Annotated in this window: 53 protein-coding genes, 3 tRNA genes and 1 pseudogene (1 of these 57 only partly in view); 13 read left to right on the top strand and 44 right to left on the bottom strand. The window is 69.5% G+C overall.

Annotated elements, in window-relative coordinates:
* From Leucomu_RS00275 to Leucomu_RS00255, 6 genes are all read right to left on the bottom strand, one after another.
* Nucleotides 1–320: the 5' end (the start) of an ABC transporter ATP-binding protein gene (locus tag Leucomu_RS00275; protein ID WP_128385968.1), read on the bottom strand. It extends 1,243 nt beyond the left edge of the window; only the first 320 of its 1,563 coding nucleotides appear in the window; it begins with the start codon at nt 318–320; its stop codon lies off the left edge, out of view.
* A 58-nt stretch (nt 321–378) separates the two neighbouring features.
* Nucleotides 379–1,146, bottom strand: a complete 768-nt coding sequence (locus tag Leucomu_RS00270; RefSeq protein ID WP_228407137.1) for an energy-coupling factor transporter transmembrane component T — start codon at nt 1,144–1,146, stop codon at nt 379–381.
* Nucleotides 1,139–1,759, bottom strand: a complete 621-nt coding sequence (locus Leucomu_RS00265; protein WP_017884151.1) for an MptD family putative ECF transporter S component — start codon at nt 1,757–1,759, stop codon at nt 1,139–1,141. The genes Leucomu_RS00270 and Leucomu_RS00265 overlap by 8 nt, the downstream gene beginning before the upstream one ends.
* A gap of 126 nt (nt 1,760–1,885) precedes the next feature.
* Nucleotides 1,886–2,878 carry an ABC transporter ATP-binding protein gene (locus Leucomu_RS15295; protein ID WP_228407135.1) on the bottom strand — a complete coding sequence of 331 codons (993 nt, stop codon included), beginning with the start codon at nt 2,876–2,878 and terminating at the stop codon, nt 1,886–1,888.
* Nucleotides 2,879–2,941: 63 nt separating this feature from the next.
* Nucleotides 2,942–3,619, bottom strand: coding sequence for an ABC transporter transmembrane domain-containing protein (locus Leucomu_RS15290; protein ID WP_228407133.1), 678 nt, complete (start codon nt 3,617–3,619; stop codon nt 2,942–2,944).
* Nucleotides 3,616–5,418: an ABC transporter ATP-binding protein gene (locus Leucomu_RS00255; RefSeq protein WP_128385967.1), complete on the bottom strand. Its 1,803-nt coding sequence runs from the start codon at nt 5,416–5,418 to the stop codon at nt 3,616–3,618. The genes Leucomu_RS15290 and Leucomu_RS00255 overlap by 4 nt, the downstream gene beginning before the upstream one ends.
* Nucleotides 5,419–5,596: 178 nt before the next feature.
* Here Leucomu_RS00255 and Leucomu_RS00250 point away from each other — a divergent pair, with 178 nt between their 5' ends.
* Complete coding sequence (locus Leucomu_RS00250; RefSeq protein ID WP_228407394.1) at nt 5,597–6,283, top strand: TetR/AcrR family transcriptional regulator; 687 nt, start codon at nt 5,597–5,599, stop codon at nt 6,281–6,283.
* A gap of 59 nt (nt 6,284–6,342) precedes the next feature.
* Nucleotides 6,343–6,555, top strand: a complete 213-nt coding sequence (locus Leucomu_RS00245) for a hypothetical protein (protein WP_017884147.1) — start codon at nt 6,343–6,345, stop codon at nt 6,553–6,555.
* Between the two features lie 8 nt (nt 6,556–6,563).
* Here the strand turns inward: Leucomu_RS00245 and Leucomu_RS00240 are convergent, their stop codons facing one another.
* The 16 genes from Leucomu_RS00240 to idi all read right to left on the bottom strand — a co-directional run bounded on the left by Leucomu_RS00240 (nt 6,564) and on the right by idi (nt 23,740).
* Nucleotides 6,564–7,172 (bottom strand): hypothetical protein, encoded by a 609-nt coding sequence (locus Leucomu_RS00240; RefSeq protein ID WP_128385965.1) that lies wholly within the window; start codon nt 7,170–7,172, stop codon nt 6,564–6,566.
* Between the two features lie 152 nt (nt 7,173–7,324).
* The gene (locus tag Leucomu_RS00235; RefSeq protein ID WP_128385964.1) at nt 7,325–8,386 is read right to left on the bottom strand and encodes a LacI family DNA-binding transcriptional regulator; all 1,062 of its coding nucleotides are present in this window, start codon (nt 8,384–8,386) and stop codon (nt 7,325–7,327) included.
* A 5-nt stretch (nt 8,387–8,391) separates the two neighbouring features.
* Complete coding sequence (locus Leucomu_RS00230) at nt 8,392–8,688, bottom strand: muconolactone Delta-isomerase (protein WP_017884144.1); 297 nt, start codon at nt 8,686–8,688, stop codon at nt 8,392–8,394.
* Nucleotides 8,685–10,256 (bottom strand): phytoene desaturase family protein, encoded by a 1,572-nt coding sequence (locus Leucomu_RS00225; RefSeq protein WP_128385963.1) that lies wholly within the window; start codon nt 10,254–10,256, stop codon nt 8,685–8,687. Before Leucomu_RS00225 ends, Leucomu_RS00230 begins: the two co-directional genes overlap by 4 nt.
* Nucleotides 10,253–11,251, bottom strand: coding sequence for a membrane dipeptidase (locus tag Leucomu_RS00220; protein ID WP_017884142.1), 999 nt, complete (start codon nt 11,249–11,251; stop codon nt 10,253–10,255). The genes Leucomu_RS00225 and Leucomu_RS00220 overlap by 4 nt, the downstream gene beginning before the upstream one ends.
* A gap of 47 nt (nt 11,252–11,298) precedes the next feature.
* The gene (locus tag Leucomu_RS00215) at nt 11,299–12,816 is read right to left on the bottom strand and encodes an aldehyde dehydrogenase family protein (RefSeq protein ID WP_128385962.1); all 1,518 of its coding nucleotides are present in this window, start codon (nt 12,814–12,816) and stop codon (nt 11,299–11,301) included.
* A 60-nt stretch (nt 12,817–12,876) separates the two neighbouring features.
* A complete protein-coding gene (locus Leucomu_RS00210; protein ID WP_128385961.1) occupies nt 12,877–13,710 on the bottom strand; it encodes an ABC transporter permease in 834 nt (277 codons plus the stop codon).
* Nucleotides 13,703–14,503 carry an ABC transporter ATP-binding protein gene (locus Leucomu_RS00205; protein ID WP_128385960.1) on the bottom strand — a complete coding sequence of 267 codons (801 nt, stop codon included), beginning with the start codon at nt 14,501–14,503 and terminating at the stop codon, nt 13,703–13,705. The genes Leucomu_RS00210 and Leucomu_RS00205 overlap by 8 nt, the downstream gene beginning before the upstream one ends.
* Before the next feature lie 7 nt (nt 14,504–14,510).
* Nucleotides 14,511–15,551, bottom strand: coding sequence for an ABC transporter substrate-binding protein (locus Leucomu_RS00200; protein ID WP_164884476.1), 1,041 nt, complete (start codon nt 15,549–15,551; stop codon nt 14,511–14,513).
* 231 nt (nt 15,552–15,782) lie between these two features.
* Entirely contained in the window at nt 15,783–18,011 is a 2,229-nt protein-coding gene (locus Leucomu_RS00195) for an MMPL family transporter (RefSeq protein WP_128385958.1), read from the bottom strand.
* Nucleotides 18,008–19,186 carry a prenyltransferase gene (locus tag Leucomu_RS00190; protein ID WP_128385957.1) on the bottom strand — a complete coding sequence of 393 codons (1,179 nt, stop codon included), beginning with the start codon at nt 19,184–19,186 and terminating at the stop codon, nt 18,008–18,010. Before Leucomu_RS00190 ends, Leucomu_RS00195 begins: the two co-directional genes overlap by 4 nt.
* On the bottom strand, nt 19,183–19,518 hold the full coding sequence (locus Leucomu_RS00185; protein WP_017884135.1) for a lycopene cyclase domain-containing protein: 336 nt from the start codon (nt 19,516–19,518) through the stop codon (nt 19,183–19,185). Before Leucomu_RS00185 ends, Leucomu_RS00190 begins: the two co-directional genes overlap by 4 nt.
* Entirely contained in the window at nt 19,515–21,131 is a 1,617-nt protein-coding gene (gene crtI / locus Leucomu_RS00180) for a phytoene desaturase family protein (protein ID WP_128385956.1), read from the bottom strand. Before crtI ends, Leucomu_RS00185 begins: the two co-directional genes overlap by 4 nt.
* Nucleotides 21,128–22,087: a phytoene/squalene synthase family protein gene (locus Leucomu_RS00175; protein WP_128385955.1), complete on the bottom strand. Its 960-nt coding sequence runs from the start codon at nt 22,085–22,087 to the stop codon at nt 21,128–21,130. The genes crtI and Leucomu_RS00175 overlap by 4 nt, the downstream gene beginning before the upstream one ends.
* Complete coding sequence (locus tag Leucomu_RS00170) at nt 22,084–23,187, bottom strand: polyprenyl synthetase family protein (RefSeq protein WP_128385954.1); 1,104 nt, start codon at nt 23,185–23,187, stop codon at nt 22,084–22,086. The genes Leucomu_RS00175 and Leucomu_RS00170 overlap by 4 nt, the downstream gene beginning before the upstream one ends.
* 1 nt (nt 23,188) lies before the next feature.
* The gene (gene idi, locus Leucomu_RS00165) at nt 23,189–23,740 is read right to left on the bottom strand and encodes an isopentenyl-diphosphate Delta-isomerase (RefSeq protein WP_128385953.1); all 552 of its coding nucleotides are present in this window, start codon (nt 23,738–23,740) and stop codon (nt 23,189–23,191) included.
* 114 nt (nt 23,741–23,854) lie between these two features.
* On the opposite strand from idi, the gene Leucomu_RS00160 reads away from it, so the two are divergent.
* Nucleotides 23,855–24,445, top strand: coding sequence for a MarR family winged helix-turn-helix transcriptional regulator (locus Leucomu_RS00160; protein ID WP_128385952.1), 591 nt, complete (start codon nt 23,855–23,857; stop codon nt 24,443–24,445).
* A gap of 141 nt (nt 24,446–24,586) precedes the next feature.
* Here the strand turns inward: Leucomu_RS00160 and Leucomu_RS00155 are convergent.
* Nucleotides 24,587–24,670, bottom strand: a tRNA-Leu gene (locus Leucomu_RS00155).
* 216 nt (nt 24,671–24,886) lie between these two features.
* Between Leucomu_RS00155 and Leucomu_RS00150 the strand changes: the two genes are divergently transcribed.
* From Leucomu_RS00150 to pknB, 7 genes are all read left to right on the top strand, one after another.
* On the top strand, nt 24,887–25,693 hold the full coding sequence (locus Leucomu_RS00150) for an FhaA domain-containing protein (RefSeq protein ID WP_128385951.1): 807 nt from the start codon (nt 24,887–24,889) through the stop codon (nt 25,691–25,693).
* Nucleotides 25,690–26,229 (top strand): FHA domain-containing protein FhaB/FipA, encoded by a 540-nt coding sequence (locus Leucomu_RS00145; protein WP_128385950.1) that lies wholly within the window; start codon nt 25,690–25,692, stop codon nt 26,227–26,229. Before Leucomu_RS00150 ends, Leucomu_RS00145 begins: the two co-directional genes overlap by 4 nt.
* Nucleotides 26,230–26,231: 2 nt before the next feature.
* Nucleotides 26,232–27,602, top strand: coding sequence for a Stp1/IreP family PP2C-type Ser/Thr phosphatase (locus Leucomu_RS00140; RefSeq protein WP_128385949.1), 1,371 nt, complete (start codon nt 26,232–26,234; stop codon nt 27,600–27,602).
* Entirely contained in the window at nt 27,595–29,004 is a 1,410-nt protein-coding gene (locus tag Leucomu_RS00135) for an FtsW/RodA/SpoVE family cell cycle protein (protein WP_017884126.1), read from the top strand. Before Leucomu_RS00140 ends, Leucomu_RS00135 begins: the two co-directional genes overlap by 8 nt.
* Nucleotides 29,001–30,488, top strand: coding sequence for a penicillin-binding transpeptidase domain-containing protein (locus Leucomu_RS00130; protein WP_017884125.1), 1,488 nt, complete (start codon nt 29,001–29,003; stop codon nt 30,486–30,488). Before Leucomu_RS00135 ends, Leucomu_RS00130 begins: the two co-directional genes overlap by 4 nt.
* Nucleotides 30,485–32,257 carry a protein kinase domain-containing protein gene (locus tag Leucomu_RS00125; RefSeq protein WP_128385948.1) on the top strand — a complete coding sequence of 591 codons (1,773 nt, stop codon included), beginning with the start codon at nt 30,485–30,487 and terminating at the stop codon, nt 32,255–32,257. Before Leucomu_RS00130 ends, Leucomu_RS00125 begins: the two co-directional genes overlap by 4 nt.
* 66 nt (nt 32,258–32,323) lie before the next feature.
* Nucleotides 32,324–34,036, top strand: a complete 1,713-nt coding sequence (pknB, locus tag Leucomu_RS00120; RefSeq protein WP_128385947.1) for a Stk1 family PASTA domain-containing Ser/Thr kinase — start codon at nt 32,324–32,326, stop codon at nt 34,034–34,036.
* Between the two features lie 104 nt (nt 34,037–34,140).
* Here pknB and Leucomu_RS00115 read toward each other — a convergent pair whose 3' ends face one another.
* From Leucomu_RS00115 to Leucomu_RS00110, 3 genes are read right to left on the bottom strand one after another with little or no spacing between them, the layout of a single operon-like run.
* Entirely contained in the window at nt 34,141–34,776 is a 636-nt protein-coding gene (locus Leucomu_RS00115) for an anthranilate synthase component II (RefSeq protein ID WP_128385946.1), read from the bottom strand.
* Nucleotides 34,773–34,934: a hypothetical protein gene (locus Leucomu_RS15045; protein ID WP_164884474.1), complete on the bottom strand. Its 162-nt coding sequence runs from the start codon at nt 34,932–34,934 to the stop codon at nt 34,773–34,775. The genes Leucomu_RS00115 and Leucomu_RS15045 overlap by 4 nt, the downstream gene beginning before the upstream one ends.
* Nucleotides 34,934–35,713, bottom strand: coding sequence for a class E sortase (locus Leucomu_RS00110; protein WP_128387720.1), 780 nt, complete (start codon nt 35,711–35,713; stop codon nt 34,934–34,936). Before Leucomu_RS00110 ends, Leucomu_RS15045 begins: the two co-directional genes overlap by 1 nt.
* Before the next feature lie 61 nt (nt 35,714–35,774).
* Between Leucomu_RS00110 and Leucomu_RS00105 the strand changes: the two genes are divergently transcribed.
* The gene (locus tag Leucomu_RS00105) at nt 35,775–36,050 is read left to right on the top strand and encodes a cell division protein CrgA (RefSeq protein ID WP_017884119.1); all 276 of its coding nucleotides are present in this window, start codon (nt 35,775–35,777) and stop codon (nt 36,048–36,050) included.
* Nucleotides 36,051–36,208: 158 nt separating this feature from the next.
* Here Leucomu_RS00105 and Leucomu_RS00100 read toward each other — a convergent pair whose 3' ends face one another.
* Together Leucomu_RS00100 and Leucomu_RS00095 are read right to left on the bottom strand one after the other, a co-directional pair.
* A complete protein-coding gene (locus Leucomu_RS00100; RefSeq protein ID WP_228407132.1) occupies nt 36,209–37,150 on the bottom strand; it encodes a rhomboid family intramembrane serine protease in 942 nt (313 codons plus the stop codon).
* 5 nt (nt 37,151–37,155) lie between these two features.
* Nucleotides 37,156–37,665: a peptidylprolyl isomerase gene (locus Leucomu_RS00095; protein WP_128385945.1), complete on the bottom strand. Its 510-nt coding sequence runs from the start codon at nt 37,663–37,665 to the stop codon at nt 37,156–37,158.
* Between the two features lie 184 nt (nt 37,666–37,849).
* Between Leucomu_RS00095 and Leucomu_RS00090 the strand changes: the two genes are divergently transcribed.
* Nucleotides 37,850–38,341, top strand: coding sequence for a hypothetical protein (locus Leucomu_RS00090; protein ID WP_017884116.1), 492 nt, complete (start codon nt 37,850–37,852; stop codon nt 38,339–38,341).
* 95 nt (nt 38,342–38,436) lie between these two features.
* Here the strand turns inward: Leucomu_RS00090 and Leucomu_RS00085 are convergent, their stop codons facing one another.
* The 5 genes from Leucomu_RS00085 to Leucomu_RS00065 all read right to left on the bottom strand — a co-directional run bounded on the left by Leucomu_RS00085 (nt 38,437) and on the right by Leucomu_RS00065 (nt 43,324).
* Nucleotides 38,437–38,937, bottom strand: coding sequence for an NUDIX hydrolase (locus Leucomu_RS00085; RefSeq protein WP_128385944.1), 501 nt, complete (start codon nt 38,935–38,937; stop codon nt 38,437–38,439).
* Nucleotides 38,938–39,022: 85 nt separating this feature from the next.
* Complete coding sequence (locus Leucomu_RS00080) at nt 39,023–40,048, bottom strand: alpha/beta hydrolase (RefSeq protein ID WP_128385943.1); 1,026 nt, start codon at nt 40,046–40,048, stop codon at nt 39,023–39,025.
* A 194-nt stretch (nt 40,049–40,242) separates the two neighbouring features.
* A complete protein-coding gene (locus Leucomu_RS00075; protein ID WP_128385942.1) occupies nt 40,243–41,223 on the bottom strand; it encodes a hypothetical protein in 981 nt (326 codons plus the stop codon).
* Nucleotides 41,220–41,939 carry a response regulator transcription factor gene (locus Leucomu_RS00070; RefSeq protein ID WP_017884112.1) on the bottom strand — a complete coding sequence of 240 codons (720 nt, stop codon included), beginning with the start codon at nt 41,937–41,939 and terminating at the stop codon, nt 41,220–41,222. The genes Leucomu_RS00075 and Leucomu_RS00070 overlap by 4 nt, the downstream gene beginning before the upstream one ends.
* On the bottom strand, nt 41,927–43,324 hold the full coding sequence (locus tag Leucomu_RS00065; protein WP_128385941.1) for a sensor histidine kinase: 1,398 nt from the start codon (nt 43,322–43,324) through the stop codon (nt 41,927–41,929). Before Leucomu_RS00065 ends, Leucomu_RS00070 begins: the two co-directional genes overlap by 13 nt.
* A 114-nt stretch (nt 43,325–43,438) precedes the next feature.
* Here Leucomu_RS00065 and Leucomu_RS00060 point away from each other — a divergent pair, with 114 nt between their 5' ends.
* Nucleotides 43,439–44,197, top strand: a complete 759-nt coding sequence (locus Leucomu_RS00060) for a PIG-L deacetylase family protein (RefSeq protein ID WP_128385940.1) — start codon at nt 43,439–43,441, stop codon at nt 44,195–44,197.
* Between the two features lie 80 nt (nt 44,198–44,277).
* Here Leucomu_RS00060 and Leucomu_RS00055 read toward each other — a convergent pair.
* The 11 genes and pseudogenes from Leucomu_RS00055 to dnaA form a co-directional block, all read right to left on the bottom strand.
* Nucleotides 44,278–44,648 (bottom strand): annotated as a pseudogene (locus tag Leucomu_RS00055) (VOC family protein).
* A gap of 100 nt (nt 44,649–44,748) precedes the next feature.
* Entirely contained in the window at nt 44,749–45,321 is a 573-nt protein-coding gene (locus Leucomu_RS00050) for a GNAT family N-acetyltransferase (RefSeq protein ID WP_128385939.1), read from the bottom strand.
* A 94-nt stretch (nt 45,322–45,415) separates the two neighbouring features.
* Nucleotides 45,416–45,491: transfer RNA gene (locus Leucomu_RS00045), tRNA-Ala, on the bottom strand.
* 29 nt (nt 45,492–45,520) lie between these two features.
* A tRNA-Ile gene (locus Leucomu_RS00040) sits at nt 45,521–45,594 on the bottom strand.
* Nucleotides 45,595–45,691: 97 nt separating this feature from the next.
* Nucleotides 45,692–46,099: a DUF3566 domain-containing protein gene (locus Leucomu_RS00035; protein WP_017884107.1), complete on the bottom strand. Its 408-nt coding sequence runs from the start codon at nt 46,097–46,099 to the stop codon at nt 45,692–45,694.
* On the bottom strand, nt 46,092–48,599 hold the full coding sequence (gene gyrA / locus Leucomu_RS00030; RefSeq protein ID WP_193743407.1) for a DNA gyrase subunit A: 2,508 nt from the start codon (nt 48,597–48,599) through the stop codon (nt 46,092–46,094). Before gyrA ends, Leucomu_RS00035 begins: the two co-directional genes overlap by 8 nt.
* Nucleotides 48,600–48,675: 76 nt before the next feature.
* Nucleotides 48,676–50,673, bottom strand: coding sequence for a DNA topoisomerase (ATP-hydrolyzing) subunit B (gene gyrB / locus Leucomu_RS00025; protein ID WP_128385938.1), 1,998 nt, complete (start codon nt 50,671–50,673; stop codon nt 48,676–48,678).
* Between the two features lie 520 nt (nt 50,674–51,193).
* Nucleotides 51,194–51,511 carry a DUF721 domain-containing protein gene (locus tag Leucomu_RS00020; protein WP_238560333.1) on the bottom strand — a complete coding sequence of 106 codons (318 nt, stop codon included), beginning with the start codon at nt 51,509–51,511 and terminating at the stop codon, nt 51,194–51,196.
* Nucleotides 51,512–51,684: 173 nt separating this feature from the next.
* Nucleotides 51,685–52,845: a DNA replication/repair protein RecF gene (gene recF / locus Leucomu_RS00015; RefSeq protein WP_128385937.1), complete on the bottom strand. Its 1,161-nt coding sequence runs from the start codon at nt 52,843–52,845 to the stop codon at nt 51,685–51,687.
* A 12-nt stretch (nt 52,846–52,857) separates the two neighbouring features.
* Complete coding sequence (dnaN, locus tag Leucomu_RS00010) at nt 52,858–54,000, bottom strand: DNA polymerase III subunit beta (protein WP_017884102.1); 1,143 nt, start codon at nt 53,998–54,000, stop codon at nt 52,858–52,860.
* 426 nt (nt 54,001–54,426) lie between these two features.
* A complete protein-coding gene (dnaA, locus tag Leucomu_RS00005; RefSeq protein WP_228407392.1) occupies nt 54,427–55,848 on the bottom strand; it encodes a chromosomal replication initiator protein DnaA in 1,422 nt (473 codons plus the stop codon).
* Nucleotides 55,849–55,899 lie beyond the last annotated feature (51 nt).

Below are 55,899 nucleotides of genomic sequence, written 5' to 3'. Positions count from 1 at the left end.
AACGCGATCTCCTCGGCCGCCGTGTCGGCGAAGAACTGACGCCTGGGGTGCTGCAGCACGCTGCCGGTGCGCAGGCCGATCTCGTCGAGCTCGGCACCCGCGATCGGCAGCCCGTCGACCGTGACGGAGCCGAGCAGCCGCCCGTCCTCGTGGAAGTGCGGGATCAGGCCGTTCATCAGGCGCAGCGCGGTCGACTTGCCCGATCCGCTCGCGCCGCAGAGGGCGACGAACTCGCCGGCGCCGATGCGCAGCGCGAGGGAATCGAGGCTGGGGGCGTCGGCGCCCGGGTAGGTCCAGGTGACGTCGTCGATGGTGATCATGCGGCGGGGCGGCTTTCGGTGCGGGCTCGGGAGCCGGCGGACGGGTGGAGGCGGGGGGTCATCCGAGCGGGGAGGGCAGGATCACGGCCGCGACGGTCAGCGCCGCGACGACGAGCAGCAGGATCAGGTCGAGGGCGCCGAAGCGGGGCGCGAGCATCGCGGTCGGCGTGCGGGACGATCCGAGCCCGCGCAGGATCGACGAGGCGGCGAGGTCTTCGCTCGCCCTGAGGCTCGCCGCGATCATCGGCACGGTGAACCGCTCGACGCTGAGCACCGGATGCCGCAGCAGCCCGCCGGCGCCCACGAGGCCCCGCAGGCGCATGGCGTCGAGCACCGCCGCCGCCTCGGCCGCGACGACGGGGAAGAATCGCAGCACGGTCGAGAACGTCACGGTGAGCGCGCGGGGCACCCGCCACGCGCGCAGCGCCGCGCTGAGACGGGTGGGCGACGTGGTCGAGACGACGTGCATGCCGATGCCGATCGCGGCGATGAAGCGGATCAGGTACGCGCAGGCGACCGAGACGATCGCGGTGAAGCCGTTCGGCCACCAGAGCGGCACGACCCCTCCCAGGGCCCAGACGGCGGCGGCGGCCGCGGCCAGCCCGATCCCGCGCCGCAGCGCGCCCTCCCAGCACGCGAGCGCGATCCCGATCACCAGCGCCGGCAGCACGAACCGCAGACCGCCGGGGCCCATCACCGCCGCGCTCGCCACGACGACCAGCACGATCTTCGTGCGCGGATCGAGCGCGCCTCGACCGCGGCCGGCGGCGATCGCCCCCGCCGCCGCGCCCGCGCCGTCGGTCGTCAGCGCACCGCGTTCACGCAAGGCCGGCCTTCACGAAGTGCTTCTTGAGCATGGCCGACCCGAGCAGCCCGCCCACGAGGCCGCACACCACGGTCGCGACGCAGTACACGCCGAGCGCCGAGTTCGAGACGACCTGATCGAAGTTCGCGACGTACTCGTCGCCCATCATCTGCATGCCGGGCGAGCTGAGGTACTCCTCGCGGTTGAGCAGCATCGGGATCCACGGTCCCACGTACCAGAGCGTGAACACGGTGTAGGCCCAGATCGCCGCCCACTTCGAACGGTATCCGCCGCCCGCGAGGATCAGGTCGGCGATCACCGACACGACGACGGTGAGCACGGTGCTCTGCCAGGGCTGGCCCGACATCAGGAAGAGCAGCGCCGTCACGGTGCCGAAGAGCGTCACCATGCCGGCGTGCTTCACCCGGGTGAGGAAGAGCATGAACGGGATGCCCGCCGCGATCACGCTGAGCGGCAGGATCACCAGCATCACGAGCGGGCTGATGAGCCCGAGCATGTTGATCGCGAACACCGTCACGAAGTAGATGACGGCGAAGATCGCGACGTTGATGAGGTCTCGGGCGGAGAATCTGAGGCCGGGGCGCGCCGGGGGCGCGGAGGTCTGGGTGGTCACGGGGTTCCTTTCGGTCGGGTGCGGAGCGAGATCGGTGGGCGGCGGTGCGCGGTGCGCACGGACCGCGGGGCGGCGTGCCTGAGCCTGGCGCGGGGCGGCGTGCGGGATCGCGGGGTCATGCGCCGCTCACCCCCGCTCCGCGATCTGCCAGCCGGTCGCGTCGACCCGCTCCTGCCAGTAGCGGGCGTAGGCGCCGCCCGCCGCGACGAGCTGCGCGTGCGTGCCCCGCTCGCGGATGCCGCCGGCGCCGTCGAGCATCACGATCTGATCGGCGGTCATGATGGTCTGCAGGCGATGGGCGACTACCACCACGGTGCGATCCGCGCGCATCGCGTCGATCGCGTCGCCGATGGCGATCTCGTTGCCGATGTCGAGCGCCGCGGTCGCCTCGTCCAGCAGCACGATCGGGGCGTCCTTGAGCAGGGCCCGCGCGATCGACACGCGCTGGCGCTCCCCGCCCGACAGGTTCGACCCGCCCTCGCCCACCCGCGCGTCCCAGCCACCGGGGAGGCGCTCGACGATCTCGTCGACCCGCGCCCGGGTGGCGACCCGGATCACCTCCTCGCGACTGAGCTCCGGGTTGCCGGGGCGGATGTTGTTCAGGATCGTGTCGTCGAACAGGTAGACGTCCTGGAAGACGGGCGACACGGCCGCCTCCACGACGGCGCTGCCGAGGCCCGGCAGCGCCTCGCCGCCGATCGACACGGTGCCGGCCTCGGGATCGTAGAACCGTGCGATGAGCTTGGTGATGGTCGTCTTGCCGGATCCCGAAGGCCCGACGATCGCCGTCATCGTGCCGTCCGGCACGCTGAACGAGAGGTCGCGCAGCACGGGCTCGCCGCCGTAGCCGAACGAGACGCCCGCGAACTCGACGCCCCAGTCGCGCGGCTGCGCCGGCGTCCGCGGCTCGGGCAGCCCCTCGAGCGCCATGAGCTCGTCGAGCTGGTGCAGCGTGGTCTTCGCCACCGCCACGCCGCCGCCCAGCGCTCCGCTGTGAGCGATGGGCTCGGTGAAGCGCACGCCGAGCACGAGCAGTGCGATGAGGGTCGCGACGTCGAGCGAGCCGCCGAGCGCGAGGTACGCGCTGAGCCCGATGACCGCCGTGAGCGCCAGCTGCACGATGCCGCCGAACGTCGCGATGCCCGCGCCTCCCGTGATCAGCAGACCGCGGTAGGCCCGATGCTAGTGCTGCAGCGACTCCTCGACCAGGCGGTCGGCGATCGAGCCCCTGCCGGCGGTGCGCAGCGTCGGCTGCACGCGGGCGAACTCGATCACCCGGTTCGACGCCTCGTGCACCGCCTCCGCGTGCACGGCGTCGTCGCGCTCCATGCCGGTGCGCAGCCAGCGGAACACGAACCACATGATCGGCACCGTCGCGGCCATCGCGAGCGCGAGCCGCCAGTCGAAGAAGAACATACCGATCAGCGCGGTCCCCGGTGTGATGAAGCCGGTGAGGATCAGCCGCACGATCGAGTACGGCGTCGACGACACGAACATCGCCCCCTGCGTCGCGATGTGCGCCATCTGGCCCGAGCGATCCGCACCGAACCAGGCGATCGGCAGCTCGACCAGACGATCCCCCAGCCTCGTCAGCAGCGAGTCGAGCACGGCCGAGCTCGCCCGCATCGCGATCTGGCTGCCGAACCAGTAGGCCGCCGCGTAGAGCGCGCCCACGCCGGCGAGCACGGCCAGCCAGAGCCGCGCCGTACCGAGGTCGCCGAGGAACAGCGCGCGCAGCAGCGGCACGAGCATCAGGAAGGCGGCGCCCTGCAGCACGGCGGTGGCGACGACGAGCGCGAGTTCGGCGACGAGCAGCCGACGCGCCTCGGGCGACGAGTAGCCCAGCAGCTTCTTGATCAACGGTTCGCCCCTTCCGGCAGTGCGCGTGCGTGGTTGTGCTGGTAGTCGCTCCACATGCGCGCGAAACGACCGCCCGCGGCGACGAGCTCGGCGTGGGTGCCCTGCTCGACGACGCGTCCGTCGTGGAGCACGAGAATGCGGTCGACTCCCACGATGGTGTGCAGTCGGTGGGCGATCACGAGCACCGTGCGATGCTCGGTGAGCGCGCCGAGCGCCCGCTGGATCGCGGCCTCGGAGTCGGGATCGGCGAACGCGGTCGCCTCGTCGAGCACGAGGATCGGGGCGTCGGCCAGCAGGGCGCGGGCGATCGTGACGCGCTGCGCCTCGCCTCCCGAGAGATTCGCGTCCTCGCCCACGACCGCGTCGTAGCCGCGCTCGAAGCGCAGGATCCGCTCGTGGATCTGAGCCGCTCTCGCCGCCCGCTCGACCTCGACGTCCGAGGCGTCGGGGCGGGTGAGCCGGATGTTCTCGCGCAGGCTCGCGCGCAGCAGCTGCACGTCCTGGAAGACGAAGCCCACCTCGCGGTACAGCTCGTCCGAGGCGATGTCGCGCACGTCGGCCCCGCCGATCGCCACGCGCCCCGCGGTCGCGTCGTAGAAGCGGGGCACGAGCTTCGCGAGGGTCGACTTGCCCGATCCCGAGCTGCCCACGAGCGCCGTGACGGTGCCCGGGGTGCAGGCGGCGCCGATCTCGTGCAGCACGGTGTGCGCTCCGTCGTAGCTGAACGACACCGATTCGAACGCCAGCTCGCTGCTGCCCGGCGTCTGCGGCTCGGCGCTCAGCGCGATCGGCTGCAGCTCGAAGAAGCCGGCGAGCGAACGCTGCGCCTTCGCGGCGTTGCGCAGGAACTGCCCGGAGCTGCCGAGCGACATGAGCGGCGCCGTCAGCCCGAGACCCAGCAGCAGACCCGGCAGCACGTCGATGGGCTGCGCCGCACCCGAGCCGACGAGCCAGAGGCCGACGGCCAGCAGGTAGACGAGCACCACGAGCGGCGAGGTGACGATCTCGACCAGCGTGAACATCACCGCGGTCTCCCGGGTCCACTGCCCGACGAAGTCGACGTAGCCGCGCTGCTCGTCGCGGTAGCGCTGGTGGCTGCGGCCCAGCTGGCCGAAGCGCTTCACGACGGCGATGCCCTGCACGAACTCGACCGTCGCCTCGGCGAGCCACGCGGTCGCGTTCTCGTACTGCGCGTACTTGTCCATGCCGCCGCGCATCATCACGACGTAGAGCCCCGCCGCGATCACCAGCGGCAGCATCGCCGCGAGGGCGAACTGCCACTGCACCGCGAAGAGGTAGACGAGGCTGATCACCGGCACGGTGATCGCGGTGATCACGTCGTGGATCGCGTGCGCGACGAGCTGGTGCAGGGCGACGACGTCGTTCTCGACGAGCTTGCGCACGGTGCCCGATGCGCGGGCGTCGAACCAGCCGAGCGGCAGTCGCTGCAGGTGGCGGATGATCCTGCGGCGCAGCGAGAGCTGCAGCTCCGCGTCGGCGAAGTGGCTGACCATGCCGGAGGTGAAGGCCGCCGCGAAGCTGACCAGCAGGGCGCCGACCGCGACGATCACGATGACCCAGACGCGGCCGGTGTCGACGGCCGCGCCGTCGAGGGCGGGCAGCAGGGTGCGCGCGAGTTCGACGATCGCGATGAACGGCACGACGCTGCTGGTCGCCCCGATGAGGCTGAGGGCGATGATCGTGGCGAGGCTGCCGCGCACCGGATCGAAGAAACCGCCCTCGGGCGGGGTGTCCGGGTGCGGGTGCGGGTGCGCGGCGCCCCGTTTCCTCTCGCTCATGATGCTCCCCGATTCGGCATGGGTGACCTTCCGCTCTTGTTGAGAATGCGTCTCAACTATAACAATAGAACACCGTTCTCATCAGATGATACTCAGGTCGCCCTTATCTGGCGAGCGGAGCGGTCACCGAGGTGCGCGATACTGGTGGTTCACCAGTTTCGACGGGGGATCCTTGACCGTGCCAGCTTCGACGCCGTTCCACCTCGGCCTCACCCCCGAGCGCATCATCGACGCGGCGCAGCAGCTGACCCGCGAATCCAACCTCTTCGGCTGGTCGATCCGAGATCTCGCGCGCCGCTTGCAGGTCACCCCCTCGGTGATCTACCACCACGTGGGCGGCAAAGACCTGCTCGCGAAGCGAGTGGCCGAGCGGGTGATCGCGTCGATCCACGCGCCCGACGGCGCACTGGAGTGGCAGGAGTGGTTCCGGCGGCTGCTCATCGACGCCGTCTACCCCGCCGCCGTCTCGCACCCCGGAGTGGCGAAGTGGCTGCTCATGCACGGGGTGCCGTTCCCCTCGGCCGCCGGCATCTTCGAGGTGGGCATCGGCAAGCTCGAGCGGGCCGGGATCGAGCCGGGCGCGCTCATCGCCTATTCGGCGATCATGAACAACGCGACGCTCACGATCTCCATGGGCGACGAGCGGCTGCTGCACGAGGAGGACGGCCCGCGGGACCACGCGGCGATGATGGCGGAGTTCCAGCGCGCGTACACCGACCACCCCCGCATGGCGGCCCTCAGCGACGAGTTCATCGCCGGCTTCGCCGAGGGGGGCGAGACCGCGGCCCGCCTGCGGGAGCAGTACTACCGCTACGTCGTCGAGGTCACGCTCACGGGCGTCGCCTCCGGCGCCGGGCCGGCCTGACGCTCCGCGATCGTCAATGGAGGTTGACCATCCCGGGAGCGTCAACTAGCCTTGACGCCATGGACACCGCGATACGCACCGCGCTCGGCGCCGCAGACGGCGCCGAGCCCCTCGCCGAGCTGCGCCGCATCCGCGAGGCGCAGCGCCGGCTCACACGCGCGGAGAGCGAGCAGGTGCGGCGAGCCCGCGCCCAGGGATACTCCTGGCAGGCGATCGCCGCCGCGCTCGAGGTCTCGAAGCAGGCCGTGCACAAGCGCTACGGCAAGCGCTGAGGCCCCGTTCAGAGGCGGGACAACGCCTCACGCGCGAGCACCCCGTTCTCGGATCCCAGCTCGCTCACCCACACCCGGTCCCGGAAGAAGTAGTTGATGTGCAGGGGTGCGATGCCGCCGAGCTCGGATCGGGCGTAGCGCACCCACCCGGCCTCCTCGGACCGCTCGAACACCGAGGCGTCGAGCTCGGCCATCAGCGCGTCGCGCACGGCGGGATCGAGCTCGGCCACGTAGATCTGGCTGAGACCGTCGCTGTTCGGAATACCCCAGCCGCAGTGCACCGACTGCTCGGCCGCGTCGAGCGCCGTCACCGCCGCGGGCCCGAAGATGTGCGTTCTGGCCTGCTGCTGCATCTCGGGCTGCCCGTGGAACGTCTCGATGCCGCCCGCGTACTCGGCCTGCACCGCGTCGAACGGCACGAGCTCGTCGCAGGGCGGGATCACCACCGGCGCGCTCGTGGGGCCGGGCGCCTGCGAGGGCGTGGAGGCGGTCGGAGTCTTCTCGGGCGGCGACGCGGTCGTGGTGGGCGCCTCGCCCTGGGGCTGCGCGCAGCCCGCCATCGCCAGCGGGATCCAGAGGATCACGGCGGCGGTGCCCAGCCTTCGCGTCGCGCCCATGTCTCCACCGTAGCCTCGAACGCCGATCCACGACAGGTGCGGCGCAGGCCTTGACCCCGCCGTCCCGCGACAGGGCGGCCGCTCGTCGACGATCCCCGGCACCGCTCCGGGCGCGCTGAGCCGCCGGCGGGCCGGCGCAGAGACACGAGGCCTCAGCCGCGCGCCGCCCCCTCCGCGGTCGCCGGAGGCCGCGCCGCGCGATCCTCCGTCGACTCCCGATGCACGATGCGTCGCGAGTGCACTCGCGTGTCGAAGACCGGCTCGCCGGCGATGCCCACCATGATCGCCTCGAGCGCGTCTCCCGCGATGGCGTTGACGTCGCCGCTGAGCGACGAGAGCGACGGCGTCAGATACGGAAGCATGTCGACGTCGCCGTAGCCGATCACCATCAGGTCTTCGGGGACGCGCAGCCCCAGCTCCCCGAGGGCGCGCAGCGCCCCGAGCGCGAGTTCGTCGTTCACGCAGAAGATGAGCCCGTAGCGGCGCAGCTCGTCCGCACGGGATACGACCTCGTCGTACCCCGTGGCGAAGTCCATGGGCCCGTCGAGCTGGATGAAGGTCGAGTCGCGCAGCAGGTTCGGCCTCGCCTCGAGCGCGCGCCGCACCCCCTCGCGGCGCTGATCGCTGAGGAAGGATCTCGCCGAGCTGCCGAGGAAGAGCATCGGCCGGCTGCGCCGTTCCAGCAGTTCATCGGCCGCCGCCTCCGAGGCGGCGACGTCGTCGAAGTAGACGGTCGGCCAGGTGGCGTCGTCGAGGTGCTGGCCGATCACCACGAGCGGCATGCTGCCGGCGAGACGATGCAGCGAGGCGTTCACGTTCGCGGCGTCCAGGCGATCACCGGTGGCGAGGATCATCCCCGCCAGGCGCAGGCGCCGAGCGCTCTCCGTGTGCTCGATCAGCACCCGGCTGCTGTGCTCGAGATCGTAGACCACGGTGGTCATGCCCCGAGCGGTGACCGCTCGCCGCAACTCGCGGATCAGCTTCACGTACCAGGGCTGCGAGATGCTGGCGACCGCGATGCCGATCGCGTCGCTCCGGCCGCGCCGCAGGTTCGACGCCGACGCGTTCGGCGAGAAGCCGAGCCGCTCGATCACCTCGAGCACGTGGGCGCGCGTGCGGTCGGAGACACGGTCCGAGCCGTTGAGCACGCGAGACACCGTCGCCGTCGAGACACCCGCCTCACGAGCGATGTCGATGACACCGATGGACTTCATGCTGCTTAGTCTATGAAGGGATCTACGGCGTGCTGTGCAAGGGGATGCACCGTGACGGCCATGTAGGGCCACACGGGGAGCGCGCTCAGGATGTCGTGGAGCTGGGTGGCGTTCGCCGCTCGCCACAGACCCCAGTTCTCGCGACGCCCCGGCACTCGCCACATGCGCACGAGATGCCCCTCGGCCGCGCGCACCGCGGCCATCTTCCGCTCCTCGACCGAGAGACGCTCGATCACGTCCTCGGGCAGGTCGCGCGGCCACGTGATCTGGATGTTCACGAGGTACTCGTTCAGGTCGTTCATCTGGTCGGCTCCTTCTTCCGTGCAATGGTCAGCGCTGCTCTTCGGCCCGGGGCGCCCGTGACGTAGCCGCCCGGCCAGGACTCGGCGCCGCCGAGCACGATGCCGCGCCGCTCGAGACCCGCGCTCAGCTCGGCGCCCGGCCTGCCGTTCAGCATGCTCTCCGGCGTTAGATCGCCGTGGGTGATGTTGCTCGAGGTGAGCCCGAACTCGCGTTCGAGGTCGTGCGGCCCGAGCCAACGGCGATCCGTGATGCGCTCGGACAGGCCGGGGAACGCGGCCTCGACCTGCGCGACGCATCGATCGGCGAATGCCGCGCCGTTCTCCCGCCAGTACCGCTCACCGAGCCGATGCGGCGCGTGCCACACGTTCAGGCTCATGAGGTGCCGCCCCTCGGGGGCCAGGCCGGGCGAGGTGAGGCTCGGGATCAGGCCCCAGATGATGGGCTTGTCGGAGGGGCGGCCCGCGATCCCCTGTTCGACCGCGTCGGCGATGTACCCCGGGTTCGGGCCGATCCGGAACTGCGTCGAGAGCAGCACCTCCTCGGGCACCCCGACGGGCGCACCCGCCACCGAGGGCAAGCCGTCGAGGGCGAGGGCGATCTTGAAGGCGGATCCGTCCGGCGCCGGCGGCCACGCGCTCTCGGGGATCGTGTCGTCCGGGATCATGCGGTGCAGACGCGACGTCTCGACCGTCGAGACGACCACGTCGAGCTGCTCGACCGATCCACCCGACTCGAGCACTGCCGCGGAGACCCGCCCCGAATCGTCGAACTGCAGCTCCGCCACCCCGCTTCCCGTGCGGATCGCGACGCCGTGGGCGCGGGCGGCGGCCTCGAGCGCGTCGACGATGGCGGCCATCGAGCCGATCGGCAGCCCCACCGACCCTCGCAGGGGGACATCGCGGATGCCCAGCACATCGGTGGCGCCCGACGCCCGCGAGATGGGCCGCAGCATCAGACCGAACGCCGATCCCGGCGCCCGCGGAGAGAGCAGCTGCCCGTTCAGCGCCAGCATCATCATCAGGCTCTTCACCTGATCCGATCGCAGGGCCTCGTCGAGCAGCTCCTCCAGCGAGCCCTCGATCATGGATCGCCGGAACTCATCGCGGGGGCCGTGATCCATCCGCTCCAGCACCGCCCGCTGGTCGAGCGGCCGCTCCCACATCGAGAGGCCGACCTGCTCCCCCAGACGATCGAGCCGTGACACCAGCTCCCGATGCCTGGCGAACTCTCCAGGCGCCATCCTCTCCATCTGCTCCTCGACGAGCTGCGGGTCGCGCCACCCGACGAAGAGCCCGTCATCCATGGGATGCAGGAGGGTGGTCTCGGGGCGGTGGAAGCGCAGCCCGAAATCCTGCAGGCGGAGCTCCTGCATGATCGCGCCCTCGAACGACCCCGGCGAGTTGGTGATCGACGAGGCGTAGCCAGGCATGTATTCGAAGCGGCCCACGACGCCTCCGAGCCGCTCGCGCTGCTCGACGAGCGTCACCCGGTGCCCGGTCATCGCCAGGTAGTTCGCGGCCACGAGTCCGTTGTGGCCCCCTCCGATGACGAGCACGTGCGATGTCATGCCGACGGCCGATCGAAGATCTCGTCGAAGAGGCGCAGCCAGTTGCCGCCCATCACCAGACCGAGATCGTGATCGGTGAAGCCCGCGCGGCGCATGCTGTCCATGAGGGTGGGGAACGCGGTCGGCGACTGGAACCACGCGGGCCACTCCACGACAGGCGCGCTCTCATCGATCGGCACCGGGCTCTCACGGCCCCAACGGCCCATGCGCCACCACTTCACGGCCTCCACTCCGTACCCGGTGTAGAAGTCGGTGCCCATCGCCACGTGCTCGACGCCGAAGCGATCGACGGTCCAGCTGATCATGTCCACGAACTCCTGCTCCGTGGTGCGGATGCCGTTCTTGAGCATCCGCACGTAGGGGCTGAGCCCCACCACGCCGCCACGCGCGGTCAACTGCTCGAGCACCTCCGACGACTTGGGGCGGCGGCCGAGCTCGACCTCAGAACCGACGAACTCCAGCGGGTTGGCGTGCGTGACGGCCACCGGAACCGAGCTCTCGGCGATGGTGTCGAGGCAGGTGCGCTCCGAGCAGTGGGAGAGGTCGATCAGCATGCCCACCTCGTTGAGCTCGCGCACGAACTGGCGCCCGACGTGGGTGGAGAGGCCGGCGTCGTCGTCCTCCCAGCAGCCCGCGGCGATGCTGTTCTGGGTATTGTACGTGAGCTGCACGATGCGCACGCCCAGGTCGTGGAAGACGCGGACGAGTCGGATGTCGTCTTCGAACGGTGCGGTGTTCTGGAACCCGAACATCACGGCCGTGCGCCCCGAGGCCACGATGTCCCGGATGTCCTGGGCGCTCGTGGCGAGCGCGACCAGGTCGCCGTTCTCGGCGAACAGATCATTCCATCTGCCGAGCACCGACAGCGTCTCGCGGGCCGTCTCCCAGACCGCGACGGTGACGTGCACGCAGCCGACGCCGCCCTCGCGCCACTCGACGAACCGCTCGCGCGAGGGATTGCTGTACTCCAGGCAATCCACGACGATAGTCGACATATTCTCCTCCGTAGTCACTTCATCCATCTCTTTCTCGAAGTCTTCGTTCACTGATCAGCGGGCGCGAGGCCGAAGGGATCCGCAGCCCGGCCGAACTCCTGCACCACGGCCTTCGTCTCCTGGAACTCCCGCAGCCCCTCGAGTCCGTTCTCCCGGCCGATGCCCGAGTGCTTGTAGCCGCCGAACGGGGTCTGCCAGTCCATGCCGCGGTAGGTGTTCACCCAGACCGTTCCCGCCTGCAGCAGCCGGCTCACACGGTGGATGCGCGCTGCATCGCGCGTCCAGAAGCCGGCCGCGAGGCCGAACTCCGTGTCGTTGGCCAGCGCGATCGCCTCCGCCTCGTCGTCGAATTCGACGACCGCGAGCACCGGACCGAACACCTCGGTCTGGCAGATCATGGCGCGGTGATCGTCGACCTTGAGCACCGTCGGCGAGACCCAGTAGCCGCCCCGAAGCCCTTCGGGCACCTCGGGCGGGGTCGATCCCCCCGCGAGCAGCTGCGCCCCGTCCGAGATCGCCCGGTCGATGAGGTCCCGGATCCTCGAGTGCTGCGCGGCGGACGCGATCGGGCCGAGGTGCGTCTGCGCGTCGAACGGATCGCCGACCCGCAGCAGAGAGATCCGCCGCAGCAGCTCGGCGGTGAACTCCTGAGCGATCGAGCGGTGCACCAGCACCCGCGAACCGGCGACGCACGTCTGGCCGGTGCCCGAGAAGCCGCCCTGCACGACCGCCGTCACCGCGTCGCGGACGTCGGCGTCCTCGAACACGATGTGCGCCGACTTCCCGCCCGCCTCCGCGACGAACCTGGCGAGACGCCCGGACACCGCTCGCCCCACACTGCCGGCGGCGCCGGTGCTGCCGGTGAACGACACCATCCCCACCCCGGGGTGCTCGACGAGCGCGGAGCCGACCTCGGCCCCGCCCTGCACGATCTGCACGATGCCTCGCGGGAGTCCCGCCTGCTGCATCACCTCCTGCAGGATCACGGTCGAAGCGGGAGAGTTGAGCGGCGGCTTGACCACCACCGAGTTGCCCGCGGCGAGCGCCGGCGCGAGTTTCCAGGTGCCCAGCGAGAACGCGCCGTTGAACGGGGTCACGAGGGCTACGACGCCCACCGGTTCCTGGGACAGCTGCGCCTGCTTGCTCTCCGAGAGCTCGAGGCTCTCGTCGCGAAGGGTGCGCAGAAGCGCGGCGTAGTACTCCCACCAGCACGCGCTGACGGCGACCTCAGCGCGGGTGGCGGAGAGCGGCTTCCCGTTCGCGAGCGTCTCCAGCACCGCGATCTCCTCGACGCGCTCCAGCACGCCGCGCCCGATCGCGTCGAGCACGTCCGCACGGGCGGTGCGGGTGGCTCGCGCCCACGATCCCGCACGATACGCCTGGCCCGCGAGATCCACCGCCTCCTCCACGTGCTCGATCGCCCAGCTCACCGCGCCCCACTCGGCGCCGCGGCCGGGGTCGACGAGGGGAGCACGGTGCGGGCCCACCCGCTGCTGCCCGTCGAGCACGGAGTGGAACTCGGTCCGGTCGATCCGGGTCGATGCACGGTCGTTGGATGTCTGCATGACTGTGGGGATTCCTTTTCTCTGGGTGAGCGACTTCGAGGCGGTGGCCGGTGCCGGACGTCAGCCCCGGCGACGCAGGAAGAGCTTTCCGAGCAGCTCGACCCCGTAGTAGAGCAGCAGCCCGAGCGCCGTGAGCACGACCAGGGCGGCGAAGAGCAGATCGGTGCGCAGGTTGCCCTGCGTCACGATCAGCAGGTAGCCGAGGCCCGCTTCGCTGCCGACGAACTCGCCCACGATCGCGCCGACGATGGCGAAGGCGACCGCGAGCTGCATGCCGGTCATGATGTACGGGAGCGCGTTGGGGAAGCGCAGGAAGCGGAACACCTGCCACTTCGTCGCCCGCATCGAGCGCAGCAGGTCGATCGACGAGTCGTTCACCGACTTCATGCCGAGCGTCGCATTGACGACGACGGGGAAGAACGCCATCACGAAGGCGATGAGCGATGAGGTGGTGACGCCGGTGCCGATCCAGACCACCATCAGCGGAGCGATCGCGACCTTGGGGATCACCTGCGAGGCGACCAGGATCGGGAAGACCGCCGCTCCCGCGAGCGGCCACATGACCATGACGACGGCGAGCGCGACCCCGACGACGACGCTGAGCACGAAGCCGATCATCGTTTCGAGCAGCGTCACCCCGGCGTGCTTCATCAGCACGTTCCAGTTCTCGATCATGGAGTCCCACACGGCGCTGGGGGCGGGAAGCAGGAACCTCGGGATCTCCGCCGCGCGAACCGCGACCTCCCAGAGCACGACCAGCAGCACCAGCGTCAGAACCGGGGCGAGCCAGGGAACGCGTCGCAGCCAGGTGCTGCCGGATCCCGCCTTCCCGCGGCGCCGCGCAGGCGTGCTCCTGAGCTGCACGGCGACCGTGCCGTCGTTCGATCTAGTCATCGCCGGTTCCTCTCTGTCCGCCGCTCAACACACCCAGGGATTCGAAGATCTCCGTCACCTCGGCGACCTTCGAGGTGAACGCCCCCTCCAGCCGGTGGTGGAGCTGCCGGGGCTGCGGCATGCCCACCTCCACCTCGGCGACCACGCGCCCGGGCCGGGGCGACATCACGTAGATGCGGTCGGAGAGGAACACGGCCTCGGGGATCGAGTGCGTGACGAACACGATCGTCGTGCCCGTGGTGGCCGCGAGCTCGGAGAGATCCATGGAGATCTGGTCGCGCGTCATGGCGTCGAGCGCGGCGAACGGCTCGTCCATCAGCAGCAGCCGGGGGCGGTGGAGCAGCGCTCTGCAGATTCCGACGCGCTGCTTCATGCCCCCGGAGAGCTCGTTCGGATAGCTGTCGACGAAGCCGTCGAGCCCGACCTGGGCCAGCAGTTCGCGGGCCCGCTGCTCCGTCTGCTTGGAGCGGGTCTTGCGCACCTCGGCCTGCAGCAGAACGTTGTCGAGCACCGTTCGCCACGGCATCAGCAGGTCGGTCTGGAAGACGATGCCGAGCTCGGGATGGGAGTCGCTCACCTCGGATCCGTCGATCAGCAGGCTGCCGCGGGTCGTCGGCTCCAGGCCCCCGATCAGTCGCAGCAGGGTGGTCTTGCCGCAGCCGCTCGGCCCCAGCAGCGACACGAACTCGCCGGGTTGCACGTGCAGCGTCACATCGTCGAGCGCGACGACCTCGGTCTTGCGCGCCTGATACCGCTTGGTGACGTGCTCGCAGGTGATCTCGATCGGTTTCATCGGCCCCTCAATCGCTCGGCAGCAGATCGTTCGTGAACATCGTGGCGGGATCGCGGGTGCCCGTCGCGTCGCCGTAGGTGGTCAGCACCTCGACCGTCTCCTGCCACTCGTCGCTCGTGTTCTCGCCCCAGTTCGCCGCGGCGGGGTCGGTAGTCAGCGGCAGCCAGAGGTCCAGCTGGGTCTCGCAGGAGTCCTGCAGCACCTCGCCGTCGGACCGCTCGACGAGCGTCGCGCACGCGGCGGCGGGATCGTCGATCGTGATCTGCAGCGCCTCGCGGTAGGCGGCGAGGAAGCTGCTGATCGCCTCGGGGTTCTGCTCGATGAACGTGTCGTTCGCGATGAAGCCGTGGTCGAGCACGTTGAGACCCATCTCGGAGAAGGACAGGCCGTGCGCCTGCTGCCCCTCGGCCTCGGCGCTGCTCGAGTAGAAGTAGACCTGCCCGCTGATCGCGTCGACCTCTCCGGTCATCAGCGCCGGGAACTTGCCGTTGGCGGGCAGGTTGACGATCGTGACCTCGTCTTCGCCGATGTCGTTGGCGTTCAGGAACGCTCCGATGAGCGTCGAGTCCGATCCGCCGGGCGTCGACCCGATGCGCATGCCCACGACGTCGTCGGCCGATTCGAGGGTGGTGCTCTCGAGCACGGTGAGGCCGCTGGCGTTCTTGTCCTGCACCTTGGCGACCGAGGTGATCGGCACCTCCTGCAGCATCGAGGCGGCGGCCGTGGAGAGGTCGACCCAGGCGATGTCGGTCTTCGCGGTGCCGACTTCGACCGCCGCGTCGCCCGAGCCGCCCGGCAGCGTCTCGGTGACGTCGAGCCCGTGCTCGGCCCAGATGCCCTGCTCGGCCGCGACGGCGAACGGGGCGTGGTAGGCGACGTAGGTGCTCCAGTCGAGGGACAGGGCAACGCTCTGGGTCTCGCCCCCCGCGTCACCCGTGTCGCCGGAGTCGGAGGCGGCCGAGGAACAGGAAGCGAGCAGCCCGATGCTCAGCAGGGCCGCTCCGACGACGAGGGGCCGTCGCGGGGAACGAGCGCTGTAGTCGTGCATATTGATCTCCTTTGATAACGGACGACTGGGAAATGTAAACGTGTACATGCGACAGTACGCACTCATTCGGCAGGAGTCAAGGCTCGTCCGGCCTCAAATGTAAAGGTTTACAATTTTGTGACGTTCGGTTCATCGTGCCCGCCCGGCGGCACCGCTTCCTGGCGCCCACAAGGGGAGGCCGGGAACCCGGCTGTGCGACCGCCCGAGCCGCCGGCACTCCCCGAGGCGAGCTCAGCCGCGCGCCCTCACGGGCGCAGCACCCCCGCTCGACCGGCTCAGCTTCGACGGCCACCAGACCGCCGGGCCGATGTCGTACATGAGAGCCGGCACGAGCAGCGCCCGCACGACGAAGGTGTCGAGCAACACGCCGAAGGCGACGATGAACGAGATCTGCGCGAGGAAGAGGATCGGGATCACCGCCAGAGCGGCGAACGTCGCCGCGAGCACCAGGCCGGCCGACGTGATGACCCCTCCGGTGACCGAGAGGCCGCGGATGATCCCCTCCCTCGTGCCGTGCCGCAGCGACTCCTCTCGGATCCTCGTCGCGAGGAAGATGTTGTAGTCGATCCCGAGCGCCACGAGGAACACGAAGCCGTAGAGCGGCACCGCGGGATCCGCTCCGGGGAACTCGAAGATCCCGTCGAACACGAGCGCAGACACCCCGAGCGCCGTGCCGAACGACACCACCGTGGTGAGCACCAGCAGCACCGGGGCCACGATCGACCGGAGCAGCAGCATGAGGATGACGAGGATCACCGCGAGCACGATCGGGATGATGAGGGCGCGATCGTGGATCGAGGCGTCGTTCGTGTCGATCGCCGTCGCCGTCACCCCGCCTACGAGCGCCTCCGGCCCGTCGGCCGCGAACGCCGCCCGCAGATCTCGCACCGTCTGCTCCGCGGCCGCCGAATCGGCCGCGTCGGAGAGGGTGCCCTGCAGCAGCACCTCGCCGCTCGCCACGGTCGGCTCGGGCGCAGGCGTACCCGGCGGGCCGAAGGCGGTGATCCCCTCGGCCGTGACGGGAGCCGTGCCCGAGGGCGAGTCGGCGCTGAGCACCGCCACGCCGTCGACGCCCGCGCTGTCGAGCAGCACATCGGCCGCCGCCTGCAGCTGGTCCTCGGCCACCAGCACCGACACCGGGCTCCCCGATCCCCCCGGGAAGTGCTCGCCCAGCGCCGCCTGCCCATCGCGCGCCTCCGACGCTCCGAGCACGAGATCCGACTGCGGCACCCCCTGCGCCTGCAGCTGCGTCACACCCGCCGCGCCGATCAGCAGCACCACCGCCGTGACGATCCAGATCGCGCGCGGGCTCCTGCGGATGCGGCGCCCCGCGCGCGGCCACAGGCCCTTCGACGGCACGCCGCCCTCGGCCGCCACCACCTCGGGCTCGTACTTCGGCCGCCTCGGCCAGAACCCCGCGCGGCCGAAGGCGAAGAGGATCGACGGCAGCAGCGTCAGCGCCGAGAGCATCGCGAAGACGATGCCGATCGACGCCACCGGCCCGAGCGAGCTGTTCGACTTCAGGTCGCTGAAGAGCAGGCAGAGCAGGCCGGCGATCACGGTGCCGCCCGACGCGAGGATCGGCTCGAACGAGCCGCGGATCGCTCGCATCGTCGCCGTCCACTTGTCCTGCTGCACGCGCAGCTCCTCGCGATAGCGCGAGACGTAGAGCAGCGAGTAGTCGGTGGCCGCGCCGATCACGAGGATGAAGAGGATGCCCTGCGTCTGGCCGCTGAGCAGCAGCACCCCGGCCTTCGCGAGCCACCACACGACGAGCAGCGCGACGGTCAGCGCGAACAGGCTCGTCGCGAGCACCGCGATGGGCAGCAGGAACGAGCGGTACACGACGATGAGGATGATGAACACCGCGATGAGCGCCACCAGCAGCAGGATGCCGTCGATGCCGGAGAAGGCCTCGACGAGATCGGCGGTGAAGCCCGCCGGGCCCGTCACGAACGACTCGACGCCTGCGGGGGCCGCCGCCCGCAGCCGATCCGACATCTCCGAGACGACATCGCCCACCTCGGACGAGCCGTCGACGGGCACGAAAACCTCGAGCGCGAGGCCGTCGTCGGACGGGATCATCGGCGAAGCGTCAGGCAGCACACCGTCGATGCTCGTCAGATCGTCGACCGCCGTCTGCAACCGCTCGACCTGCGCGTCGGTGAGAGGTTCGGAGCCCGCGAAGACCACGACCGCCGGGATGGCGTTCTGCTCGCTGAAGTCGCCCAGCCGCTCCTGCACGCGAGTGGCGTCGGCCGATTCGGGCAGGTACGAGGTCTGGTCGTTCGAGGAGACCTCGCTCACCTTGCCGAAGTATGGACCTCCCACGCCGGCGCCGGCGAACCACACGAGGATGAGCAGCGCGGGCAGCAGCACCCGCAGCCAGCGCGGCACGCGGCGACGCGGAGGCGTCTCCGCTGCGGGGGACGCGCCGTGGCGGGGGTGGATCTCGGTCATGATGAAATGCTCCAGAAGAGGATGAGGATCAGGGTAACGAGGAAGCCGGAGAAGTAGTTGAGCCAGATGAACCGGCGCCACGCCCGGTTCGTGCGGGCGGATCCGGCATCCGAGACGCGCACGTATGGTGCGCAGTTGACGAGATACGGGACCGCCACGACGGCGGCCAACGGGCCGGGCCACGGTGCGAAGAGCATCAGCACGCCGGCGAGGAGCCAGAGGGCGAGCGCGAGCCGCACCGTGCGCCCCGCACCGAAGGCCGTCGCGATCGAACCGATCCCCGCCTCGCGATCCGGCACGATGTCCTGCACCGCGCCGAACGCGTGCGCCGCGATCCCCCAGATGAAGAACGCGGCGAGGGTGATCAGCAGACCGGCGTCGACGCGTGCGCCCGCGAGCGCGAGCGCGACGATCGCCGGCGTCACGAAGTGGGCGCTCGACGTGAGGGAATCGAGCCCCGGGCGCTCTTTGAAGCGCAGACCGGGAGCGGAGTAGGCGACGAGGGCGAAGGTGCTCACCGCGATCGCGAGCGCCGAGAGCGGGGTGCCGGCCGCCAGCAGCACGATCAGGAACGGCAGATTGGTCGCCAGCGCGAGCCAGAGCATGGGGCGGTGGAACGCTGGTGGCAGCAGGGCGCCCTCGATGCCGCCCTTGCGGGGGTTCTGGATGTCGGAGGCGTAGTCGAAGACGTCGTTGATGCCGTACATCGCGAGGTTGTAGGGCACCAGGTAGTAGAGCGTTCCCACGATGAGCAGCCAGTCGATCTCGCGCGTCGTCAGCAGCATGGCCGCTGCGAACGGGAACGCGGTGTTCACCCAGCTCACCGGCCGCGAAGCCACCCACGCGTGCCGCAGGAGCGCCCCCGCCGGCACCGACCGCTTCCGCGTCAGCAACGCCCAGAGCGCGGGCAGCGCGACGACCGCGGCGAGCGGGTAGGCGAAATCCTCGACGGGCGCGAGCCCCACGCGCACCCCCGACACGAGGCTCTCCTCGTAGGTGAAGAGCCCCGAGGCGATCATGAGCGTGTCGAAGACCGCGGTGAGCACGAGCAGCGCAGCGCCCGCCACCGCCACGGCGGGCAGCACCGGCCGGGACGCCCCGGCGGCGCGCGCGAGGAGCACACCGCCGAGCACCGCCACCACGAGGAAACCGGCCGAGAGCAGGGCATAGCTCATGACGCCCGCCTCTCGGCGCGACGCTCGATGAGCCGGGCACTCCCCGTGTACAGCACCATGGTGCAGAGCACGAGGAAGACGAGGAAGACCGGCTCCTCGAGCGGCAGCTCGGGAGCGAGCACGATGCCCGAGGCGATCTCCGCCCCGCCTCTGAGGAAGATCCCGGCCGCAATGCCGGCGGCGTCCCAGAGCAGCAGGAAGACCGTGCCCGCGGCCGTCACCATCGCCGCCGCTGCGGCGTCCCTCCAGAAGAACAGACGGAACCGACGGTCGATGAGCAGCATGCAGGCGATTCCGGCCAGCAGGCAGGCGAGATAGGCGAACGAGATCATCGAACCGCCCCGGGCCGCGCCGGAGCAGTCACCGGAGCAGTCGACGGCCGCGGCGCGGTCGGGCCGGCGGAGTGATCGCCCCGGATCCTCTTGAGCACCAGCTCGGCGCTGATGAGGCACATCGGCACGCCCACGCCCGGAGCGGTGGTCGCGCCCGCGTAGAACAGGCCGCTCACCCGCTTCGACGCGTTCTGGGCCCGCCACATCGCGCTCTGACGCAGCACGTGCGCCGGGCCGAGCATGCCGCCCCGCCACGACTGGTACTGCTCGGCGAAGTCGGCCGGCCCGATCGTGCGCCGCACGACGATCCGCTCCCGAAGGTCGGGGATCCCGGCCCACTCCTCGATCTGCCGGATCGCGGCATCGGCAGCCCGCTCCACCCGCGGGTCGCCGCCGCCGTCGGCTCCCCCGGCGCCGATCCCCTCGTCGGCGGGCACCGGGATCAGCACGAACAGGTTCTCGTGCCCCTCGGGCGCCACGCCGCCATCGGTCGCGCTCGGGCGGCAGACGTAGATGGACGCGGGATCGGGCACGCTCGGCCGGTCGCCGAAGATCGCCCGGAAGTTCGCCCCCCAGTCGCGCGTGAAGAAGAGCGAGTGGTGCTCGAGCTGCGGCAGCGCCCCCTCGACGCCGAGCAGCACGATGACGGCGCCCGGGCCGCTCTCGAGCCGCTCCCACCAGGCCTCCGGGTAACTGCGCAGCTCGGGCGGCAGCAGTGCCGTCTCGGTGTGGTGCAGGTCGGCGCCCGAGACGACGAGATTGGCGTGCTCGACGTGCTGCTCCCCGCGCGCGTCGCTCCACCGCACCCCGCTCACCGTGGCACCCTCGCGCTCCCGGCGCGTCAGGATGCCGGTGACGCGCGCGCCGGTCACGATCTCGACACCCGCGTCACGCGCCAGCGCCTCCAACCGCTCGATGAGACCCCAGAATCCGCCCATGGGGTACTGCACCCCCTCGTCGAGATCGAGCGCGCTCATCAGGTGGTACATCGCCGGTGCGCGGTCCGGATCGGTGCCGAGGAACACCGCCGGATAGCCGAGCACCTGACGCAGCAGCGGATCCGAGAATCGTCGCCCGGCGAAGCGCGCGAGCGAGGTGCCGAGCAGCCCGAGCAGCCGCGGCGCCGCTCGCAGCACCTCCGGCGCGGCGAGCGATCGCCACCGGGTGAACGGGTTGTAGAGGAAGTAGCGCTCGGCCATCTCCGAGGCGCGACGTGCGGAGCCGAGGTACCGGCGCAGGCGCCGGCCGCTCCCCGGCTCCCGCCGTTCGAACGCCGCCTCCACGCGCTCGCGCCCGTGGGGCACGGTCATCTCGGGCGCGCGGCCCTCCGACGCGGGTTCGCCGAAGACCCGGTAGCCCGGGTCGAGCGTGCGCAGATCCAGCTGCTCGTCGGCGCTGGTGCCGAGGAGTTCGAAGAAGTGCTCGAAGACCCGGGGCATGAGATACCAGGACGGGCCGGTATCGAACCGGAACCCCTCGACCTCCACGCTGCCGGCGCGCCCGCCGAGTTGCTCGTTCTGCTCGAGCAGGCGCACCCGGTGGCCCTCGCGGGCCAGCAGTGCCGCGGTCGCCAGCCCGGCGATCCCGCCTCCGATGACGATGGTGCGCGTCATGCGAGACCCTCCTTCCGCGCCGAGACGATCGACTGCAGCGCGAGCCACGCCTTCACCGGGTTCGAGACCCGCACACGGCGGCTGCGCAGGCTCGCCGCCGGTGTGCGCGCGATCCGCTCGGTGAGCCTCCTGAACAGCCGGAGCGCGCAGCCCACCGCACCGCGCGCGTCGGAGGGCAGCAGCGGCAGGGTCTGCTCGGCGTCGGCCAGCTGCGCACGGATCGTCTCGACCCAGCGCCGCTGCAGCTCAGGGGTCATCTCGGCCTCCCCGCCCAGATAGTCGCGCTTCAGACGGTCGGCGTCGTCGCCGAGATCACGCAGGAAGTTGACGTTCTGGAAAGCGGCTCCGAGCTGCCTCGCCCCGTGCTCGAGCAGCTGCGCCGTCTCGGCGCTGCACGCCTCATCGCGCATGAAGACCCGCAGGCACATGAGGCCGACGACCTCGGCGGAGCCGTACACGTAGGCGGCGTGGTCGGAGACGTCGAACGCGCGCACGGCGGCCGCGCGCGGAGGGGCTTCCGCCGTTCCGACCCGGGCGGCTTCCACCGTTCCGACCGGCGGGGCCTCGGGGAGGTCCATGCGCATCGAGGCGAAGAACGGGCGCGTGAGACCGACGTCGATGCCGGCATCGCGCGCGGTGACGGCGAAGGCGTGCGCGATGGGGTTGCTGCTGTAGCCGCTCCGCATGGCCTGTTCCGTCTCATCCTCGAGGGCGGCCAGTCTGCGGCGCTGCTCCACGGGGGCCACTCCTGCGTGCTCGGCGACGCCGTCCACGAGTTCATCGGCGATCCTGACCAGCGCGTAGATGTTGCGGATGTGCGTGCGGTGGCGCGATCCGAGCAGACGGGTCGCGAGTCCGAAGGAGGTCGAGTATGCGGCGATGACGCGCTGGGCCGCCGCTTCCGAGGCTGCGGTGTACCGCTCGAGCGGGCCGAGATCGTCGGCGCGTCGCATCATGCCCGCCGCCCCTCGAGGCTGTCGACGACCCTCAGGAGAAACCTCGAGAGCCCCCCGGGAATGACCGTCGCTTCCCGAGAGGCGATCTCGACCGCAGCTCGGATACGATCGTCGACCATGGAGCCGATGAAACCCTCCGCGCCGCACTGCACGAGCGCCGCGCGAATGGCGCGGCCGTGCTCCTCGGTGAAGTCGGGCGCCCCGAGCAGCGGTTCGAGGGTCGGCCAGGCGTCCGTCATGCGGGCGTAGGCGATGATCGCCGTCTCCTTGCCCTCGCGGAAATCGGAGAACGCATCCTTGCCGTGCTCCCGGCTGTCGCCGAAAGCGCACAGCAGATCGTCCTGCAGCTGGAACGCGACGCCCAGGTGCCGCGCCACCTCTCCGAGGGCCTGCTCCACCCGGGATCCCGATCCGGCGAGGACCGCAGAGGCGCGCAGCGGCAACTCGAAGGTGTAGGTGGCCGTCTTCAACCGGCTCATGTCGAGCACCGTGTCGAGGTCGGCCGGGATGACGCCGTCGCTCAATCCCACGTCGTACTGCTCCCCTGCGACCGACTCGGTGATGGTGCGGTCGAGCAGATCCAGCAGCCGCACGCGCACGGCCTCCGACAGGGCCTCCCTCGCGAAGACCTGGTGCGCCGCCGAGAGCATCAGGTCTCCCAGCAGGATCCCACTGCTGCGCGCCCAGTGGAGCGCTCGATCCGACGCATCGTCCGCTTCGACGCCCGACGCGGCTCGCGACGCATCGATCACGCGCCCGATCACGTTGGGGGCGCCGCGGCGCAGCAGATCCTCGTCGATCACGTCGTCGTGCAGCAGGAAGGAGAAGTGCAGCAGCTCGACGGCGGCCGCGATGCGGAGCGCCGCGGGCCGACGGGCCGCATCGCCGCCGGGCTCGCGCGCGAGGGCGTCGAACGCCCCCATGAGCAGCCGCGGCCTCAGCAGCTTGCCGCCGAGCAGGCACTCGGATCCGAGCCGCCAGAGCCGGTCGAAGTGCGGTCCGTACGCGGCTCCGCTCGCGCTCCGCGCGTCGAGGAGGTCTCGCAGGTGCAGCTCGATCTCCCGCACGACGCCGTCGGTCTCGCTGCGTCTCTCCAGCATCTCAAGCACCGTTCGGCCCTCCCGGGAACGCCCCGATCGCGAAGAGGCGCGGCAGCTGCTCCCTGAGCCAGGGGCTGAAGACGAAGGGGGTGTTCGAGACGGCGACGAGCAGGGCCTCTGGTTCGACCCACTCCCACTCCATGACCTCTTCGGCCCGGGGCGCGACCGGGCCCCTCGCGACAGCGGTGAAGACCGGGCAGAACTCGTTCTCGACGGTGCCTCCGGCGTCGACGGCTCGATAGGAGAAGTCGGGCAGCCGCTCCTGCACCGACTCGATGCCGACGTCGAGCTCCTGGCGGCCTCGGCGCCGCACCGCCGAACCCAGCGCCTCCTCCGGGCCGGGATGGCCGCAGAAGCTGTTGGTCCACACCCCGGGCCAGGTGCGCTTCGCGAGCGCGCGACGCGTCACGAGGATGCGTCCCTCACGATCCAGCAGATAGCAAGAGAACGCGAGGTGCAGCGGGGTGTTCGCGGTGTGCACGTCGCACTTGGGAGCGGTGCCCACGGGCGCACCGACGTCGTCCAGCAGCACGACGAGTTCGGTCTGATCCATGCAATCCCCCAATCGAGCACCTAAACTATCTCAAACCATATTATTGCTAACTAGGGATATTAAACGCTAGGATAATTTATTCGTCGAAGCGCGAAAGAATCGTAGGATTGCCCCATGGAGAATCGTGACTCCGCCGAGACGGCAGACCGCATCTCGGAGAACCTGTATCGCGTCGGCATGAAGGCCGGCAGCAGCGACCTCGTCGACGTCTCCGACGTGCCCGAGGCGGCGATGGAGGAGATCGCGCAACTCATGAACGCCCTCGCCCGGCTGCGCGAGGCCGAGACTTTGCTCTCGGAGGCCTCCCGCAAATACATGAAGCTGAGCGAGCAGGACATGCGCGCCCTGCACTATCTGATCGTCGCGAAACGCCAGGGCGAGATCGTCACCCCCGGAATGATCGCCGCGCACCTGCGCATCTCGGCGGCGTCCACGACCAAGCTGCTGAACCGGCTCGAACGCGACAACCACATCACCCGCCGCCTCCACCCGCGCGATCGGCGCGCGTTCGTGATCGAAGTCACACCGGAGACCGAGGCCTCTGCGAAGCAGACGGTGGGGCGGCAGCAGGCTCGACGCTTCTATGCCGCCGCACGGCTGACGAGCGAGGAGCGGGCTGCCGTGACGCGCTTCCTCACCGACATGGCCGAAGAGATCTCACTCACACGCGCCGACTGGGCGGGCACCACGGTCTCGGAGGGGTGAAGCGGGAGGCGCGCTGTAGCCGGCGGCGTGGACGTCCTCCTCACCGAGGACGCCTACCAGCACTGTGGACGCGGTCGCACTGCAACGACGAACACCCGGCGACCGGAGCCCCGAAAGGACCCCGCTGCCGGGTGTTTCTCGTGCGCGAGGGGGGACTTGAACCCCCACGCCCTTGCGGGCACTGGCACCTGAAGCCAGCGCGTCTGCCAATTCCGCCACTCGCGCGAGACGTCTCCGGGCCTTTCGGCTCGGACAACTCTGCAAGCTTAGCAGCACCACGAGCCTCGCACCAAAGCGGGCGCGAGCGGCCGCAGCCGCCTCCCGCGCGCTCCGCGGCAGCGGCGCTTCTCGGCACGGCCCCATGGCTGCGGGATACACTAATGCGGAAGTCGCAGCCGATCGGCGTGCGATCCGACCGAGCGGAAAGGGTGAGCGCAGCACGTGGGCATTCTGGACAGCGTCGAGCGCGGGCTCGAGCGCGCCGTCAACGGCGCGTTCGCACGCACGTTCCGCTCGGGCGTGCAGCCCGTCGAGATCGCGGCGGCCCTGAAGCGCGAGCTCGACATCGGCGCCGTGATCGTCGACCGCGACCGCGTGCTCGCCCCCAACCGCTTCGTGGTGCGCGTCTCGCAGAAGGACGCGGATCGCCTGCGCGGCCTCGGCGACACCCTCGAGCAGGAGCTGCGCGGCGTCGTCGTGAAGCACGCGAAGCAGCAGAGCTACCAGCTGCTCGGCGATCCCGACGTCGAGATCCGCTCCGACGGCTCGCTCACCACGGGGGTGCTCGAGATCGACGCCTCCCGGGTCGAGGGCTCGGTCGACTGGGTCGCCGTCGTCGACGTCGACGGCGCCCGCCACGAACTGCCGCGCGGCACCACGACCGTCGGCCGCGGCAGCGACTGCGGCATCCGCATCGGCGACACCGCGGCCTCGCGCAAGCACCTCGAGATCATCTGGGACGGCGCCGCCGGCCTCGCGCGAGACCTCGGCTCGACCAACGGCTCCAAGATCAACGGTCAGCGCTTCCGCGAGGCGGCGCTCTCCCCCGGCATCGTGATCACGATCGGCCAGACGGCGCTGCGATTCCAGCTCGTACCCGGCCGCGCGAGCCGGCCCGCGCGGCCGGCCCCCGCAACACCCCCCTCGGCGAGCGCGAAGCCCACGGCGACGCCCCCGAGCGCCGCGGCGCCGCCACCCTCAGCGGGCGGCACCCCCGGCATCGACGAAGATTTCTGGAGGGGTCTATGAGCGAACTCACCCTGCTCATCCTGCGCATCGGCTTCCTGCTGCTGCTGTGGTTCTTCATCTTCGCCATCGTCTACGCGCTGCGCAGCGACCTCTTCGGCGCCCCCGTGCGGCGCCTCCGCACCGACGGCAACGGCAACCCGGTGCCCCAGCCCTCGCTGCAGGTCACGGCCCCGGCCGCCGCCTCGCCCGTGGCGGCAGCGCCCGCCTCGCCCGCCAACCCCCTCCCCTCGGCCGGAGGCTCCGGCCCGGCCCGCCACCTCGTCATCACCTCCGGCGTCGCGAGCGGCACCTCCATCCCCCTCGACGACGACATCCTCACGATCGGCCGCAGCGGCGACTCCACCCTCGTCATCGTCGACGAGTACACCTCCACCTACCACGCCCGTCTCGCCCGCAACGGCGAGGAGTGGATCCTCACCGATCTCGACTCCACGAACGGCACCCGTCTCGACGGCACCCGCGTCACGAAGCCCGTCCCCGTGCCCCTGTTCACGCCGGTCACCATCGGCACCACCACCTTCGAGCTGAGGCCCTGAGCGTGACGGTCGGCTACGAAAGCGCCATCGGCTCGCATGTCGGCATGGTGCGGTCCAACAACCAGGATTCCGGGTTCGCGGGCGACTACCTCTTCCTCGTCGCCGACGGCATGGGCGGCCACGCGGGAGGCGACGTCGCCTCGGCCATCGCCGCCAAGACCATGGCCGACTTCGACGTCGCGCCGACCGGCAGCCCCGAGGCCACGACCAACACGCTGCGCTCGGCGATCCTCGACACCAACGCCAAACTGCGCAGCACCGTCAAGGATCGCCCCGAGCTGGCGGGCATGGGCACCACCTTCACCGGCTTCATCACCGTGGGCGACCGGCTCGCACTCGCCCACATCGGCGACTCGCGCCTCTACCTGCTGCGAGACAACGAGCTGCGGCAGATCACGAAGGATCACACCTTCGTGCAGCGCCTCGTCGACAGCGGCAAGATCACCGAGGACGAGGCGAAGATCCACCCCCGCCGCTCGGTGCTGATGCGCGTGCTCGGCGACGTCGAGGCCTCGCCCCAGGTCGACACCGAGGTGCTCGACACCCGCCCCGGCGACGTCTGGCTGCTCTGCTCCGACGGCCTCTGCGGCTACGTCGAGGATTCCGACATCGAGAAGATCCTGCGCCGCCGCACCTCGCTGCAGGGCGCCGTCGACTCGCTCATCGACAAGAGTCTCGCGCACGGCGCACCCGACAACGTGACGGTCGTGCTCGTCGAGACCGTGCCCGAGGCCGCGGCTCCCGAGACGCACGGGGCCGAGGAGGGCGCGCCGAGCGCCGAGCCCTCTTCGGCGTCCTCCACCGACACGGTCGAGCTCACCGACGTGGTCGGGCAGGTCACCACGGGCGGGCAGCCCCTGCCGGCCCCCTCGAACCGGCGCTTCGCGGGATCCGCGGCGACCTCGGCCGGCTCCCGCGACGGCTCCGTCACGACCGCCCGCACCCGGCTCATGGGGCGCCGCCGTCCCGTGCGCCGCCCCCCGCAGATCGAGGAGAGCCACTTCGAGCCCCGCGTCGACGAGTACCTCGCCGAGCTCATGGCAGAGACGAAGCGTCGCAACAAGCGCCGCCGCCTGCTGTGGGCGCTCGGCGCGGTGGCGGTGCTGGTCGCGATCGGCGGCGCGCTGCTGTTCGGCTACCAGTGGACGCAGAGCCGCTACTTCGTCGGCACCGACGGCGAGACCGTCATCATCTACCGGGGCGTGCAACAGGAGATCGGCTCGTTCTCGCTCTACTCGACGGCCGAGGACACCGAGATCCCCCTCGCCGATCTCGACGGCCTCGAGCAGCGCCAGGTCAAGCGCACCCTCGGCGCCGGCTCGCTCGAGGAGGCGCGCGACATCGTGCTGAGGCTGGGGGTGCACGATGAGTGACGCCCGCGGCGCGGCCAAGGAACCGCGCACCTTCGAGAAGACCCGCACCAGCGAGACGGTGCTGCAGCGCATCACCGCGCTGCGCGCCCCTCGCAAGCTGCTCGGCCTCGAGCTCTCGCTGGTGCTGTTCGCGATGGCGGTCGGGATCGCCGCGATCGTGATCGTCGACCTCACCGTGCTCGGGCGGGTCACCACGACCCTGCTGCCCACCGGGGCGCTCTTCCTCATCGCGCTGTTCGCGCTGCACATCACGATCCGCCGCATCGCCCCCGACGCCGATCCGCTCATCATGCCGATCGCGACGCTCCTCAACCTCGTCGGCGTCGCGATGATCTATCGCATCGACCTGGCTCGCTCCGTCTCGGGCTGGGAGTCGACGTCGGTGCGCCAGCTCGTCTGGTCGACCGTGGCCGTGGTCGCCGCGATCGCGGTGCTCGCCGTGATCCGCAACCACCTGGTGCTCTTCCGCTACACCTACCTCACCGGGCTCGGCGCGGTGATCCTGCTGCTGCTGCCCATGCTGCCGGGCATCGGCCAGGAGATCAACGGCGCTCGGGTGTGGATCCACATCGGCTCGTTCTCGTTCCAGCCGGGCGAGATCGCGAAGATCCTGCTCGCGGTCTTCTTCGCGGGCTACCTGGTGCGCAACCGCGACTCGCTCGCGATGGTGGGCAAGAAGTTCCTCGGCATCCGCTTCCCGCGGGGCCGGGATCTCGGCCCGCTGCTCGTGTTCTGGCTCGCCGCGATGTCCGTGCTCGTGTTCCAGCGCGACCTCGGCACCTCGCTGCTCTACTTCGGCCTGTTCCTGTCGATGCTGTACCTCGCGACGGGCCGCGTCGGCTGGATCATCCTGGGCGTCGGCCTGTTCCTCGTTGGCGGCCTCGTCGCCAGCCAGGCCCTCGAGTACGTGAACCGCCGATTCGCGAACTGGCTCGACCCGTTCGCCGACCCCTACGGGGCGAGCCACCAGATGGTGCAGGGCCTGTTCGGCATGGCGAACGGCGGCATGACCGGCACGGGCCTCGGGCAGGGCTACCCGAACGACACCCCCCTCGCGCAGAGCGACTACATCATCCCGAGCCTGGGCGAAGAGCTCGGCCTCATCGGCCTGTTCGTCATCCTCGCCGCCTACCTGCTGCTCGTGGGACGCGGGCTTCGGATCGGCTTCGCCGGCCAGGACGACTTCGGCAAGCTGCTCGCGTCAGGCCTCGCCTTCACGATCGCCCTGCAGGTGTTCATCGTGGTCGGCGGCGTGACCCGCGTGATCCCGCTGACCGGCCTGACGGCACCGTTCCTCGCGGCCGGCGGCTCCTCCCTCGTGTCGAACTGGATCATCATCGCACTGCTGATCCTGCTCTCGAACTCCGTGCGCAACCGACCGAAGCTGGTGATCCGCTCGTGAACAAGCAGCTCAAGTTCATCACCCGCACCGTGTTCGCCATGTTCCTAGTGCTGTTCTTCGCCGTCACGATGATCCAGTTCGTGCAGGCCGACGAGCTGCGCGCGAACGAGCTCAACGGGCGCACCATCAAGAACGGCTACAAGGTCGAGCGCGGCTCGATCCTGGTCGGCGGCGAGCCCGTCGCGTACTCGACGCCCACGGGCGACTCGTACCGGTTCGTGCGCCAGTACTCGAACGGCCCCCTCTACGCCCCCATCACGGGCTACTTCTCGCATCTGCAGGGCGCCTCCGGCCTCGAGGCCGCGATGAACCAGGATCTGTCGGGCATCGGCAACGCGCAGTTCTTCACCCGCATCATGAACACCCTCAACGGCGTGGAGCCGCAGGGCAGCTCGGTCGAGACCACGATCGACCCGGCGGTGCAGGAGGCCGCCGCCGCCGCGATGAACGAGAGCGGCTTCGAGGGCGCGGTCGTGGCGATCGAGCCGAAGACGGGCCGCATCCTCGCGCTCGTCTCGACGCCCGGCTACGATCCGAACCTGCTCTCGACGAACAACGACGCCGAGATCATCGCGAACTACCGGCAGCTCGAGGACGAGCCGTCCCAGCCGCTGCAGAACCGCGCGATCGCGGGCGACCTCTACCACCCGGGCTCCGTCTACAAGCTGCTCGTCGCCGCGGCCGCCATCGAGGCCGGCGCCGCGACCCCAGCCACGGAGTTCGACAACCCGGCGCAGCTCACGCTGCCGCAGTCGACCGCGGTGATGCAGAACGCCTCCCGCACCACCTGCGGCTCGGGCGCGAAGGCCACGCTCGAGCAGGCGATCGTGCTCTCCTGCAACATCCCGATCGCCGAGCTCGCGATGAGCATGGACCGCGACGAGGTGCCGAACATGGCCAACGCCTTCGGCTTCGGACAGGACGTCTCGATCCCGCTCTCGGTCACCCCCAGCCAGGCGCCGATCCCCGCCGACCAGGCCGGCACGGCGCTCTCGTCGATCGGTCAGCTCGACGTGCGCGCCACGCCGCTGCAGATCGCGATGGTCTCGGCCGGTATCGCGAACGACGGCACCGTCATGACCCCCTACCTCGTCGACGAGATCATCACCCCGGATCTGCGCGTCGAGAAGGAGTTCACGCCGACCGAGTTCTCGAAGCCCGTCTCGAGCGATACGGCGCATGCGGTTGCTGAGATGATGGAGCACGGCGTCTCGAACCCCGAGGGCCTCGCGAAGAACGCGGGCATCGAGGGCGTGCGGGTCGCGGGCAAGACCGGTACGGCCGAGAACGGGCAGGATGAGGCGGGCAACGACCTGCCCTTCACCCTGTGGTTCACGGGCTTCGCGCCGGTCGACGACCCGCAGGTGGCGGTGGCGGTGGTCGTCGCCGACGGCGGCGGCGAGGCGTATGGTTTTGCGGGTGGATCGTACGATCTGCCCACGGCAGTCGGAAAACGAGTAATGGAAGCGGTGTTGAGCGAATGAGACCAGCGGCAGGTATCACATTCGGCGGACGCTACGAGCTGAGCTCGAGGATCGCCGTCGGTGGTATGGGCGAGGTGTGGAAGGCGACGGACAGCATCATCGGTCGCACCGTCGCCATCAAGATCCTCAAGGACGAGTACATGGGCGACCCCGGGTTCCTCGAGCGCTTCCGCGCCGAGGCCCGCCACGCCGCGCTCGTGAACCACGAGGGCATCGCCAACGTCTTCGATTACGGCGAGGAGCAGGGCTCCGCCTACATCGTGATGGAGCTCGTGCCGGGTGAGCCGCTCTCGGCGATCATCGAGCGCGAGGGCCGGCTGCCCGCCAACCGCGTGCTCGGGATCGTGGCGCAGACCGCCACCTCGCTGCAGGCCGCCCACGACGCCGGCCTCGTGCACCGCGACATCAAGCCCGGCAACCTGCTGATCACGCCCGAGGGCCGCGTGAAGATCACCGACTTCGGCATCGCGCGGATCGCCGATCAGGTGCCGCTCACCGCGACCGGTCAGGTGATGGGCACGGTGCAGTACCTCGCGCCCGAGCAGGCGAGCGGTCACACCGCCACCCCGGCGACCGACATCTACTCGCTGGGCGTCGTGGCCTACGAGTGCCTCGCAGGCAAGCGCCCCTTCACGGGCGAGTCGCAGGTCGCGATCGCGATGGCGCAGATCAACGACACCCCGCCGGATCTGCCGGCCGACGTGCCGGAGCCCGTGCGCAACCTCGTGATGGCGTGCCTCGCGAAGGACGCGGCCGGCCGGCCGCAGACCGCGGCGAAGCTCGCGCAGGCCGCGACGGCCCTGCACCGCGGCGACGTGCGCCTCGCCGCGAGCTACGTGCCGCAGGTGCTGGGCGAGGCCGAGCCCGCCACCACGGCGCTGCCGCAGCAGACGCAGACGATGGACGCCGCGACGACCGCGCTGCCGCAGACGACCGCGCTCGCCGGCCCGGGCGCCGCCGCCGACCTCACGGCCGACCCCGTCGAGGAGGGCGCCGACGAGCAGCCTCGCAAGAAGAAGCGCAGCCCGTGGACGTGGCCGCTCATCACGCTGCTCGCGCTGCTGCTCATCATCGGCGTCGGCACCGCCGTCGCGCTGATGAACCAGAACAGCGGGGAGAAGCCGGCCACCACCACGAGCACCCCGAAGACCACCACGAAGAAGCCGACCACCACGAAGGCGCCCACCACAGGCGTCGTCGACGACAGAGAGCTCATCGGCATGAACATCGAGGAGGCCGTGGGGTACCTCAACGGCCTCGGCTTCTCGAACGTCAGCCCGCAGGAGGGCAACGCAGCTCCCGACGATCAGGTCGGCCTCGTCACCGCGGTCAACCCGACGGGCCCCAAGGTGCCCTTCGACCAGCCGATCACCCTCACCTACAACGTGGCGTTCGGTCAGGCCGGGCAGCCGGCGGCGCCGACCAGCGATCGCAGCGAGGTCAACTCGGGACAGGCCTTCACGGTGCAGCTCGCGACCGCGCAGAGCTTCTGCCCCACCAACTTCACGGTGCAGAACTACTCGGTGAGCGTCACCGGGTCGGGATCGCTCGCGGGCGTGTCCGGCGCCGTCGCGAACCTGCAGGCCGAGACGCTGAGCCCGGGCGCCGAGAACGGCTCGATCAGCATCACCTACTCGGCGACCTGCCAGAACAGCGTGGGCGTCGTGCGCGAGGCCCCCGCATCGCCGCCGCTCGTCGTGACCGTCAAGGCGCCGCCCGCCGAGGGCGGCGGCGGATCCGGCGGATCCGGCGGGTCCGACGGGCAGTAGAACCGCTGAGACGACCCGCGCTGCGAGGTCTTACTCAGCACGTGTCCCTATACACTTGGAACATCTATGAGCACGGAAGAGGTGGACATGCCGGAGACGCCAAGTGGCGGCGAACAGCGCATCCTCGCCGGGCGCTACGCCATCGGGGAGTTCGTCGGCCAGGGTGGCATGGCCACGGTCTACCGCGGCACGGACACGAAGCTCGGGCGGCAGGTCGCCATCAAGGTGATGAAGGCGGATCTGGCCGGCGATGAGGAGTTCCGCTCCCGCTTCCGCCAGGAGGCACAGTCGGCGTCCCGCATGGCGCACCCCACCGTGGTGCGCGTCTTCGACGCCGGCGACGATCTGATTCAGACCGCCGACGGGCCGAAGCGCCTGCCCTTCATCGTCATGGAGTACGTCGTGGGCAGAAACCTGCGCCAGCTGGTCTCCGAGGGCGCGCTCTCGCAGACGGAAGCGTGCCGCGTCGTCGACTCGGTGCTGACCGCCCTCGAGTACTCGCACCGGGCCGGCATCGTGCACCGCGACATCAAACCGGCGAACATCATGATCACCAAGACCGGTCAGGTCAAGGTGATGGACTTCGGCATCGCGCGCGCGGTCTCCGAGACCTCGTCGACGCTGCAGCAGACCACCGCCATCCTCGGAACCGCGGCGTACTTCTCGCCCGAGCAGGCCAAGGGCGAGTCGATCGACGCGCGCACCGACCTCTACTCGACGGCGGTGCTGCTCTACGAGCTGCTGACGGGCGACGTCCCCTTCCGCGGCGACACCGCGGTGGCCGTGGCCTACCAGCACGTGAGCGAGCGCCCGCAGGCGCCCAGCGATCGCAAGCCCGAGGTCACGCCCGAGCTCGACCGGGTGGTGCTCTACGGCCTCGCGAAGGATCGCGCCAAGCGATTCCAGTCGGCGTCCGAGTTCCGCGACGCGCTGCGACTCGCCGCGAACGGCCAGATGCCGAAGCTCGTGCTGCAGCAGCCCGAGACGGTGCTGTTCACCGGCGGCAACGAGGTGACGGAGTCGGATCTCGCGCTTCGGCAGCTCGCCGAGGGCGGCGGCGGCGCGCGCACCCAGAGCCGGCCCCCGGTCATGTGGACCTGGGCGGCGATCCTCACCATCGGCGCCATCATCATCGCGGTCGTCTTCTGGCTGGTGACGCTCGCCCCGCAGACATTCCTGCCCGACACCTCCCGCGAGGTGCCGCAGCTCGTCGATCTCGAGCGCGAGGCGGCCATCACACTGCTGAGCGAGCACGACCTCACGGCGATCCCGATCGAGCAGACGAGCGACGACATCGCCGCCGGGCACATCATCTCGACCGACCCCGAGGCGGGCACCATGCTCAGCCGCGGCGACAAGGTCACCCTCTACGTCTCCACCGGGCCCGTGACGGCCGAGGTGCCCGACATCGATCGCATGAACGCCGAGGACTACAAGCAGACGCTGGCCGACCTGGGCCTCACCGTCGGCCTCGTCACGAGCGTCGACGATCCGCTCTCACCGGCCAACCGCGTGCTCGAGGTCATCCCGGCTCCCGGCACCGAGCTGCAGTCGGGTTCGAGCGTCGAGCTCAGGATCTCGAGCGGCAAGGTGCAGATCCCCGAGGTGATCGGTCAGCCGCTCGACATCGCGCGGTCGATGATCGACGGCCTCGGCCTCGATGTCACCTACACGCCCGACACCTGCCCGTCCCAGGGCAACTACCCGGTGAACGGGCAGACGCTCATGGGCGAGCAGCAGCAGGGCTCCTCGGTCGAGATCAAGTACTGCGCGGCGTAGCCCGCGCCCTGCGCCGCACACGGTCGAGGCCCGGATCCCTTGGGATCCGGGCCTCGACTCGTTCGCGCGGCGCGCCCGCGAGGGGTTCGGGGCGGCCGCCGGGCTCAGGCCTTGAGCAGCGGAGAGAGGCTCTGAGCGATGACGGCGGCGTTCGGCAGGCCGACGACGGCCAGCCAGTTGCCGAGCTGCTGGTAGCCGCCCTCGGTGAGCACCGACTCGGGGTGGTACTGCACGCCGTAGATCGGCAGCTCGCGGTGGCGCAGCGCCATCACGATGCCACTGGCGGTCTCGGCGGTGACCACGAGGCTGTCGGGCACGGTGGCGCGCACCACGGCGAGCGAGTGGTAGCGGGTGGCGTTGAACTCGGGGGCGACGCCCTCGAAGAACGAGTCGCCCGAGTGGCGCACGCGCGAGATCTTGCCGTGCATCAGCTCGTCGGCGTGGGTGACGGTCGCTCCGAGCGCCTCGGCGATGGCCTGGTGGCCCAGGCAGACGCCCAGCACGGGAACGCCGGCGCGCAGTGCGATGCTCACCATCGGGATCGAGACGCCGGCGTCGGTCGGCATGCCGGGGCCCGGAGAGATGAGCACCCCGTCGTACTGCGCGGCGAGCTGCTCGAGTTCGCCCGTGCTCACCTCGTCGTTGCGGATCACCCGCGTCGTGGCGCCCAACTGCTGCAGGTACCCGTTGAGCGTGTAGACGAAGCTGTCGTAGTTGTCGATGATCAGGATGTTCGTCATGTTCCGACCGTCACCTCTTCCGGTTCGAGGAATTCGATTGCCACCCACGGGTAGACGTAGGCGATGAGCGCGTAGACGAGCGCGGCGGCCGCGAGCAGCAGCACGATCACCCGCAGCCAGGCGGGGCCCGGGAAGAAACGCCAGAGCAGGGAGAACATCAGCTTTCCTGATCTCCTCTCAGGGCCTGGTGGCCCTCCATGGTGGGGTTCAGCTCGAGCAGTTCGGCGGGCGGCCCGTCGGCGCGCGGCTGGAACGACTCGAACACCGAGTAGGCGATGGCGCGCTCGTCGCTGCCCGCCCACTTGGGGTGGCAGGTGGTGAGCGTGAGGATCTGGTCGGTGCCCGGCTCTCCCTCGAGCCGCGGGAAGGGGTTGAGCACGTCGCCCGCGTCGGGCAGCACGTACTCGATGTTTCGGAAGCGGTAGGTGTACCAGCCGTCGGCGGTCTCGAGGAAGAGGGGATCGCCCACGCGCAGGTTCATGACCTCGCGGAACGAGTTGATGAGGGGGCCGGATCGATGCCCGGCCAGAGCGACGTTGCCGGGCTCGCCCGGCATCTGCGTGTCTTCGTAGTGGCCGATGCCCTTGTCGTCGAGGTTGAGCACGGTCCACCAGTCGGTCGTCTCGGCCACCCGGTTCGCGTAGGCGGTGCCGAAGGCCGGCACGCGCAGCACGCCGAACACCTCTGCGGACGCCGGCCGCGCGGTGACGGGCACGACGCCGTCGTAGGGCTGCGCCGTGTGCTCGGCGTCCCATCGGGCGGAGTCGCTCTCGGAGAGCTCCGCCTGCTTCGCGGTGACGCCCACCCCGGTGTGCCAGGGCTGCCAGATGATGTAGCCCAGCACGCCGAGGCCGCCGAGCAGCAGCAGTTCGCCGATCACGGTCAGCGGGCTCAGTCTGGCCTGTCGGCGTCGGCCGCGCCTGTCGCGGGTCTCCATCACGCCCCTCATTCTACGGCGATTGCCTGTGCCCGGCCGGAATCCCGGTAGAATCGAGAGCATGGCAGCAGCTGGGAAGAACGTAAGCAAGCGCAAGTCGGCGGAGCTCGCCCAGGATCGGGCGGAGACGGCTCCGTCTCGCAAGGACGCGCCGAACCCGGTGTGGTTCAAGCCGGTCATGTTCGGCTTCATGCTGCTGGGACTGATCTGGATCGTGCTCTACTACATCACGAGCACCACGCTGCAGCTGCCCGTGCCGGCTCTCGGCCAGGCCAACATCTTCGTGGGCTTCGGCCTCGTGCTCGTGGGCTTCCTCATGACCCCGTGGTGGAAGTAGCGCTCCAGCTGCTCGCTCGCGCCGACATGGGCGCGAGGTTGTCATCAATGACACCGGTGTAATTCCTCCCCAACTGGGGATATACCTGTGGATAACTCACTGAGGCCCCGGCGGATCGCCGGGGCCTCAGTTGTTTCGCGCGAGTCGCGGGTGCCGGCTCAGGGCAGTACCGCGAAGTAGGCGAAGCACATCGCGACCAGCACCGCACCGAGCACCACCAGGGAGACGATGCGCTGCGTGCGCTTGCGCGGCCCCCGATTCGAGACGAGCAGCCACATGGTGAGCGCTCCCACGATCATGCCGCCGAGGTGCGCCTGCCACGAGATGTTCGCCCCGGGCAGCAGGCCGATGCCGAAGTTGATGGCGATCAGCGCGATCAGCGATGCGACGTTCGCGCCGGCCGATCTGAATGCGACCACCGTCGCACCCAGCACCCCGAAGATCGCCCCCGACGCCCCCACTGTGGGCACGATCAGCGTGCTCGGATCCGCGTACACCCACAGCATCACGGCCAGCGAGCCGCCCAGCCCCGCGAAGAGATAGAGCACGAGGAACTGCACCCGCCCCATCAACTGCTCGAGGTTGCGGCCGAAGAGCCACAGCGCGTACATGTTGAAGAGGATGTGCAGCAGGAACCCCGTCGAGTGCGTGAACGTCGCCGTGAGCATGCGCCACGGCTCGAAACCGACGTCGCTGAACAGCTGGCTCGACACCGACTCGGGCACCGAGTAGATCGGCATGTACCAGAGCGCGCGCGTCACCTCGTCCGAGAAGAAGTAGCGTCCCAGCAGCTGCAGCACGAACACCACCAGGTTGACCGCCACGATGGCGTAGGTGACGGGGGTGTCGAGCGCTGCGACCCGGCGGCCGGTGACCCGGGCGGATCGCGCCGCCCGCTTCGCCGCCCCCGGCTGAGTCTGCTTCACGCACTCGGGGCACAGCACCCCGACGGCCGACACGACCTGGCATTCGGAGCAGATCGTGCGGCCGCAGCGCTGGCACAGCGTGAAGCTGTGCGTGCTCGGGTGGCGGTAGCAGACGTCGTCGGGGCCGTACTCGACGCGTTCGCCGAACGCCGGCCCCGATCCGTTCGCCACCACGGAGCTCAGGCCTCGGCGATGTCGACGCCGGTGATCACGACGTCGTCGACCGGGCGGTCCATCCCGCCGGTCGGCACCGCCTCGATGGCGTCGACGACGGCCTTCGAGGCGTCGTCGGCGACCTCGCCGAAGATGGTGTGGTTGCCGTTCAGCCAGCTGGGGGCCGTGGTGGTGATGAAGAACTGCGAGCCGTTGGTGCCCGCAAGACGGCCGGTCATGTCGGGGCGCTTGCCCGCGTTCGCCATGGCGAGCTGGTACTTCTTGTCGAAGACGAGCTCGGGGTGGATCTCGTCGTCGAAGGCGTAGCCCGGGCCGCCGGTGCCGGTGCCGGTGGGGTCGCCGCCCTGGATCATGAAGTCCTTGATGATGCGGTGGAAGATGACGCCGTCGTAGAAGCCCTTGTTCGCGAGGTCGACGAAGTTCTTCACCGTCTTCGGAGCGTGGTCGCCGAAGAGGTTGATGACGATGTCGCCGTGGTTGGTGTGAATGGTGGCTACGGAGGTGTGAATGCTCATGCAGACCAGTCTAGGCGCGGCCGCTGACAAGCGGAGCGGCGGCACGGGCGGCACAGCCTACCGTCAACTGGGAATCCCTTGCAACCGTGCCGCCCGGGGCCGCGCGACGGTCGTCGTTCGGTGTAGCGTTGAGGTACGAGCGATGTCGCTCTGAGCATTGCCTCGCCGAGCTAGGAGGACAGGTATGAAACTCTCACGCAAGCGCCGCCGCGAACTCCGCCGTCTGCGCAAGGACGCCCAGCAGCTGCTCGACCAGCAGCGCGTCGTACTGGGGCACGCCGGTGAGGTGCTGCACTCGGCCGGCCATCAGGCCCGCCGTCTGAGCGACGAACACCTGCAGCCCCGCATCGACCGCGCCGTCGACACTGCGCGCCCGGCCATCGAGCGCGGCGTCACCCGTGCCCGCCGCTCGGCCGACAACGTACGACGCTTCACCGCCCCGTTCGTCGCGGCGGCCCTCACGCGCACGATCAACACCCTCGACGAGATCGAGAACCACGACGCCGCGAAGCAGGTGCGCGGCTTCGGCGAACGCACCGGCTACCTCAAGCCCAAGCGCCGCGTCGGCGGCGTCATCGCCCTGGGCCTCGGGCTCGCGGCGGCCGCGGGTGTCGGCTATGCGCTGTGGCAGGCGTTCCGCACCGACGAGGATCTCTGGGTCGCACCCGAGAACTGATCGGCCGCGCCGAACCGCAGGGGCGGTGCTGGATCCACGTGATCCGGCACCGCTTTTTCATTTCTTCAGCGGTGCCGGCAGCACGGAGTCGCCCCTCAGCCGCGCGGCTGCTGCTTGCGGGGCTTGCCCGCCTGCCGGCCGGCCTGCTTGCCGCCCGACTTCGCGGGGGTGCGGCGCGCGGTGATACCGGCCATGCGCATGCCCGTCTGCACGAGCGACAGCGTGCGCAACGACCGGATCTCGCGGATCGCCACCCAGCGCGCCTCGTCGGAGGAGCCGTCGACCTCGTGCTGCAGCGGGCCGTCCTTCACGGAGGCGCGGTAGACGATGCGGATTGTGTGGAGTTCGGGGTCGGAGCCCTCGGGCACCTCCTCGCGCACCATCACCCGGGAGTCGACGCCGAGCAGCTTGCCGACGCGGGCCTCGAGCCCGGTCTCCTCGAGCACCTCGCGCACCACCGCGTCGCGGGGATCCTCGCCGCTCTCGAGCCCGCCCCCTGGCAGGGTCCAGCCGTGCAGGTGACCGCGTCGCCAGTGCGTCAGCAGGATCTTGCCGCGGCGTTCCACCACCGCGTAGGCGGCCACTCGAAGATCCATGCTCCGAGCCTAGCCTGTCGCGCTGCGAGCTCCCCCGCGACAGGCTCAGGGGCCGGAGGGGCGGCGCGCGCGGAAGGCCGGAATGCTACGGCGCCTGCACGGGTGCAGAGGGGCGGGAGGCGCTCCACCCCCGCAGCCAGCGCTCCAAGCGCTCGTAGGCCACGGCCCGCACCGGTCCGCTCGACAGGAAGACGTCGTGCAGGGCGCCGTCGATACGATCCACGGTCACCGTCGACCCGAGTTTCAGCGCGGCCTTCGCGACCTCGTCGACGTCGAGCACCGAGTCGGCTCGCGTGAGCTCCTCGGTCCACTTGAGCGGCATTGCGGTGCGCGCCGAGAGCAGCACCTCCACCGGCTCCGCGATGTCGAGACCGCGACTCACCCGGGCGTGCCCCTCGAGGATCGCCCGCAGCCAGCCGCCCCGCACGGCGTGGGTGCGCTCGGGGCGCCAGGCCGCGTTGACGAGCTCCAGCTCGTCCAGCGGCCCGACCTCGCGCTGGGCGCGCGTGTAGAAGCCGTAGTCGAGTTGCGGGGCGACCTCGCGCGGATTGGTGCGCGCCCCCAGGTTGAGCAGCGGCATGAGCACCTGCCGGCCGGCACTCGCGAGCTGGAACTCCAGCCACGGGCTGTTCAGCACGAGCGCGTGCGCCCTGCCCGGATGCTCAGCCGCCCAGAGGCTGAGCACGAGGCCGCCGGTCGAGTGCCCGAACAGTATCAGGGGCCTCGTCTCGGGTTCGCCCTCCCCCATCACTTCGAGGGCGGCGTCGACCTCCAGGTGGTAGTCGTCGAGGTTCTCGATGTAACCGGGCGTCTGCCCCTCGCGGAGGCTGCGGCCGTACTTGCGCAGATCCAGCGCGAAGAAGCGAGCGCCGCGGGTCGTCCAGAAGGCCGCGAGATCCCGCTGGAAGAAGTAGTCCGACCAGCCGTGCACGTAGAGCACGTCCACCCCGTCGAGCAGACGTTTCCCGTGAAACATCCGCTCGAACCACGGCCGGTGAGCCGGTGCCGACCTCACGAGCGTCGCGACGATCGGCCCCTCGTCATCGGTGCCGAGCTCGAGATCGGTGCACTCGAATCCGGCACCGAGCACGTCCTCCCGCCACTGCGCCATGCCGTCATTCTACGAGTGGTCCGAGCGCGGCACGCCGACCCTCTCGCCCCGCGCGTCGCCCGCCGGCGATCAGGCGCGCGCGGCCGGAGGCTGCGGGGGCGGCGGCTGCGGGGCCGGAGACGCCAGGAACCCGCCGCCCCTTCGACATGCTCGGGGACGGCGGGCTCGGGAACGGCGGGCTCAGAGGCCGCGGTTCAGCGCAGGATCACCTCGGCGAGCGACGACCGCACCTTCACCACGTTCTTCGACTGCTCGCTCGCCGAGAGCCGGTTGTCGATCTTGCCGAGCTCGCCGCGCACGTCGAGCCGGTACTCCCCCTCGGGAAGCCGCACGTCCGCGCTGCCGGCGTCCGCCTGGAGGTCGACGAGCGCCGGGGCGCTGCCGGTCAGCCTGACCACGGCCTCGCCCGCCTCGACCTCGATCTGGGCGTCGCGCACATCGGCCGCCTCCACCTCGGCGCGGCCCGCCTGCACTCCGAGGTCGAGTTCGGTCGCCGCGCCCGTGAAGACCAGATTGCCGGCGCTGACCTCGAGGTCGAGATCGGCGAACTCGCCGACGGCCAGCAGCTCGCCCGCGGCGACCCGCAGGTCGCCGCTCAGTCGGCCGCCCTCGCCGAGACTCGTCGGCAGCGTCAGGGTGACGATCTCGCGGCCGCCGCGATCGGCGCAGCCGAACAGGCAGCCGCCGGTGCGGGAGCCCTGGGCGCGCTCCACCACCAGCTCGTCGTCGTCCTGGCGCATCGTCCACTTGCCGGTGCGGTCGGTGTCGCGCTCCACCACCAGCACGGCCTCGTCGACATCGCCGAACTCGAGCGTGAACGACGACGCAGAGGCCTCGATCTCGAGGCCCGTGATGCCTGTGACGGGTGCGCGCAGCTCTTCCGCGGCGCCCGAGCCGCCCGTCCCGTCGCCGCGGCGCTCCGAGGATCCGCCGCCGGCGACGCCCCCGGAGTCGTAGCCGGGCAGATCGTCGGCGATGTCGTCCATGATCTCGCGGGACAGGTCGAGTTGATCGGCGAATGGGAGACCCGCCCGCGGTGCGAACGCGCCGAGCACGTTCAGGGTGCTCGACACGGCAGCGCCGAAGAGCACGACTCCGCCCACGACGGCCGCGACGATCGTGATCGTGGTGGCGGCGGACGAGCGGGGCGCGGAGGGCCCGTTGTTGCTGGTCATGAGAATGATCCCGTCTGTGTGTGGGTGGTCGTGTTCGGGTGGCCCGGGGCGGATCCGGTGCCGGGCCCCGCGGTGCTCTCGATGTGCGCGATGGCTGCGAGCACGCGTCGGTTGCCCCCCTCCTCGGCATCGAGGCCGAGCTTCTGGAAGATCGCGGTGATGTGCTTCTCGACGCTCGCCTCCGAGAGGAAGAGAAGCCCCGCGATAGCCTGGTTGGAGCGACCCTCGGCGAGCGCCGCGAGCACGGTGCGCTCGCGGTCGGTGAGGGAGCGCATGCGGTCGTCCCGGCTGCGGCGGGTGAGCAGCTGCGCCACCACCTCGGGGTCGAGCACCGTCGCGCCCTGGCCGATCCGCTCCACCGAATCGATGAACTCCCCCACGTCGGCGACGCGGTCCTTGAGCAGGTATCCGAAGGCGCCGCCCTGGCCGGCGATCAGATCGCTCGCGTACCGCTCCTCGACGTACTGCGAGAGCACCAGCACCGCGAGCCCGGGGCGGGCGCGGCGCAGCTCGAGCGCGGCTCGGATGCCCTCGTCGGTGAATGTCGGAGGCAGTCGCACGTCGAGGATGCAGAGATCCGGATCGGTCTCCCCCACCCGCCCCATCAGCTCGCCGGCGTCGGGCAGCGCGGCGACCACCTCGTGACCGCCGTGCTCCAGCAGCCGCACGAGGCCCTCGCGCAGCAGCACGGAGTCTTCGCAGATCAGGATGCGCATGGCACACTCACCTCCAGGGTGGTCGGCCCGCCCTGCGGGCTGTCGAGTCGGGTCGTGCCGCCGGCGGCGAGCACCCGGTTCATCACGCCGTCGATGCCGCCGCCGGGCAGCACGCTCGCTCCGCCGACGCCGTTGTCCTCGACGCGGGCCCAGAGCGTGTTGCCGTCGCGCACCCGCACCACGACGCGGCACTCGCTGGCCCGCGAGTGCTTCGCGGCGTTGGTGAGCGACTCGGCGATCGCGAAGTAGACGGCGGCTTCGGCGTTGCGGCTGCAGCGCGAGGGCAGGCGCACGTCGAGCTGCACGGGAACGTGGGATCGTGCGGCGAGTGCCGAGAGGGCCGCGTCGAGCCCGCGGTCGTCGAGCACCGAGGCGTAGATGCCGCGCGCCAGCTGGCGCAGCTCGGTGATCGCAGCCTTCGTCGAGGTGTGGGCCTCGGCGACGAGCGCCTTCGCGGCCTCGGGGTCGCTGTCGATCTTCTCCTGGGCGAGTCCCAGGGTCATCCCCACCGACACGAGACGCGGCTGCACGCCGTCGTGGAGATCCCGCTCGATGCGCGTGCGCTCCACATCGGCCGCTCGTACCGCGCTCTCGCGCTGAGCGGTGCTGGTGCGCACCTGCGCGTTGAGCTGCTCCTCCTTCACGTCGGCGCCCACGATGGCGACCGAGATGAGACGGTGCAGCAGGGCGAGACCGACGATGCCGACGGCGCACAGCAGCGCGCTCAGCAGCCCCGGCTGCCACCACACCGAGAAGGTGCGGAAGGCCGAGATCACCGAGTGCACGAGCCCCTGGGCCAGGCCGAGCACCGCGACGCCCATGAGGCTCGCGATGCCGAAGTTGGCGAGTGCGCGCCACATGCGGCCGTCGATCGACTGGCGGCCGAGCGCGCGCAGCCACGCCTTGAAGCCGGGGCCGGACTGCGGCGTCCAGCGCAGCGCGGGGGTCTCGAGGTGGTACAAGCCGCTCACGCGATGCGTCTCGAACCAGGCGATCCCGAACAGCGCGTAGACGAGACCCACCAGCACGACCGCGCCGATGCCGAGCACCAGCAGCAGCCCGAGGCCGGTGCCGAGCGCGCCGAACAGCAGGCCGATCACGGTGAAGCCGACCACGCCGACGGCCGCGAGGTGCAGGATCGTCATGGCGATGCGGAGCGGTGGGCGCCTGGTCTTGGGGGTGGGAGCGGCGGCGGATCCCGGCGCGTTCGGCGCGGCGGGCGGCGGCACCGGGGCTCCGGACGCCGGCCTGCCGGGTTCCGCGGCGCTCGCGCCCGCGGGCGGATGCGGCAGCCTCTGCGTGGCCTGCTGATCGGCGGCGGGCGGCACGGGGGGCTGCCCGGCGCACGGCTGCCCCTGCGGCAGCGACTGTGTCTGTGATGTCATGCCTCTACGCTAGGCCGTGGCTCGCTCACAGCGACACCGAGGGACCCGGAGAGAAGGCTTCCGGTTTTCCCTACCCCCTGTTCCGCGCGCGGGATCCATGCCTAGGCTGAGGTCATGGACACCCAGGACGCACCGCAGAGCCCGGCGGCCGAGCCGCCCCTCCCGCCCCTCGACGAGACCGGCATCGGCCGCGTGCTCGTCGTGGTCGCGCATCCCGACGACGCCGAGTACGGCACGTCCGCGGCGGTGGCATCGTGGGTGTCGCGGGGCATCGAGGTGGGCTATCTACTGCTCACCGCGGGCGAGGCCGGCATGCAGCGCCCTCCCGAGGAGGCCGGCCCGTTGCGCGCCCGCGAGCAGCGCGCGGCGTGCGAGGCGGTGGGGGTCGAACGGCTCACGGTCCTCGACTTCCCCGATGGCGTGCTCGAATACGGGCTCGAGCTGCGCCGAGCGATCGCGCGCGAGATCCGGGCGTTCCGGCCCGACGCGGTGGTCTTCGGATCGGGGCAGCTCGAGGTGGCCTGGGGCTTCGACCACGCGGATCACCGCGCAGCGGGCCTCGCCGCAATCGACGCGGCACGCGACGCCGACAACCGGTGGGTGTTCCCCGAGCTGCTGCACGAGGAGGATCTGGCGCCGTGGAGCGTGCAGCGCCTGCTGCTCACCGGTGCACGGCCGACGCACGCCGTGCCCGTCGACGAGGACGCCGCGCGCCGCGCGATCGCCTCGCTCAGCGCGCACGAGGCCTATCTCGCCGACCTGCCGTGGCACCCGTCGCCCGAGGATCTCGTCACGGGACTGCTCGCCGATCAGGGCCGGCGGGCCGGGCTGCCGCGCGCGGTCGCCTTCGCGGAGCACCGGCTGCGGGAGTAGCGAACGGGACGCAGTTCGGTTCGAGGAGCGTTGAGCCGCGGCTCGGCAGCTCGGGGGTCGTCCGCAGGCGCGGCGGCGGCTCAGTCGAGACGACGGCGCAGCAGGCAGAACTCGTTGCCCTCGGGGTCGAGCAGCACGTGCCACTGCTCCTCTCCCGTCTGCCCGACGTCGGCGAACCGCGCGCCCAGTGCGAGAAGCCGCTCGAGCTCGGCCCGCTGATCCCGGTCCGTCGGGTTGAGATCGAAGTGCATGCGCAGCTTGCCCGTCTTCGGCTCATCGGTCGGGCTGAAGATCAGGGTGGCTGCACGCCGCCGAAGCCGGCCTCGGGGCCGATCTCGATCGCGCCCTCGTCGAGGTCGAGCACCGTGTAGCCCAGCGCTTCGCACCAGAAGTCCGCGAGAAGCTGCGGATCCCGGCAGTCGATGATCAGTTCAGAAAGACGGGAGGCCATGCCCGTCACCCTACTCCGCGGCCTCGCCGCACGCATCCGCCTCCCAGCGGTTTCCCCGCGTCACCGCACGGGGGCGTGCCCGGCATCCGCCATCGGAGTGCTAGGCCAGCGACTTCCTCATGAGCACGCGAGGGAACCCGTCGAGCACCGACCCCGTGTCGGCCGCCTTCTCGAAGCCGGCGCCCTCGAAAAGGCGGCGCGTGCCGACGTACGCCATGGTGAGGTTCACCCGATCGCCCGCATTGTCGACGGGGTAGCCCTCGATCGCGGGAGCGCCGCTCGTGCGGGCGTGGTCGACGGCGCCCGCGATGAGCGCGTGCATGAGGCCCTGCTTGCGGTGGCCGGGGCGCACGCGGAAGCACCACAGCGACCAGACGTCGAGGTCGTCGACGTACGGGATCAGTCGGTTGCCGGCGAAGCTGGTGTCGGCGCGGGGGTGCACGGCGGCCCACCCGACCGGCTCGCCGTCGAGGTAGGCGATCACGCCGGGCGGCGGATCCTGAGCGCACAGTTCCCGCACTCGATCGGCCCGCTCGTGCCCGCGCAGGGCGTTGTTCTCCTTGTTGCCCACCCGGTAACTCAGGCAGAAGCACACGTTCGACGTGGGCTTCTTCGGGCCCACGAGCGCGGCCACGTCTTCGAAGACCGTCGCCGGTCGAACCTGGATCGCCATGGCTTCAGTATGGCCCCGAAGGGAGCCCGGCGGAACGGCCCCCTCGCGCAGAAGATCCCCGTCCGGTGAACCGGGCGGGGATCTTCTGGATCAGTGGTGGATCCTGGGAGAATCGAACTCCCGACATCCTGCTTGCAAAGCAGGCGCTCTACCAACTGAGCTAAGGACCCGCTGAACAACTCTCTCGGGAGTTATTCGGTGGGGCTACCAGGACTTGAACCTGGGACCTCTTCATTATCAGTGAAGCGCTCTAACCGCCTGAGCTATAGCCCCTTGACCAAGCAATAACTTTATCCGATGCCGGCCGAAATCAGAAATCGAGATCGAACATCGGGCGAGTTGCCGTGGTCGCGCGAGATGATCGCGCCGTCTAGTTGCTGGTGAAGCCCAGCTGGAAGCCGCCCAGCACCCGCACGAGCAGGTTGTAGATGAGCGATCCGATGGCCCCGAGAGCCGTGCCCACGATGGTGTTGAGGATGCCCACCACCACCGAGAAGCCGAGCACCTGCGAGAAGCCGATGAACTTCATCAGGCTGTTGTCCTCGCCGACGATGTCCATGAACAGGGCGTCGACCTGCGAGAAGACGCCGGTCTGCATGAGCACCGTGTAGATGAGGATGGCGGAGACCACGCTCACGATTCCCACGCACAGCGAGATGAGGAACGAGAACTTCACCGCCGACCAGAAGTCGATGTAGACGAGCTTCAGGCGCACCTGCTTCGCCGGGGCCTTCTTGCGGGTCTTCTTTGCCAGCTTGTCGGCGACAGTGTTACTCATTCACGTCTTCCTTGTTCTCAGCGTTCTCGGTGCCCAGGGACTCGGACTCTTCGTCGTCGAGCCCGCGCTCCGTGTTTCGCGCGATGCCAATGATACGGTCCCGCTCTGGGAATCTTGCAAAGACGACCCCCATGGTGTTGCGGCCCTTCGCCGGCACCTCGGCCACCGCCGACCGCACGACCTTGCCGCTGGCGAGCACCGCGAGCACCTCGTCCGTCTCCTCCACGATGAGCGCGCCGACCAGGTCGCCGCGGTTCTCGTCGAGCTTCGCCACCTTGATGCCGTAGCCGCCACGGTTCTGCACGCGGTACTCGTCGACCGCGGTGCGCTTCGCGTACCCGCCCTCGGTGACGACGAACACGTAGCCCTCGACGCCGTTGATACGGGAGGCCGACAGCAGCGAGTCGCCGTCTCGGAAGTTCATGCCCCGCACGCCGCTCGTCGAACGTCCCATCGGTCGAAGTGCCTGATCAGAGGCGGTGAATCGCACCGACATACCGTGCTTCGACACGAGCAGCACGTCATCGCTCGACTCGGCGATGAGCGCCGAGACGAGTTCGTCGCCCTCGCGCAGCTTGATGGCGATGATGCCGCCCGTGCGGTTGGTGTCGTACTCGGGGAGCGCGGTCTTCTTCACGAGGCCGTCGCGGGTGGCGAGCACGAGGTAGCCGGCGGCCTCGAAGTCGCGCACGTCGAGGATCTGCGTGACGGTCTCGTCGGGAGCGAGCGCCAGCAGGTTCGCGAGGTGCTGTCCCTTGGAGTCGCGGCCGCCCTCGGGCACCTCGTAGGTCTTCGCCCGGTAGACACGGCCGGTGTTCGTGAAGAACAGCAGCCAGTGATGCGTCGTCGTCACGAAGAAGTGCTCGATGATGTCATCGGCGCGCAGCTGCGCGCCCTTCACGCCCTTGCCGCCGCGATGCTGCGATCGGTAGTTGTCGATGCGCGTGCGCTTCACGTAGCCGCCGCGCGTGACGGTCACGACCATCTCCTCTTCGGGGATCAGGTCCTCCATCGACATGTCGCCGTCAAAGCCGTGCAGGATCGTCGTGCGCCGCTCGTCGCCGTACTTGTTGACGAGCTCCGTGAGCTCGGAGACGACGATGCCGCGCTGCTCGCTCGGGGAGGCCAGGATGGCCTGGTACTCGGCGATCTGAGCCTCGAGCTTGGCGGCCAGGTCGAGGATCTTCTGACGCTCGAGCGCCGCGAGGCGGCGCAGCTGCAGGCCGAGGATCGCATCCGCCTGGATCTGATCGACGCCGAGCAGCCCCATGAGGCCCTCACGCGCCTCCTCCACGGTGGGCGAGCGCCGGATCAGTGCGATGACTTCGTCGAGCGCGTCGAGCGCCTTGAGGTAGCCGCGCTGGATGTGTGCCTCGGCCTCCGCCTTGCGCAGGCGGAACTCGGTGCGGCGCACGATCACCTCGACCTGGTGCCTGGCCCAGGTGGTGATGAAGCCGTCGAGTGCGAGCGTGCGGGGCACGCCGTCGACGATCGCGAGCATGTTCGCGCCGAAGTTCTCCTGCAACTGCGTGTGCTTGTACAGGTTGTTGAGCACGACCTTCGCGATCGCATCGCGCTTGAGCACGATCACGAGGCGCTGGCCGGTGCGGCCGCTGGTCTCGTCGCGGATGTCCGCGATGCCCTGCACCTTGTTGTCCTTGACCAGGTCGGCGATCTTCACCGCGAGGTTGTCGGGGTTGACCTGATAGGGCAGCTCGGTGACGACGAGGCAGGTGCGGCCCTGGATCTCCTCGATGTTGACCACGGCGCGCATGGTGATCGAGCCGCGGCCCGTGCGGTACGCCTCGCGGATGCCCTTGGAGCCGAGAATCTGGGCGCCCGTCGGGAAGTCGGGGCCGTGCACGCGCTCCATGAGCGCCTCGAGCAGTTCGTCCCGGCTGGCCTCGGGGTGCTCGAGGTGCCAGATGGCGGCCTCGGAGACCTCGCGCAGATTGTGCGGCGGGATGTTCGTGGCCATGCCGACCGCGATGCCGACGGAGCCGTTGACGAGCAGGTTCGGGAACCGGCTCGTGAGCACGGTCGGCTCCTGCGTGCGGCCGTCGTAGTTGTCCTGGAAGTCGACGGTGTCTTCGTCGATGTCGCGCACCATCTCCATGGCGAGCGGCGACATCTTCGTCTCGGTGTATCGGTGCGCGGCGGCGCCGTCATTGCCGGGCGAGCCGAAGTTGCCCTGGCCAAGCGCCAGCGGGTAGCGCAGGGACCACGGCTGCACGAGGCGCACGAGCGAGTCGTAGACCGCGCTGTCGCCGTGCGGATGGAACTGACCCATCACGTCGCCGATGACACGGGTGCACTTCGAGAACGCCTTGTCGGGACGATAGCCGCCGTCGTACATCGTGTAGATGACTCGGCGGTGCACCGGCTTCAGGCCGTCGCGCACATCGGGAAGCGCGCGACCCACGATCACGCTCATCGCGTAGTCGAGGTACGAGCGCTGCATCTCGAGCTGCAGATCGACCTGATCGATGCGGCCGTGCATGGCCGGCTGCTGCTCGACCGGCTCGTCGGCCTCGGTCTCGGTCTCGGTCTCGGTCTCGGTCTCGGGGATGTTGTTCTCAGATGTCAAGGAAGCGCACGTCCTTCGCGTTCTGCTGGATGAAGCCGCGGCGCGCCTCGACATCCTCGCCCATGAGCGTGGCGAAGATCTCGTCGGCCGCCGCGGCGTCCTCCATCGTGACCTGCAGCAGCGTGCGGGTCTCGGGGTTCATGGTGGTCTCCCACAGCTCTTCGTGGTTCATCTCGCCGAGACCCTTGTAGCGCTGCACACCGCTCTCCTTCACGAGACGGCGGCCGTTCTCGGATCCCGCAGTGAGCCGGGCATCGCGCTCGGCATCGCTGTACACGTACTCGTGCTCGGCGTTCGCCCACTTGATGCGGTAGAGCGGCGGCTGGGCGAGATACACGTAACCGAGGTCGATCAGGGGCCGCATGTAGCGGAAGAGCAGCGTGAGCAGCAGCGTGGTGATGTGCTGGCCGTCGACGTCGGCGTCGGCCATGAGCACGATCTTGTGGTACCGCGCCTTCTCCGGGTCGAACTCCTCGCCGATGCCGGCGCCGAAGGCGGTGATCATGGCCTGCACCTCGGCGTTGTTGAGGGCGCGGTCGAGGCGAGCCTTCTCAACGTTCAGGATCTTGCCGCGAAGCGGCAGGATGGCCTGGGTATGGGGATTGCGCCCGGTCTTCGCCGAGCCGCCCGCCGAATCGCCCTCCACGATGAAGATCTCGGAGACGCTCGGATCCTTGCTGGTGCAGTCGGAGAGCTTGCCCGGCATGCCGCCGGACTCGAGCAGACCCTTGCGGCGCGCGGTCTCGCGCGCCTTGCGCGCCGCGAGTCGCGCGGTGGCCGCCTGGATCGACTTGCGAATGATGTCCTTCGCCGGCCCGGGATTGCGCTCGAACCAGTCGCCGAGCTGATCGCCCACGACCTTCTGCACGAAGGCCTTGGCCTCGGTGTTGCCGAGCTTGGTCTTCGTCTGACCCTCGAACTGAGGTTCGCCGAGCTTCACCGAGATGACCGCGGTGAGGCCCTCGCGCACGTCGTCACCGGAGAGGTTGTCGTCCTTCTCGCGCAGGATGTTCTTCTCGCGGGCGTAGCGGTTGACGAGCGTGGTCAACGCTGCGCGGAAGCCCTCCTCGTGCGTACCGCCCTCGTGCGTGTTGATCGTGTTCGCGTAGGTGTGCACACTCTCGGTGTATGCCGTGGTCCACTGCATCGCGACCTCGACCGCGATCTTGCGCTCGGTGTCCTCCGACTCGAAGGAGATGATCTGCTCGTTCACCACATCGGCGCGCTTGGTCGCGTTGAGGTGCTGAACGTAGTCCTCGATGCCCCTCTCGTAGAGGAACTCGTCATGGGGCGCCGGCGGCGCGACGAGTTCGCCCTCCGCGTTCTCCTCGGGCTCCTGCGTACGCAGATCGGTGAGGATGATCTTGAGGCCCTTGTTGAGGAACGCCATCTGCTGGAACCGGGTGCGCAGCGTCTGATAATCGAACTCGACGGTCTCGAAGATCTCGGCGCTCGGCCAGAAGGTGATGGTGGTGCCGGTCTCGTCGCTCGGCTCGCCCTGCGCGAGCGGGGCATCGGGCACGCTGCCGCTGAACGACATGTTCCACGTGAAACCTTGACGCTTGACCTCGACTGCGAAGCGGCTCGAGAGAGCGTTCACCACCGAGGAACCGACACCGTGCAGGCCGCCGGAGACGGCGTAGCCGCCGCCGCCGAACTTGCCTCCGGCGTGCAGCACGGTGAGCACCACCTCGACGGTCGACTTCGACGGATCCGACGAGTGGGGATCGACGGGGATGCCTCGGCCGTTGTCGACGACGCGCACTCCCCCGTCTTCGAGGATCGTCACGTCGATGGTGTCGCAGAACCCGGCCAGCGCCTCGTCGACAGAGTTGTCGACGATCTCGTAGACGAGGTGGTGCAGACCCCGTGGGCCCGTGGAGCCGATGTACATACCAGGACGCTTGCGTACTGCCTCGAGGCCCTCGAGCACCTGGATTGCACCGGCGCCGTAGTCTTCCGCAGCCGCGGCCTGTTCTGAACTCATGCCTTCAATGATCCTTTTCCGGCCCTCTCGGCGCGTTTTTGCGCCCAGGACACTTCCGCACACCAGCTTATCAAGCGCAGCCCGAGAAAAGGCCCGCGACGGGCCTCAGAAGGCTATTTCTCGACGTGGATCGCCCCTGGTCGAATCACACAGCCGTCAACGGAGGCTCGGGGCGCGCGGAAGCACCCGAAAAATGGCCGCGCTGAGCCGACCGGCGAAGCGGCATGTGCCGGACAGCTGACCCCCGCCGCCCAATCGAAACGCGCATCCAGCCAACCGGCATGAACTCCGCGCCCTCGCCTCACAGAAGTTTATCGGAGAAGCTGCCGGTGGTGCGAGAAATATCGAGGCGCGGTCTGTCCCAGAGGGCCGCTCAGGCCGGCGAGCCATCGAGACCGCACCGTCCCGGATTGAAACGCATCGACCGCGCGGGCGGCACTCGTCGCCACCGAGGCGCGGCACGCCGGGTTCTCACATCGATGCGGCGAACACACGCACGGCTCCGATACGGGGTTCTTCGTCACCCATAGGTGTCCCGTGGACCGCGCCCCTTGACCGTTCGGGGGCCGTGCCGCCAGCTGGGTGCCCCCGGCGCGAGGAACCGCAGATCCCGCACCTCGGCATCGGGATAGTCTCGCAGCAGACGCGTCAGCATCTCGGCTCGCAGACGCCGCAGTTCCGTGGCCCAGGTGGTGGAGTCGCACTGCACCTGCAGCACGCCATTACTGATACCGAGCACGGTGGTGTGCTCGGCCGTGGCCTCCCCCGCGAACTCCGGCCACTCCGCGACCAGGCGAGCCTGCTCGAGCTCGATGCTCCAGCCCATGTCACTCGCCATGACCGTGAGCACCTCGCCGAGCGCACGCGGATCGCGTCCCCCACCGAAGGGTCGCCCACCCGGCGAGTCGTCGTCCTGGTGCCTCCGGTTGCGCCGACGTGCGGGCACGCCGCGCCAGATGGATTTCGCACGCAGATAGGACTCGGTTGCGAAACCACCGCTGCCTGTCTGCGTCACCGCTCCCCCTCGAGGATTCTGCCCGCCTCGATGCGGACCCGATGCCAGGCTACTCCGTCGGGCACGTCATCCTCCACTGCCGCGGTCACGATGACCTGCTCGAAGTCGCTCACCGCAGACATGAGCCGTTCTCGTCGGCGCGCATCGAGTTCCGCGAAGACGTCGTCGAGAATGATCACCGGATCACCCGCCGGAGACTCTGCCCGAAGCACCGACGCGAGCGCCATCTTCAGCGAGAGCGCGAACGACCAGGACTCGCCGTGGCTTGCATAACCCTTCACCGGAAGATCGTTGAGACTCAAGACGAGATCGTCTCGGTGGGGTCCGACGAGCGTGACTCCCCGCTCGAGCTCTCGTACGCGAACAGCCTGAAGCGCCGCGCGAAACTGTTCGGCAAGTGTTTCACGTGAAACGTCGGCGAGTTGCTCGATTGCCAGTGTGTCACGTGAAACGTCACCCAGTGCCGCACCCACCGACTCCTGCAGCGTCAATATCGGACCGTGATCCTGATCCACCAGCGACCGATATCCGGCACGCAGCGGCGCGCCGAGATCCCGCACGAGTTCACGGCGAGCCAGAATGATCTGAGTGCCGTACTCGATGAGCTGATCATCCCAGATGCTCAGGGTAGATTCGATCGCTCCGCTCCCGCGACGCGCCGATTTGAGCAGCGATGTGCGCTGTCGCACCACTCGTTCATAGTCGCTGAGCGCTCCCGCAGCGACCGGATGCCGCGACACGAGCGCATCATCGAGGAAGCGTCGGCGTCCTGAGGGCTCTCCACGAACGATTCCCAGGTCCTCGGGCATGAACGAGACGGACGAGAACCATCTCGTCACCTCCCGCGGACGCACGGAGTTGCGATTCACCTGGGCACGGTTCGGCCGATCCCGATTCAACTGCAGCTCGAGCAGCACGTCGCGCTCCGCAGCCTGGACTCGCAGGCGTGCGATCGCGGATTCCGCTCCGGCACGGATCAGCGGTGCGTCACCGGTTGCGCGGTGCGATCGAAGCATCGCGAAGTAGGCGATCGCCTCGACCAGATTCGTCTTGCCCTGCCCGTTGCGCCCGACGAGAAGATTCGGGCCCGCTGCCAGTTCGAGCTCCGCGGTCGCGTAGTTGCGGAAGTCTCCGAGCGAGAGATGCGCGACCCGCATCGCTCCCCTCCCCTATCGAAGCAGCAGGTTCGGCTGCAGCAGGTAGCGGAAGCTCTCCTCGTCGGCGTCGTCCTTGCTCCGCTGGCTCGTGATGAGCACGGGGCCGGGCTTGCCCGGGTTGTCGGTGCGGGTGAAGGCGATACGCGCGAACTCGGAGTGCGTCGAGCGCAACCCGTCGAGCAGGAACTGCGGCTTGAGCGATACCACCATCTCCTCGCCGACGAGGTGAGCATCGACGGTCTCGACGGCCTGGGCGGACTCGGTGCCGGCGGCCTCGAGAGTGACGGTGCCCTCGGCGAACGAGAACCGCAGAGCGGCCTCTCGCTCGAGCACCAGACCGACACGACCGACCGCCTCGACCAGCTCGGAGGTGTTGATCACGGAGTAGTTGTCGACGCTCGTCGGGAACAGGCGGCCCACCGGCGGGTAGTTGCCCTTGATCAGCAGCGAGGTCACGGTCTTCGACCCGCCCGTGAAGGCGATGAGTTCGCGCTCATCGTCTTTGATGATCGACACCTGCACCTGACCATCGCCGGAGAAAGTCTTGCCGACTTCGGTGACGATCTTCGACGGCACCAGGGCGCTGAGATCGCTCTGCCCGCTCTGGTTCTCCCAGTCGATGCTGCGCGTGGCGACGCGATAGCGATCGGTGGCGGTGAGCGTCAGGGAGTTCTCACTCACCTCGAACTGCACACCCGTGATGACCGGGGTGACGTCGTCCTTCGACGCGGCGAGCGACACCTGAGCGATCGCGTCCGCGAAGAGATCCGCCGGCACCGATCCGGAGACGGAGTCGACCTGCGGAACCTGCGGGTACTCCTCCACGGGCATTGCGGGAAGGCGGAACGACGCCGATCCGCAGCGCACCTCGACACGATTCTCGACGAGGGAGAGTTCTACGTCGGCGTGAGGAAGGCGCTGAGCGATCTCGCTGAGCAGGCGGCCCGAGACGAGCGCGCGGCCCGCCTCCGACACCTCGGCGGTGACACTCGTGCGAGCCGACACCTCGTAGTCGAAGGATGAGACGGTGAGCTGGTCGCCCTCGGCCTCGATGAGAGCCCCGCTCAGAAGAGGTTGGGTGGGGCGCTGCGGAAGCAGCTTCACTGCGAACGACACGGCGTCGCTGAACACGTCGCGGTTGACGGTGAATCGCATCTGGCTTCCCTCCCACGCGCACGAGTGTGCGTGAATCTCATCGGTTCACAATCTTTGCATACTCGGAGCCCACTGGCATCCGCGGGCTTCGTGTGACAGCGGGGTGCAGCTGAGAACGCCGAGCGGTCCGCGTGATCGAGTGCCCGTTAACAAGAATTGGGATGTTAACAGTGTTAACAGCTGTGGAAACTGTGGATAACTCTCACAAGGCCAGTGTTTCGTAGAGAACTACACCTCTGTGAGTTGTTGGCAGACCGTGGACTACTGGGGAGCGGCGGAATGACGCGGAATTCCTGTCATTCGCCTGTTTCCACAGGAGCGGCGATCTCCTCCACAGATTCGCGCCACTTCTCCCCATCTATTCACAGGGACGTGGAAAGTTGTGGATAACATCGCCGGCCGTGACCGGCGGAACCGACTCCCGGATCAGCGCGATCCCTGCTTGATGCGGGTGGTCAGCTCGGTCACCTGGTTGTAGATCGATCGCCGCTCCGCGATGAGCTGCGAGATCTTCTTGTGGGCGTACATCACGGTCGTGTGGTCGCGCCCGCCGAACAGCTGCCCGATCTTCGGCAGCGAGAGCGGGGTCAGCTCACGACAGAGGTACATCGCGATCTGCCGAGCGGTGGCGATCTGCTGCGCCCGGGTGGGGCCGTACAGATCGTCGATCGAGAGGTCGAAGTACTCGGCGGTGCGACTGATGATGTCCGAAGGCTGCACCTCGTTGTCGGCGTCGAGGGTGATGAGATCCTTCAGCACCGTGTGCACGAGCTGCATGTCGATGCGCTGCTGGTTGAGGCTGGCGTAGGCCGTGACCCGGATGAGGGTGCCCTCGAGCTCGCGGATGTTCGACGAGAACTTGCTCGCGATGAACTCGAGGATGCTGTGATCGATCTCGAGACTCTCGCGCTGCGCCTTCTTGCGCAGGATCGCGATGCGGGTCTCGAGGTCGGGCGCCTGGATGTCGGTGAGCAGACCCCACTCGAAGCGCGACAGCATGCGCTCCTCGAAGCCGCGCAGCTGCTTCGGCTGCACGTCGCTCGTGATGACCACCTGCTTGTTGTGGTCGTGCAGCGTGTTGAAGGTGTGGAAGAACGCCTCCTGCGTCTCGACCTTGTCCTCGAGGAACTGGATGTCGTCGACGAGCAGGATGTCGACGCTGCGGTAGCGGGCGTGGAAGGCCGCACCCTGGTTGTTGGCGATCGAGTTGATGAAGTCGTTGGTGAAGTCCTCGGAGCTCACGTACCGCACGCGCACGCTGGGGAAGAGCTCGCGCGCGTAGTGGCCGATCGCGTGCAGCAGGTGGGTCTTGCCCAGCCCCGAGTCGCCGTAGATGAAGAGCGGATTGTAGGCGCGGGCCGGCGCCTCGGCCACCGCGACCGCCGCTGCGTGGGCGAAGCGGTTCGACTGGCCGATGACGAAGCTGTCGAAACCGTACTTCTCGTTGAGACGGCTGTCGACCTGGTCTTCGACGCCGTGACGGCTGCGCGGCTCGGCGACGGGGCGCACGCTGTCGTGCCGGGTGGGCGCGGTGGTGTGCAGGCCGGGATCGGTGTCGCCGCCCTGGAAGGGAGCCGGCGCGGTTGCGGTGGCGTGCGAAGCCGGTTCGGGATCGGGATCGAGCGCCGGGTGGGCGTCCTCGTCGACGATGACCACGAAGTTCTCGATCTGCTGCGCCTCGGGGATGCCCGCGATGGCGTTCATGATCGCGGGTCGGAGACGGTTCTCGAGGAGCCTGAGGGTGAATTCGAGCTGCACCGCGAGGTAGAGGGTGCCTGCGGCGATGCCGCGGGGAACTGCGAGCGCCAGCTGCGCGCCGACGGCCGGCCCGACCGTGGGATCGCCCATGACGGTCTGGGTGACTCGGCCCCAGACTTCCTGCAGTTCGTCGTCTGTCAC

It is taken from the genome of Leucobacter muris (assembly GCF_004028235.1).
Lineage (GTDB): Bacteria > Actinomycetota > Actinomycetes > Actinomycetales > Microbacteriaceae > Leucobacter > Leucobacter muris.
The sequence above is the reverse complement of the archived record's forward strand: the minus strand, read 5'-3'. Positions and strand labels throughout refer to the sequence as shown.

Bases quoted from the DNA above. Each gene is read 5' to 3' on its own strand.
- Leucomu_RS00070 (WP_017884112.1), bottom strand. From the start codon at position 41,939: ATGCGCATCCTGATCTGCGAAGACTCCGTGCTGCTGCGCGAGGGCCTC.
- Leucomu_RS00230 (WP_017884144.1), bottom strand. From the start codon at position 8,688: ATGAACGACCTGAACGAGTACCTCGTGAACATCCAGATCACGTGGCCG.
- dnaN (WP_017884102.1), bottom strand. From the start codon at position 54,000: ATGCGATTCACCGTCAACCGCGACGTGTTCAGCGACGCCGTGTCGTTC.
- Leucomu_RS00205 (WP_128385960.1), bottom strand. From the start codon at position 14,503: ATGAAACCGATCGAGATCACCTGCGAGCACGTCACCAAGCGGTATCAG.
- gyrA (WP_193743407.1), bottom strand. From the start codon at position 48,599: ATGCACGGCCGCATCGATCAGGTCGATCTGCAGCTCGAGATGCAGCGC.
- Leucomu_RS00080 (WP_128385943.1), bottom strand. From the start codon at position 40,048: ATGGCGCAGTGGCGGGAGGACGTGCTCGGTGCCGGATTCGAGTGCACC.
- Leucomu_RS00115 (WP_128385946.1), bottom strand. From the start codon at position 34,776: ATGACGAACATCCTGATCATCGACAACTACGACAGCTTCGTCTACACG.
- Leucomu_RS00145 (WP_128385950.1), top strand. From the start codon at position 25,690: ATGAGCGAACTCACCCTGCTCATCCTGCGCATCGGCTTCCTGCTGCTG.
- Leucomu_RS15045 (WP_164884474.1), bottom strand. From the start codon at position 34,934: ATGTTCTCCCTGCTCTGGCGTTTCTTCCCGGGCCCCGCCTGGCTGCGG.
- Leucomu_RS00170 (WP_128385954.1), bottom strand. From the start codon at position 23,187: ATGCTGGAGAGACGCAGCGAGACCGACGGCGTCGTGCGGGAGATCGAG.
- Leucomu_RS00060 (WP_128385940.1), top strand. From the start codon at position 43,439: ATGGACACCCAGGACGCACCGCAGAGCCCGGCGGCCGAGCCGCCCCTC.
- Leucomu_RS00020 (WP_238560333.1), bottom strand. From the start codon at position 51,511: ATGGCGAGTGACATGGGCTGGAGCATCGAGCTCGAGCAGGCTCGCCTG.
- Leucomu_RS00225 (WP_128385963.1), bottom strand. From the start codon at position 10,256: ATGACATCGCACGTGCTCGTCATCGGAGGGGGCCACAACGGACTCGTG.
- Leucomu_RS00235 (WP_128385964.1), bottom strand. From the start codon at position 8,386: ATGAAGTCCATCGGTGTCATCGACATCGCTCGTGAGGCGGGTGTCTCG.
- Leucomu_RS00105 (WP_017884119.1), top strand. From the start codon at position 35,775: ATGGCAGCAGCTGGGAAGAACGTAAGCAAGCGCAAGTCGGCGGAGCTC.
- Leucomu_RS00090 (WP_017884116.1), top strand. From the start codon at position 37,850: ATGAAACTCTCACGCAAGCGCCGCCGCGAACTCCGCCGTCTGCGCAAG.
- dnaA (WP_228407392.1), bottom strand. From the start codon at position 55,848: ATGGGCGATCCCACGGTCGGGCCGGCCGTCGGCGCGCAGCTGGCGCTC.
- Leucomu_RS00190 (WP_128385957.1), bottom strand. From the start codon at position 19,186: ATGAGCTATGCCCTGCTCTCGGCCGGTTTCCTCGTGGTGGCGGTGCTC.
- Leucomu_RS00195 (WP_128385958.1), bottom strand. From the start codon at position 18,011: ATGACCGAGATCCACCCCCGCCACGGCGCGTCCCCCGCAGCGGAGACG.
- Leucomu_RS00185 (WP_017884135.1), bottom strand. From the start codon at position 19,518: ATGATCTCGTTCGCCTATCTCGCCTGCCTGCTGGCCGGAATCGCCTGC.
- Leucomu_RS00160 (WP_128385952.1), top strand. From the start codon at position 23,855: ATGGAGAATCGTGACTCCGCCGAGACGGCAGACCGCATCTCGGAGAAC.
- Leucomu_RS00245 (WP_017884147.1), top strand. From the start codon at position 6,343: ATGGACACCGCGATACGCACCGCGCTCGGCGCCGCAGACGGCGCCGAG.
- Leucomu_RS00135 (WP_017884126.1), top strand. From the start codon at position 27,595: ATGAGTGACGCCCGCGGCGCGGCCAAGGAACCGCGCACCTTCGAGAAG.
- Leucomu_RS00095 (WP_128385945.1), bottom strand. From the start codon at position 37,665: ATGAGCATTCACACCTCCGTAGCCACCATTCACACCAACCACGGCGAC.
- Leucomu_RS00075 (WP_128385942.1), bottom strand. From the start codon at position 41,223: ATGACCAGCAACAACGGGCCCTCCGCGCCCCGCTCGTCCGCCGCCACC.
- Leucomu_RS00255 (WP_128385967.1), bottom strand. From the start codon at position 5,418: ATGAGCGAGAGGAAACGGGGCGCCGCGCACCCGCACCCGCACCCGGAC.
- Leucomu_RS00125 (WP_128385948.1), top strand. From the start codon at position 30,485: ATGAGACCAGCGGCAGGTATCACATTCGGCGGACGCTACGAGCTGAGC.
- Leucomu_RS00200 (WP_164884476.1), bottom strand. From the start codon at position 15,551: ATGCACGACTACAGCGCTCGTTCCCCGCGACGGCCCCTCGTCGTCGGA.
- recF (WP_128385937.1), bottom strand. From the start codon at position 52,845: ATGCGGGTCGCGCATCTCTCGCTCGGAGACTTCCGCAACTACGCGACC.
- Leucomu_RS00065 (WP_128385941.1), bottom strand. From the start codon at position 43,324: ATGACATCACAGACACAGTCGCTGCCGCAGGGGCAGCCGTGCGCCGGG.
- pknB (WP_128385947.1), top strand. From the start codon at position 32,324: ATGAGCACGGAAGAGGTGGACATGCCGGAGACGCCAAGTGGCGGCGAA.
- Leucomu_RS00050 (WP_128385939.1), bottom strand. From the start codon at position 45,321: ATGGCGATCCAGGTTCGACCGGCGACGGTCTTCGAAGACGTGGCCGCG.
- Leucomu_RS00240 (WP_128385965.1), bottom strand. From the start codon at position 7,172: ATGGGCGCGACGCGAAGGCTGGGCACCGCCGCCGTGATCCTCTGGATC.
- Leucomu_RS00210 (WP_128385961.1), bottom strand. From the start codon at position 13,710: ATGACTAGATCGAACGACGGCACGGTCGCCGTGCAGCTCAGGAGCACG.
- gyrB (WP_128385938.1), bottom strand. From the start codon at position 50,673: ATGAGTTCAGAACAGGCCGCGGCTGCGGAAGACTACGGCGCCGGTGCA.
- Leucomu_RS00215 (WP_128385962.1), bottom strand. From the start codon at position 12,816: ATGCAGACATCCAACGACCGTGCATCGACCCGGATCGACCGGACCGAG.
- Leucomu_RS00085 (WP_128385944.1), bottom strand. From the start codon at position 38,937: ATGGATCTTCGAGTGGCCGCCTACGCGGTGGTGGAACGCCGCGGCAAG.
- Leucomu_RS00220 (WP_017884142.1), bottom strand. From the start codon at position 11,251: ATGTCGACTATCGTCGTGGATTGCCTGGAGTACAGCAATCCCTCGCGC.
- idi (WP_128385953.1), bottom strand. From the start codon at position 23,740: ATGGATCAGACCGAACTCGTCGTGCTGCTGGACGACGTCGGTGCGCCC.
- Leucomu_RS00175 (WP_128385955.1), bottom strand. From the start codon at position 22,087: ATGATGCGACGCGCCGACGATCTCGGCCCGCTCGAGCGGTACACCGCA.
- Leucomu_RS00035 (WP_017884107.1), bottom strand. From the start codon at position 46,099: ATGAGTAACACTGTCGCCGACAAGCTGGCAAAGAAGACCCGCAAGAAG.
- crtI (WP_128385956.1), bottom strand. From the start codon at position 21,131: ATGACGCGCACCATCGTCATCGGAGGCGGGATCGCCGGGCTGGCGACC.
- Leucomu_RS00110 (WP_128387720.1), bottom strand. From the start codon at position 35,713: ATGGAGACCCGCGACAGGCGCGGCCGACGCCGACAGGCCAGACTGAGC.